The sequence below is a fragment of the Shewanella sp. ULN5 genome (assembly GCF_030731885.1).
In the GTDB taxonomy this organism is placed as follows: domain Bacteria; phylum Pseudomonadota; class Gammaproteobacteria; order Enterobacterales; family Shewanellaceae; genus Shewanella; species Shewanella holmiensis.
On record NZ_JAPJEE010000005.1, the window covers coordinates 196,563 to 239,629 of the forward strand.

Annotated in this window: 39 protein-coding genes, 1 tRNA gene and 1 pseudogene; 29 read left to right on the top strand and 12 right to left on the bottom strand. The window is 42.6% G+C overall.

The features are described 5' to 3' along the window. Position 1: 1 nt before the first annotated feature. From ORI98_RS07245 to ORI98_RS07260, 4 genes are all read right to left on the bottom strand, one after another. Positions 2-75 (bottom strand) — tRNA-Met (locus tag ORI98_RS07245). 288 nt (positions 76-363) lie between these two features. Next, the gene (gene ychF, locus ORI98_RS07250) at positions 364-1,455 is read right to left on the bottom strand and encodes a redox-regulated ATPase YchF (RefSeq protein WP_306134774.1); all 1,092 of its coding nucleotides are present in this window, start codon (positions 1,453-1,455) and stop codon (positions 364-366) included. Positions 1,456-1,517: 62 nt separating this feature from the next. Further along, positions 1,518-2,105 (bottom strand): aminoacyl-tRNA hydrolase, encoded by a 588-nt coding sequence (gene pth, locus ORI98_RS07255; protein ID WP_306134775.1) that lies wholly within the window; start codon positions 2,103-2,105, stop codon positions 1,518-1,520. Between the two features lie 130 nt (positions 2,106-2,235). After that, positions 2,236-3,483 carry an FAD-dependent monooxygenase gene (locus ORI98_RS07260; RefSeq protein WP_306134776.1) on the bottom strand — a complete coding sequence of 416 codons (1,248 nt, stop codon included), beginning with the start codon at positions 3,481-3,483 and terminating at the stop codon, positions 2,236-2,238. Positions 3,484-3,767: 284 nt separating this feature from the next. Between ORI98_RS07260 and ORI98_RS07265 the strand changes: the two genes are divergently transcribed. The 8 genes from ORI98_RS07265 (at position 3,768) to ORI98_RS07300 (ending at position 11,354) form a co-directional block, all read left to right on the top strand. Next, on the top strand, positions 3,768-4,154 hold the full coding sequence (locus tag ORI98_RS07265) for a hypothetical protein (protein ID WP_261297407.1): 387 nt from the start codon (positions 3,768-3,770) through the stop codon (positions 4,152-4,154). Between the two features lie 91 nt (positions 4,155-4,245). Next, a complete protein-coding gene (miaB, locus tag ORI98_RS07270; RefSeq protein WP_306134777.1) occupies positions 4,246-5,670 on the top strand; it encodes a tRNA (N6-isopentenyl adenosine(37)-C2)-methylthiotransferase MiaB in 1,425 nt (474 codons plus the stop codon). A gap of 146 nt (positions 5,671-5,816) precedes the next feature. After that, on the top strand, positions 5,817-6,887 hold the full coding sequence (locus ORI98_RS07275) for a PhoH family protein (protein ID WP_261297409.1): 1,071 nt from the start codon (positions 5,817-5,819) through the stop codon (positions 6,885-6,887). A gap of 2 nt (positions 6,888-6,889) precedes the next feature. Continuing rightward, on the top strand, positions 6,890-7,348 hold the full coding sequence (gene ybeY, locus ORI98_RS07280; protein WP_371931132.1) for an rRNA maturation RNase YbeY: 459 nt from the start codon (positions 6,890-6,892) through the stop codon (positions 7,346-7,348). A 58-nt stretch (positions 7,349-7,406) separates the two neighbouring features. After that, on the top strand, positions 7,407-8,285 hold the full coding sequence (gene corC, locus ORI98_RS07285; protein WP_261297410.1) for a CNNM family magnesium/cobalt transport protein CorC: 879 nt from the start codon (positions 7,407-7,409) through the stop codon (positions 8,283-8,285). 183 nt (positions 8,286-8,468) lie between these two features. After that, positions 8,469-10,052: an apolipoprotein N-acyltransferase gene (lnt, locus tag ORI98_RS07290; RefSeq protein ID WP_371931127.1), complete on the top strand. Its 1,584-nt coding sequence runs from the start codon at positions 8,469-8,471 to the stop codon at positions 10,050-10,052. Then, complete coding sequence (locus ORI98_RS07295; protein WP_306134778.1) at positions 10,042-10,563, top strand: Tfp pilus assembly protein FimT/FimU; 522 nt, start codon at positions 10,042-10,044, stop codon at positions 10,561-10,563. The genes lnt and ORI98_RS07295 overlap by 11 nt, the downstream gene beginning before the upstream one ends. A 500-nt stretch (positions 10,564-11,063) precedes the next feature. After that, positions 11,064-11,354, top strand: a complete 291-nt coding sequence (locus ORI98_RS07300; protein WP_261297412.1) for a DUF6482 family protein — start codon at positions 11,064-11,066, stop codon at positions 11,352-11,354. Between the two features lie 27 nt (positions 11,355-11,381). On the opposite strand, the gene ORI98_RS07305 is transcribed toward ORI98_RS07300, so the two are convergent. Further along, positions 11,382-11,882 (bottom strand): zinc ribbon-containing protein, encoded by a 501-nt coding sequence (locus tag ORI98_RS07305; RefSeq protein ID WP_261297413.1) that lies wholly within the window; start codon positions 11,880-11,882, stop codon positions 11,382-11,384. A gap of 138 nt (positions 11,883-12,020) precedes the next feature. Here ORI98_RS07305 and leuS point away from each other — a divergent pair, with 138 nt between their 5' ends. The 14 genes from leuS to lipA all read left to right on the top strand — a co-directional run bounded on the left by leuS (position 12,021) and on the right by lipA (position 26,201). Beyond that, entirely contained in the window at positions 12,021-14,600 is a 2,580-nt protein-coding gene (gene leuS, locus ORI98_RS07310; RefSeq protein ID WP_306134803.1) for a leucine--tRNA ligase, read from the top strand. Between the two features lie 129 nt (positions 14,601-14,729). Next, a complete protein-coding gene (gene lptE, locus ORI98_RS07315) occupies positions 14,730-15,224 on the top strand; it encodes an LPS assembly lipoprotein LptE (protein WP_306134779.1) in 495 nt (164 codons plus the stop codon). Continuing rightward, positions 15,225-16,256 carry a DNA polymerase III subunit delta gene (gene holA, locus ORI98_RS07320; RefSeq protein WP_306134780.1) on the top strand — a complete coding sequence of 344 codons (1,032 nt, stop codon included), beginning with the start codon at positions 15,225-15,227 and terminating at the stop codon, positions 16,254-16,256. Between the two features lie 16 nt (positions 16,257-16,272). Next, entirely contained in the window at positions 16,273-16,917 is a 645-nt protein-coding gene (gene nadD, locus ORI98_RS07325) for a nicotinate-nucleotide adenylyltransferase (protein WP_306134781.1), read from the top strand. 132 nt (positions 16,918-17,049) lie between these two features. Beyond that, entirely contained in the window at positions 17,050-17,379 is a 330-nt protein-coding gene (gene rsfS / locus ORI98_RS07330; RefSeq protein WP_188840475.1) for a ribosome silencing factor, read from the top strand. Next, positions 17,379-17,849 carry a 23S rRNA (pseudouridine(1915)-N(3))-methyltransferase RlmH gene (gene rlmH, locus ORI98_RS07335; protein WP_188840474.1) on the top strand — a complete coding sequence of 157 codons (471 nt, stop codon included), beginning with the start codon at positions 17,379-17,381 and terminating at the stop codon, positions 17,847-17,849. The genes rsfS and rlmH overlap by 1 nt, the downstream gene beginning before the upstream one ends. Before the next feature lie 98 nt (positions 17,850-17,947). Continuing rightward, positions 17,948-19,807 carry a penicillin-binding protein 2 gene (mrdA, locus tag ORI98_RS07340; RefSeq protein WP_306134782.1) on the top strand — a complete coding sequence of 620 codons (1,860 nt, stop codon included), beginning with the start codon at positions 17,948-17,950 and terminating at the stop codon, positions 19,805-19,807. Beyond that, positions 19,800-20,924 carry a rod shape-determining protein RodA gene (gene rodA / locus ORI98_RS07345; RefSeq protein ID WP_371931128.1) on the top strand — a complete coding sequence of 375 codons (1,125 nt, stop codon included), beginning with the start codon at positions 19,800-19,802 and terminating at the stop codon, positions 20,922-20,924. The genes mrdA and rodA overlap by 8 nt, the downstream gene beginning before the upstream one ends. A 9-nt stretch (positions 20,925-20,933) precedes the next feature. Then, on the top strand, positions 20,934-21,929 hold the full coding sequence (gene mltB, locus ORI98_RS07350; RefSeq protein WP_306134783.1) for a lytic murein transglycosylase B: 996 nt from the start codon (positions 20,934-20,936) through the stop codon (positions 21,927-21,929). Continuing rightward, entirely contained in the window at positions 21,919-22,749 is an 831-nt protein-coding gene (locus ORI98_RS07355) for a septal ring lytic transglycosylase RlpA family protein (protein ID WP_306134784.1), read from the top strand. Before mltB ends, ORI98_RS07355 begins: the two co-directional genes overlap by 11 nt. A 121-nt stretch (positions 22,750-22,870) precedes the next feature. Next, positions 22,871-24,085: a serine hydrolase gene (locus ORI98_RS07360; protein WP_306134785.1), complete on the top strand. Its 1,215-nt coding sequence runs from the start codon at positions 22,871-22,873 to the stop codon at positions 24,083-24,085. A gap of 135 nt (positions 24,086-24,220) precedes the next feature. Beyond that, complete coding sequence (gene ybeD, locus ORI98_RS07365) at positions 24,221-24,487, top strand: DUF493 family protein YbeD (RefSeq protein ID WP_261297421.1); 267 nt, start codon at positions 24,221-24,223, stop codon at positions 24,485-24,487. Between the two features lie 98 nt (positions 24,488-24,585). Next, a complete protein-coding gene (gene lipB, locus ORI98_RS07370) occupies positions 24,586-25,236 on the top strand; it encodes a lipoyl(octanoyl) transferase LipB (protein WP_306134786.1) in 651 nt (216 codons plus the stop codon). Beyond that, the gene (gene lipA / locus ORI98_RS07375) at positions 25,236-26,201 is read left to right on the top strand and encodes a lipoyl synthase (protein WP_306134787.1); all 966 of its coding nucleotides are present in this window, start codon (positions 25,236-25,238) and stop codon (positions 26,199-26,201) included. The genes lipB and lipA overlap by 1 nt, the downstream gene beginning before the upstream one ends. Positions 26,202-27,475: 1,274 nt before the next feature. Here the strand turns inward: lipA and rimI are convergent. Beyond that, on the bottom strand, positions 27,476-27,922 hold the full coding sequence (gene rimI / locus ORI98_RS07380; RefSeq protein WP_261299635.1) for a ribosomal protein S18-alanine N-acetyltransferase: 447 nt from the start codon (positions 27,920-27,922) through the stop codon (positions 27,476-27,478). A gap of 238 nt (positions 27,923-28,160) precedes the next feature. Between rimI and ORI98_RS07385 the strand changes: the two genes are divergently transcribed. From ORI98_RS07385 to torD, 4 genes are all read left to right on the top strand, one after another. After that, positions 28,161-28,331: a periplasmic nitrate reductase, NapE protein gene (locus ORI98_RS07385; protein WP_261299636.1), complete on the top strand. Its 171-nt coding sequence runs from the start codon at positions 28,161-28,163 to the stop codon at positions 28,329-28,331. A 39-nt stretch (positions 28,332-28,370) separates the two neighbouring features. Continuing rightward, positions 28,371-29,549, top strand: a complete 1,179-nt coding sequence (torC, locus tag ORI98_RS07390; protein ID WP_306134788.1) for a pentaheme c-type cytochrome TorC — start codon at positions 28,371-28,373, stop codon at positions 29,547-29,549. Between the two features lie 12 nt (positions 29,550-29,561). Continuing rightward, positions 29,562-32,054, top strand: a complete 2,493-nt coding sequence (gene torA / locus ORI98_RS07395) for a trimethylamine-N-oxide reductase TorA (protein WP_306134789.1) — start codon at positions 29,562-29,564, stop codon at positions 32,052-32,054. Positions 32,055-32,163: 109 nt separating this feature from the next. Then, the gene (gene torD, locus ORI98_RS07400) at positions 32,164-32,802 is read left to right on the top strand and encodes a molecular chaperone TorD (protein ID WP_261299639.1); all 639 of its coding nucleotides are present in this window, start codon (positions 32,164-32,166) and stop codon (positions 32,800-32,802) included. A gap of 59 nt (positions 32,803-32,861) precedes the next feature. Here torD and torS read toward each other — a convergent pair whose 3' ends face one another. Then, positions 32,862-35,954, bottom strand: coding sequence for a TMAO reductase system sensor histidine kinase/response regulator TorS (gene torS, locus ORI98_RS07405; protein ID WP_371931133.1), 3,093 nt, complete (start codon positions 35,952-35,954; stop codon positions 32,862-32,864). 131 nt (positions 35,955-36,085) lie between these two features. Between torS and torT the strand changes: the two genes are divergently transcribed. Then, positions 36,086-37,162 (top strand): TMAO reductase system periplasmic protein TorT, encoded by a 1,077-nt coding sequence (gene torT, locus ORI98_RS07410; RefSeq protein ID WP_306134791.1) that lies wholly within the window; start codon positions 36,086-36,088, stop codon positions 37,160-37,162. Here torT and torR read toward each other — a convergent pair. The 3 genes from torR to ORI98_RS07425 all read right to left on the bottom strand — a co-directional run bounded on the left by torR (position 37,146) and on the right by ORI98_RS07425 (position 39,315). After that, positions 37,146-37,871, bottom strand: coding sequence for a two-component system response regulator TorR (gene torR / locus ORI98_RS07415; protein ID WP_261299642.1), 726 nt, complete (start codon positions 37,869-37,871; stop codon positions 37,146-37,148). The genes torT and torR overlap by 17 nt on opposite strands. Before the next feature lie 187 nt (positions 37,872-38,058). Further along, positions 38,059-38,808: a TorF family putative porin gene (locus tag ORI98_RS07420; protein WP_306134792.1), complete on the bottom strand. Its 750-nt coding sequence runs from the start codon at positions 38,806-38,808 to the stop codon at positions 38,059-38,061. A gap of 156 nt (positions 38,809-38,964) precedes the next feature. Further along, entirely contained in the window at positions 38,965-39,315 is a 351-nt protein-coding gene (locus ORI98_RS07425) for a DNA polymerase III subunit psi (RefSeq protein ID WP_306134793.1), read from the bottom strand. 50 nt (positions 39,316-39,365) lie between these two features. Here ORI98_RS07425 and ORI98_RS07430 point away from each other — a divergent pair, with 50 nt between their 5' ends. After that, positions 39,366-39,575 (top strand): hypothetical protein, encoded by a 210-nt coding sequence (locus tag ORI98_RS07430; RefSeq protein WP_306134794.1) that lies wholly within the window; start codon positions 39,366-39,368, stop codon positions 39,573-39,575. Between the two features lie 98 nt (positions 39,576-39,673). Here the strand turns inward: ORI98_RS07430 and nagB are convergent, their stop codons facing one another. Further along, entirely contained in the window at positions 39,674-40,474 is an 801-nt protein-coding gene (gene nagB / locus ORI98_RS07435) for a glucosamine-6-phosphate deaminase (RefSeq protein ID WP_261299646.1), read from the bottom strand. A 772-nt stretch (positions 40,475-41,246) separates the two neighbouring features. Between nagB and ORI98_RS07440 the strand changes: the two are divergent. Beyond that, a pseudogene (locus ORI98_RS07440) lies at positions 41,247-41,644 on the top strand (transposase); the annotation flags it as partial. Positions 41,645-41,949: 305 nt separating this feature from the next. Here ORI98_RS07440 and ORI98_RS07445 read toward each other — a convergent pair. After that, complete coding sequence (locus ORI98_RS07445; RefSeq protein ID WP_306134795.1) at positions 41,950-42,660, bottom strand: Crp/Fnr family transcriptional regulator; 711 nt, start codon at positions 42,658-42,660, stop codon at positions 41,950-41,952. Positions 42,661-43,067 lie beyond the last annotated feature (407 nt).

The following is a 43,067-nucleotide window of genomic DNA, read 5'->3' on the forward strand; positions in this document are numbered from 1 at the left end:
GTAGCAATGGCGGGACTTGAACCTGCGACCCCAGCATTATGAGTGCTGTGCTCTAACCAGCTGAGCTACATTGCCACTATATTTTCGCTGCCCTCTTAGCGAGGAACGGGGCGTATTATGCTTATTCGATGTATCTAGGTCAACTGCTTTTTTTCGCTATTTTCATCATTCTTGCTCATTCGGCTATTACTTCACCAAACTGAATAATGTTCCAACGAATTATTGCCCTAAAAACCGCTTTTTTATACGTCCACAAAAAATATCAATACAATTTGAAATTGTGGCGCAACTATTTCAGCCAACTTACGGCGTATAAAAACTATACAGACACGTAAATTAATGAATAAGCAACGCCAAATTTCATTATACGTTGAACAAGAAATGCATTACATCGCCATCTTTAACGACGTATGTTTTGCCTTCAACACGTAATTTACCCGCTTCTTTTGCACCCGCTTCACCTTTGAAGGTGATAAAGTCTTCGTACGCCATAACTTGAGCACGAATAAACCCTTTTTCAAAGTCGGTATGAATAACGCCTGCAGCTTGTGGCGCAGATGCTCCTACAGGCACTGTCCATGCACGCACTTCTTTTACACCTGCGGTAAAGTAGGTTTGTAAATTAAGTAAGCTATAACCACCACGAATAACGCGGTCAAGACCTGGCTCTTCAATGCCTAAATCAGCCATGAACTCTTGACGGTCATTCGCTTCCATTTCAGCCAACTCTGACTCAATAGCAGCACACACGGCCACAACCACAGCATTTTCTTTTGCCGCGATCGCTTTAACAACATCTAAATGCGGGTTGTTTTCAAAACCATCTTCAGACACGTTAGCAATATACATGGTTGGTTTTAAGGTCAAAAAGTTTAAGTAAGCAATCGCTGCTAACTCTTCTTTTGCCAAATCTAACGAACGTAGCATATGGCCGTCATCTAAAGTTGGACGCATTTTTTCTAATACTTCCACTTCAAATTTAGCGTCCTTATCGCCACCTTTCGCTTTCTTTTGCTGACGGAATATCGCGCGCTCTAGACTGTCTAAATCCGCTAATGCTAATTCAGTATTGATCACTTCAATGTCGCCAGCTGGGTCAATTTTATTAGCAACATGAACAATATTTGGATCTTCAAAACAACGAACAACATGACCAATAGCATCGGTTTCACGAATGTTCGCTAAAAACTTATTACCTAAGCCTTCACCTTTCGATGCACCCGCAACCAAACCTGCAATATCAACAAATTCCATTGTGGTCGGTAATATACGTTGGGGTTTAACAATGGCGGCTAACGCATCAAGACGCGGATCCGGCACTGGCACAACACCGGTGTTTGGCTCAATAGTACAAAACGGGAAGTTTGCCGCTTCAATACCTGCTTGTGTAAGTGCATTAAACAGCGTTGACTTACCGACGTTTGGCAAACCAACAATGCCGCATTTAAAACCCATATGCATACCTTTATATGTAAAATTATCACACTGATAATGACGTTCGAATTGGTATCGTTAAGCTATTCCGCTTTAAACGAATGTAGTCTGGTCATGGCTTTCGCCATGTTTTCTTTGTATAAAACATCTGTCGCACGTACGGCCTCATCTATCGCCGCAGTAATTAACTCTTGTTCGGTTGCAGGCGCCTTGCCTAACACATAACCGCTGACTCGGTTTTTATCACCAGGATGACCAATACCAATCCGTAAACGGTGAAAACCTTTGTCGTTAGCAAGGCTAGAAATAATGTCTTTTAAACCATTATGGCCACCATGCCCGCCACCTAATTTAAATTTTGCCACACCAGGAGGCATGTCTAACTCATCATGGGCCACTAGAATTTCTTCAGGCAAAATACGAAAAAAGTTCGCTAATGCCGATACGGATTTACCGCTTAGATTCATAAAAGTCGTTGGAATTAACAAACGCACATCACGATGATTAATCGTTACCCTTGCGGCTAATCCAAAATATTTACTTTCTGCCACCAATTGCACATTATTGACTCGCGCGAGTTCTTCTACATACCATGCACCAGCATTGTGGCGGGTTTGCGCATACTCAGCACCGGGGTTTGCTAGCCCTACAATCAGTTTAATGTGACTCATTTCTACCTAAATCTTTTATGAATAACCTGTAATGCATGTCGCACTACAGCCTTAAAACGCGGCATTTTAACACTCAATTTGGTTAGCAACAAACACCCATTCACATAAGCATTTTTTTACCTGTCATTTTCTAGTTTAAACCTAATGCATACCTGAGCACTTTTTGCTTCAGGGGACTGTCAAGATTGGCTAACTTTAATGCACTATTACGCAGTAATTTTAGTGGCAGTAAATCATTGCTAAAACCGGCATAAAACATGTCCATTGCGCTCATCATCAATTGATTATCTGCATATCGAGAATGTTGGTAACGCTGCAATACCGCATCATTCCACCATACCTCACCCTTACCGATTGCGCTGGCGATGTGAGTAATCAATGCATCAACATCTTTAAAACCAATGTTCACTCCTTGTCCTGCTAAAGGATTAATGGTGTGAGCCGCATCGCCCAGTATCACTAAGTTAGCTTGATAATATTGTTGTGCATGGCGACGAGTTAAACCAAAACTGCCCTTGGCTTGTACGCTAAAATTTGGATCTAATCTTTTGGGGAAATGCGCTTTAATTTGTTCTGCTAATTGTAAATCACTCAGTTGCATCAATTGTTTAATTTTTGCCGCTGAGTCATACCAAACTAAAGACGCATGGTTACCCGGAAGGGGTAATAAGCTACGTGGACCTTGCGGGGTAAATTGCTGCCAGGTAACTGATTGCTGTGGCGATTGCGTCTCAATATTAATCAGCATGGCTGATTGAGCATAATCCCATCCAGTAATACCAATACCAGCCCATTGTCTGACTTGCGAATTGGCGCCATCCGCACCGACAAGTAACAATGCACCTAACCTCGTGCCGTCATCAAGTAGCACTTCAATGGCATGACGATGATCATTTGACGCCTGTACTCGGGTAAATTGAGTTACCTTAGCGGGGCAAAATAAGGTGACATTCTTTAACGCTTCAATTTGCTTCAACAAACATAATTGAATTAAGCGATTCTCAAAAAAATAACCCAAAAGTGGCTCGCCCACCTGCTCAGCTGTAAACTGAGTCATGCACCCTTCCATCTCCCAGGTTTCCAGACCAGTATAAGGAACATGGCGAAGTGTTAGCAGTTCATCCATAACCCCTAGGCGTGCTAATAATTGCGCCGATGCAACACTAATAGCGGAAACTCGTACATCTAGAGGTTGCGCTGCGTCAAAAGCTTGTGGCTGCCTTGATTCAATCACAGCCACTGACAATCCTAATTGCCCTAAACCTACCGCAACGGCTGCACCGACCATACCGCCGCCATTGATCACAACATCAAAGTGATGAACAGAAGTATTCGTGTCAGAGCTATCTTTGACGGATGAAGATTGGGTATGCGGCATAACACTTCCTTGAATAAAAAACTTCAGCCAAATATGCTCACTCGCAAAATTGACTAAATTGTGAACAAATGTTGCTATTACGGGGTTTAGCCACACTTGGTTACAAAGGTGACATATTTAACACGTACTTTAGGCATAAGATTAATCGGTCTCACTTCTACGAGCACTCAAAATGCTCAAAGTAGATAACCCATGTTCCACGTTCAATCAGCCAATGATGGCTAAATTAATGCGCGATAGCTTACAAACCTTAGTTTACAAGCGATGCGCTAAGCGAGGAAGTTATGAAACGTTATCAAAATAGAATCAATCGATTTTCAACCACTCTAAACATATGCGTTATCGCAACAGGCATGATGTTAGCAAGCACAGCCATTGCCGACACTAACACCACCTCAACCACACAATCGGCAACGAGTCCGAACATTGAAATCATTACGGTAACCTATCGGAATGCGTTCGATTATGCCTTATATCAACAAACCACGGAAATGCTGGCAAACTTTAATCGCGATCTTGAGCAGAAAATTGTATTCGAAGCGCGTAACCAGTCACAGGATATGGCATCTGAATTTGGGGTGTTTACCGTGCAAACTGCACCTAAATTAATCCTATCTCAAGATGCGATTAACTCATTAGCAAAAGTAAGGGTATTATCTCAGCCAGACTAATATTAGCGAAACTCGTACAAAGGCTAGCCACAGGGGCTGACAACAGGTAAAATATCGCGCTATTTTTACTATAGGTTACCGGCGAGCAGTGATGAGTAAAAAACTTCATATTAAAACCTGGGGCTGTCAAATGAATGAGTATGACTCTTCAAAGATGGCTGATTTATTAGACGAATACCAAGGCTATACCTTAACCGAGGATGCCAGTGAAGCAGACGTATTGCTGCTAAACACTTGTTCTATTCGCGAAAAAGCGCAGGAGAAGGTTTTCCATCAATTAGGCAGATGGAAAACCTTAAAAGACAAAAATCCCAATTTGATTATTGGTGTGGGTGGCTGCGTAGCATCTCAAGAAGGTAAAGCCATTAAAGATCGCGCCCAATGCGTTGATATTATTTTTGGCCCACAAACCTTACATCGTCTTCCTGAGATGATAGATCAAATTCAACGTGGTGAAAAAGCGGTTATTGACATCAGTTTCCCTGAAATTGAAAAGTTTGACCGTTTGCCTGAGCCGCGAGCTGAAGGCCCTACGGCTTTCGTATCAATTATGGAAGGTTGCAGTAAGTATTGCTCATTCTGTGTGGTGCCATACACCCGCGGAGAAGAGGTCAGTCGTCCTGTCGATGATGTGATTCTTGAAGTGGCGCAACTTGCAGAGCAAGGGGTACGTGAAGTCAACCTATTGGGCCAAAACGTTAACGCGTTCCGTGGCGCAACCCATGATGACCAAATTTGTACTTTTGCAGAACTGTTACGCTTAGTTGCCAGCATTGATGGCATTGACCGTATTCGTTTTACCACAAGTCACCCAATTGAGTTCACACAAGATATTATTGATGTATACGAAGATACACCTGAACTAGTCAGCTTTTTGCACTTACCTGTGCAATCAGGCTCTGACCGTATCTTGACCCAAATGAAACGTGGCCATATGGCGATTGAATACAAATCGATTATTCGACGTTTACGCAAAGCCCGTCCCGATATTCAAATCAGCTCTGACTTCATTATTGGTTTCCCTGGCGAAACTCAGCAGGATTTTGAAGACACCATGAAGTTGATTGAAGATGTCAGTTTTGACCACAGCTTCAGCTTCATTTACAGCGCCCGTCCAGGCACACCTGCCGCTGACTTACCTGATGATGTATCAGAGGAAGAGAAAAAGCAGCGTTTAGCGATTTTGCAAGACCGTATAACCCAACAAGCAATGCGCTATAGCCGTCAAATGTTAGGCTCGGTGCAACGGGTATTAGTTGAAGGCCCATCGGTTAAAAATCCAATGGAATTACGTGGTCGAACTGAAAACAATCGCGTAGTTAACTTTGAAGCGCCGCATTCAAGCATCGGTGGTTTTGTGGATGTAGAAATTGTTGATGTGTATACCAACTCTTTACGCGGAAAATATATTCGCGGTGAAGCAGAAATGGATTTACGTCGTAGTTTACGTCCATCAGAGATCCTTGCAAAGCATAAGCAAGATGATGAATTAGGCGTGACACAATTTAAACCTTAAGCATGGTTTAAGCGTATTGAAATACTATAAAAGGTGGCTGGTCCACCTTTTATTTTTTTACGTATCAATAGCGGGTGCTAGAAAAAAGCTGAGTACCTACGTACACTGTTTTTAATTACAGAAAATAACTGTTATCGGAGCCTTATTTGTCCACTAAAGTGACCACCATGAACTTGTATCTTGAACCCTCAGATACACGCCGCTTAGTTTCACTTTGCGGCCCATTTGACGACAATATTAAACAGATAGAACGTCGTTTAGGTGTCGAAATTATTCATAAAAATAATCATTTCACCATCGTAGGCTTACCGCGTAATGCATTAAGTGCAAACAATTTACTTAAGCAGCTTTATATTGAAACCCAAACAGTAAAAGGCAGTACCCCTGATTTAGAACCTGACATGGTGCATTTAGCCATTCAAGAAGCCATCGCCCTTGAAGCTGATGACGGTATGGATGACTCAGGCATTAATATCAAAACCAAGCGCGGAGTCATTAAACCTCGCACCCCAAATCAAAGCGTGTATATGCATAACATTACTCGCCATGATATTAGTTTTGGTATCGGCCCTGCTGGTACAGGTAAAACCTATTTAGCGGTAGCTGCAGCGGTCGATGCTTATGAGCGCCAAGAAGTTCGCCGAATTTTACTCACCCGCCCAGCGGTTGAAGCAGGTGAAAAATTAGGTTTTTTACCGGGTGATTTGAGTCAGAAAGTCGACCCCTATTTACGCCCTCTTTATGACGCTTTATTTGAAATGATGGGTTTTGAAAAAGTTGAAAAATTGATTGAGCGCAGCGTAATTGAAGTCGCGCCATTAGCTTACATGCGTGGTCGAACATTAAATGATGCATTTATTATTTTAGATGAAAGCCAAAATACTACAGTAGAACAAATGAAAATGTTCTTAACCCGTATCGGCTTTAATTCCCGAGCGGTGATTACCGGTGACATTACTCAAACCGACTTACCACGCGGTCAAAAATCAGGCTTACGTCATGCTATTGAAGTGTTGAGCGAAGTGCCTGAAATCAGCTTTAACTTTTTCATGTCACAAGACGTCGTCCGCCATCCAGTAGTGGCACGCATTGTTGAAGCCTACGAAGCGTTTGAGCAAAAAGAGCAAATTGAAAAAGCGGCAAAAGAGAAAGCGTACCAAGAACGTGAGCAAAAACGCCAACTCGCAGCCCAAGATAATTCGAGCCACCCCAAATGAGTATGATGCATTTAGATTTAGATCTGCAAATTGCAGTAGACGCTAACAACTTGCCCACTAAAGCCCAGTTCGAATCATGGGTGCGAGAAGCTGTTGGCCAAACAATGCCTGAGGTTGAACTAACTATTCGATTAGTCGAATCAAGCGAAAGCCAGCAACTAAATCATACTTACCGAGGTAAAGACAAACCAACAAATGTGTTGTCTTTTCCTTTTGAAGCCCCCGCTGAAATCGATCTGCCACTATTGGGTGATTTAATCATCTGTGTAGATGTAGTAGAAAAAGAAGCGCAGGAACAGAATAAATCGTTAGAAGCCCACTGGGCGCACATGGTAATACATGGTTGCTTGCATTTGCTGGGCTATGACCATATTATCGACGAAGAAGCAGAGGAAATGGAATCTTTAGAGACCCAACTCCTTGAACATTTAGGTTTTTCAGACCCCTATAAGGAAGCATAAATAGATAGATTTCCAGGCGATGGCCAAAGCCCGTCCAGTTAACTATTTAGGAACTATTATGAGTGACGATATCCCCCCGAGTACAAACGCCTATAAGAAAAGTTGGTTCGATAAATTTAATCAACTATTCCAGGGCGAACCTCAAAATCGCGAAGACCTAGTGGACGTGATTTCAGGCGCAGAACAACGCGACTTGATCACCGAAGATACCCGCGAAATGATCAAAGGTGTGTTAGAGGTCTCTGACCTTCGCGTGCGCGACATTATGATCCCACGCTCACAAATTGTTACTCTCCAAATCGACTGCTCAGTCGATGAGCTGTTAGAAACAGTTATCAGCTCAGCTCACTCTCGTTTCCCTGTGGTCAATGAAGACAAAGATCATATTGAAGGTATTTTGCTAGCAAAAGACCTACTAAAATATGGTTTTAAAAATTCAGATGTCCCTTTCACGCTATCTCAAGTTATCCGCCCTGCGGTGGTTGTGCCTGAAAGTAAGCGTGTCGATGTGTTATTAAAAGAGTTCCGTTCACAACGTTATCATATGGCGATCGTCGTTGATGAATACGGCGGTGTATCAGGCCTTGTCACCATCGAAGATATTCTTGAAGAAATCGTTGGCGAAATTGAAGACGAATTTGATCACAGTTCAGTAGAAGACACTGAAGTGAAAAAAATTAGCAACACCGTCTATATTGTCAAAGCGCTAACTGAAATAGACGATTTTAATGAAGCATGCGGTACTCACTTCAGCGATGAAGAATTTGATACCGTCGGTGGTTTAGTGTCGCACGCATTTGGTCATTTACCCGAACGTAACGAAACCATCATGATCGATAATATTGAGTTTAAGGTAACGAATGCAGATACGCGTCGTTTGATCCAATTAAGAGTCAAATTGCCCGACCCTGACAATCTAAATAACTCTGACGATTAATCGATAAACACATAAAAATGTCATCAATGAAGCAGCTTTAATGATAATTAAGCTGCTTTTTTATTACGATCTCATTTAAAATCAGCCTACTTTGTCATTTAGCCAAAGCAAATTTGACATATTCTAAAATAAAGCATCCTCTAACACGAGGATGGTTAAACCACGCGATAAATAAGGCAAGTTGTGCTGAATAAATTATTACCTCATTCTCAATCAAACTTAATCAGTCTAATCTGTGCATTTGCCGCAGGTGCTAGTACTTCACTGTCATTTGCGCCCTATGGTTTATGGCTGTTTATGCCTGTCGCACTCACATTTGCGTTATGGCAAAGTCAGCAACTCATAGGCAAGCATGCGTTTCGTTACTGGCTTAGTTTCGGCTTTGGCACCTTCGCCGTTGGGATCAGTTGGGTGCACGTTAGCATGGCCACGTTTGGCGGGCTGCCCTTAGCTGTATCATTAGCACTAATGGCGATTTTGTCCCTGTATTTAGCACTTTATCCCGCATTAGCGGGTTACTTACTCAATAAAATTATTCCTCCTCAATCGGCTTCCGCCAACTATGGGGTGTTAGCGTTTAAATATTTAGGTCTCTTTCCTGCATTATGGATACTCACCGAATGGCTTCGCGGCTGGGTGTTAACCGGTTTCCCATGGCTATGGGTGGGTTACAGTCAAACCAATGGTCCATTGAGCGAATTAGCCAGTATCATTGGGGCACTTGGACTCAGTTTTGTGCTAGCAATCATTGCTGGCGCGGTAATGCTCACAACACAAAAGCGCGTATTGCCTGTTGTAGCTGTGTTATCAGTTGTGATGATTGCTACGTTCATCACCCCATATATTAATCCCGTTGCGCCAACAGGAAAATCGGTGAAAGTGGCATTAGTACAAGGTAATATTGCCCAAAGCATGAAATGGGAACCCGATGCGTTATGGCCAACCATGCTCAAGTTTATGGATTTAACCCGCAATCATTTTGACGAAAAATCGAGTGTTGATATTGTTATTTGGCCAGAGGCGGCTATCCCCGCACCCGAAGCGATGGTTGAAGACTTTTTATTTAATGCTAACCAGGTAGCTAATTTAAACAACACAGCGATCATTACAGGCATTATTAGCCGAGAAGAGCACAACTTTTATAACTCTTTAATCGTCTTAGGTAATCATCACAGTAAGCAACAACCTAGCGCTGACTATCAAATTAACGGCGATAATGAATTCAGAAAACACCACTTGTTACCTATTGGTGAGTTCGTCCCTTTAGCCGATTTACTAAGACCATTAGCGCCTTTTTTTAATCTGCCTATGAGCTCTTTTCAACGCGGTGATTTTATTCAACCGAATTTATCTGCAGTAGGCTATAAAGTGTCTCCGGCAATTTGTTATGAAATCGTTTTTCCAGAACAAGTCAGAGACAATACCCAAGCCGATACGGACCTATTATTAACTGTCTCTAATGATGCCTGGTTTGGTAGCTCAAACGGTCCTTTGCAACATATGGAAATTGCCCAAATGCGTGCAATTGAAATGGGTAAACCTTTATTGCGTGCCACCAACAATGGCGTAACGGCTATTGTTGATCCCTATGGCAACATCATTGACAGCTTGCCACAATTCGAAACGGCTGTATTAGTCAGTGACGTCGCACTTTATCAAGGCGAAACTTGGTTTAAACGCATTGGACAGTTACCCTTATTAATTCTATGCTCAATGTTAATCTTCATTGCTATATCATTAGGATACAGAGGTCGCCGTGCCGTTTAATCTTAATTTACCCACTCGCTTAAGCCATCAAAACCAACGAGGATTTACCTTAATCGAGTTGGTTGTTGTCATCATTATCTTAGGCATTTTAGCGGTTGTCGCAGCACCTAAGTTTTTAAATTTAAGCACTGATGCACGCATTAGTACTTTGTCAGGACTATCGGCATCGGTAAAAACAGCCAACTCATTGGTGTATGCAAAATCACAAATGCCGAGCCTGCAAGTGCAACCCGTTGCTGGACGCGAAGATTTAATCGATATCGATTTAGAAGGTGATGGTGTTTTTGAAACCCGTTTGAAATGGGGCTATTTAGATAATACTGACATTGAAAAATGGATAGATCTTGATGACAGCTTCACCGTTCAATATCAAGGTATTGCAAATACTTATATCGGTTATGACCAAGATGAAAATGGCCAAGTCACCAATGACAATTGCTACTTTCACTATACACAAGCGGCCAATGCCACTACCCCACCGGATTATGCCATTGTCAGCAGCGGCTGTTAAAAAGGCGGTTGCCACAAAACAGTCTTACATTAACGGCCAGCTCAATAAAGTGAGTCATTTAAGCCCATGAGCTGATATCAGCATAGCGACTTTGTGGCGTAGGCATAAACTTTGCTCGTCAATCGCCAATCGTTACTCAAGACTCAAGACTCAAGCTTGTGGATGTAATCTTAACTCTGGTTAAGAAAGTTGCTAATTCAGTCGTAATCATCAAATTTATATTTTACCGCTTCAGCCGCAGACCTTTGTGATAGCAAGGCGAATTTACACCTCAATTGCAGGTCTATTGCAAGTAAGTTAGACACGATTAGCGCTGCAAATGCGGTTTAATATGCATTTTTTATTTCAAGCTGATGTGACCTAAAGCAACATCTACCAGCTTACCCAAAACTGACTCAACTTGATTTCTGCTTTAAATATTTTTGTACAAAAATGAACCTTCCAACCATTTACTGCGTAATGAAATACAACAAACACGCCATGATATTTGGGAGCTAAAAATGCAACTATCGGAAATAAAGCAAGCCATCGAAGTCCAGCCATTACATCCGACTATCATCAGCTATGCTGATTCAAATCATTACTTATTGGGTGTAAAAGATGATAATGGAAACTTTCGCAGTGCCCGCAGTAAAGATGGCAAACTATTGAGTCTGAACTCCATAAAGCAAGCAGAAGAATTACTGAAGTTACAAGGTATTCGTTACGCCATCATCGAAATGCAAACCGCCTACGATGAAATGATTGGCAATAGCAGCAACAGCCATTGCCACTATCGCGTTAATTTTTAGCTCTTTGCTATTAAAGTGACAATGGCTCTAAGGTGACAATGGCTCACGTGAAAATGTGTCACTGTCACATTGCGGGCAGTCAGGTATCACCCCTGGGAAATCAATTTGCATTTGATGTCCACAATTATCACAGGTCAACATACCCTGATTGATAATTTCGCCAGATTTATAACAACCATGGTGCTTAAAATCCTGCTGCAACTCGTGCCACTGCACCTGACTTCTGTCAGTGATCTCACTTAACCATTGCCATAAGGTGTTTTCTAAGGCGATAGCTGTAGGACTAAAACTAATATCGTCTGCAGTTTGCTCTTTTAAATAGCTTGCGATGTCACGCTTTAAAAATTCTTCTACTAAAGCTAACTCTTGCTCATTAGCCTGTGATTTGAGCTGTAAATAGTTTTTTCCTTGGATGATAGACTTAAACAAACTTTTAGCAGTCAATGAGTTATCTTGCTCAAATTGCTGTTTAACTTGTTCAATTAATGCCTGATATAAGGCTAATAATGCTGAACTTCTTCCACTCATATTCAATACTCCTTAAGACGAACCTTTTTAAAGCATCACTTCTAGTTTATTCTATGCAGTTATTCATCACGCGAATGCGCGTTAGATCAAACAATACGTGCAAATCCAACAATGGGCGGCATGGCCGGAAATAGATTGATGCAAGAGCAATATAATCCTTTAGAGATTGAAGCCTTAGTGCAAAAGCACTGGCAAGACCAAAAAACCTTCGAAGTTACTGAAGATGAGACCAAAGAGAAGTTTTACTGCCTCTCTATGTTCCCTTATCCGTCAGGCCGCCTTCACATGGGACACGTCCGTAACTACACCATAGGTGATGTTGTCGCTCGTTACCAACGTTTACAAGGAAAAAATGTCCTGCAGCCGATTGGTTGGGATTCATTTGGCCTGCCTGCAGAAAACGCAGCGATCAATAACAAAACCTCACCAGCACCATGGACTTATGAAAATATTGAGTACATGAAGAACCAGCTTAAACTATTAGGTTTTGGTTATGACTGGAGTCGTGAAATTGCCACCTGTACCCCTGAATATTATCGCTGGGAACAATGGTTTTTCACTAAACTGTATGAAAAAGGTTTAGTTTACAAAAAAACCTCATCGGTTAACTGGTGTCCAAACGACGAAACCGTACTGGCAAATGAGCAAGTACAAGATGGTTGTTGTTGGCGCTGTGATACTGAAGTGGTTCAAAAAGAAATTCCACAGTGGTTTATTAAAATCACTGATTACGCGGAAGAGTTATTGAACGATATCGATACGCTCGATGGCTGGCCTGAACAGGTTAAAGCGATGCAGCGTAACTGGATTGGTCGCAGCGAAGGCATTGAAATGACCTTCCAGGTGGAAAACAGCCAACAAAGTTTTGATATTTACACCACTCGTCCTGATACCGTAATGGGTGTGACCTATGTAGCGATTGCTGCAGGCCACCCTTTAGCGGTTCAAGCCGCAGAAAACAATCCTGCTTTAGCGGCGTTTATTGAAGAATGTAAAAATGCTGACACCACTGAAGCCGCGATGGCCTCTATGGAGAAAAAAGGCGTCGCGACAGGCTTAAACGCTGTGCACCCTATCAGTGGCAAACTGGTTCCTATCTGGGTCGCTAACTTTGTTTTGATGAACTATGGCACTGGCGCTGTTATGTCAGTTCCAGCACATGATCAACGCGATTATGAGTTTGCTAAAAAGTTTGGCTTAGCCATTGAAGCTGTGATCAAGCCTGTTGATGGCGAAGTTGATATCAGTGAACAAGCTTTTACTGACAAAGGTGTGTTATTTAACTCTGGTGAGTTAGACGGTTTAGATTTCCAAGCAGCATTTGAAGCCATTGACACTAAACTCACTGCCGAAGGCAAAGGTAAGCGTCAGGTGAACTTCCGTTTACGTGACTGGGGCGTTTCTCGTCAACGTTACTGGGGTGCACCGATCCCTATGGTGACCTTAGAAGACGGCACCGTCATGCCTACGCCTGAAGACCAACTGCCGGTTATTTTGCCAGAAGACGTGGTAATGGATGGTATCCAAAGCCCGATTAAAGCAGATAAAGCCTGGGCTGAAACCACGGTAAATGGCCAAACAGCATTCCGCGAAACCGATACCTTTGACACCTTCATGGAGTCATCATGGTATTACGCTCGTTACTGTAGCCCACATGCAGACCAAATGTTAGATCCCGCGAAAGCCAATTACTGGCTACCCGTTGATCAATACATTGGCGGTATTGAGCATGCTTGTATGCACTTGTTGTATTTCCGCTTCTTCCATAAATTGCTACGTGATATGGACTTAGTTAACTCTAACGAGCCAGCTAAGCAATTATTAACCCAAGGTATGGTATTAGCTGATGCTTACTACTACACCAACGACAAAGGCGCACGCGTTTGGGTGTCGCCATTAGATGTGGTTGAAGTAGAAAAAGACGACAAAGGCCGTGTGACTAAAGCTATCGACAAAAACGGTAACGAGTTGGTTTATACCGGTATGAGCAAAATGTCGAAGTCTAAAAACAACGGTATTGATCCACAGGTCATGGTTGAAAAGTACGGTGCTGACACCGTGCGTTTATTCATGATGTTTGCTTCACCACCAGAATTAACTCTTGAATGGCAAGAGTCTGGCGTTGAAGGGGCGCATCGCTTTATCAAGCGTTTCTGGAAACTGGCTAGCGATCATATTGCAGCAGGGACAACAGAAGCATTAGATGTTAAAGCGTTAAGCGGTAGCCAAAAAGCGCTTCGTCGTGAATTGCACAAAACGATTGCTAAAGTCAGTGATGATATTGGTCGTCGTCAAATGTTCAACACGGCCGTTGCTGCGGTAATGGAGTTGATGAACCACTTGCAGAAAGCGCCACAGGAGTCTGCTCAAGACCGTGCGTTAATGGCAGAAGCATTGTCAGCAGTAACACGTTTACTCTACCCTATCGTGCCACACATCAGCTTTAACCTTTGGAAAGAGCTAGGCAATAACAGCGATATTGAAGATAGCCGCTGGCCTGACGTTGATGAGTCAGCCCTAGTTGAAGACAGCAAACTGATTATTGTACAAATTAACGGTAAGTTACGTGCAAAAATCACTGTCGCAGCCGATGCAACTCAAGAACAAGTTCAAGCCCTTGCAATGGAAGATGAACATGTTCAAAAACACTCTGAAGGACTCACCATCCGCAAAGTGATTTATGTTCCTGGTAAGCTACTCAATATTGTTGCTAACTAGCATAAACAACACTCATTGGCGGCGGGTTCGCTAATGAGCGTTATTGCCTGTCTTGTGTGAAGATGCAAGATGGGCATTCATTTTAATTGCCATGGTATTCATGGCTGTAAAAGGACGTAGATAACACTTATGTTGGCAAAACGTATTGGCTTAGCGTTACTCTCTCTCACTTTACTTGCCACTGCTGGCTGTGGTTTTAAATTGCAGCGTAGCTACTCAATCCCCGTTGAATTACAACAATTACATTTAAGCAGCACTGATCAGTACAGTGAACTCACACGTTTAGTAAAAGACAGACTTCGCATTAACCGTGTCACTATGGTATCGGCTGCCGAAGATACACCAACACTCAGACTCGTAAGTGATTCATTAGAACGTGCCACCCTGTCCCTCTACCCTACCGGTAACGTGGCTGAATATGAATTAATTTACCTAGTAACTTTCACAGTGGCTTTGCCTAAAGAAGAACCGGTTGAATATTCCACTGAAGTTCGTCGAGACTATCAAGACGATCCGCGAACTGCATTGGCTAAAAGCCGTGAAATGGAAATATTAACTCGTGAAATGCGCGTTCAAGCCGCTGACAGTATTATTCAAATCCTTGCTTCAATCGGGAACGAATAAATGCGGGTTTATCCTGACCAGCTTAAAAACAATCTAGCCAAGTTACCGCAAGTTTGCTTGCTGTTTGGGGATGATTTATGGCTGGTTGAAGATTGCAAAAAACAGCTCATTAGCGCGGCCAAAAAACAAGGCTTTGACGAGCGAGTTCAGCTGATTCAAGATCCGCATTTTAACTGGCATGATTTGATCCAAGAATGGCAGTCGATGAGCTTGTTTGCCAGTAGACGTATTATTGAATTGCATCTGCCTAATGGCAAACCAGGTACCGATGGTGCCAACGCCTTTCAAACCATATTGCAACAAGCTAATCCAGATATAGTGTTGATTATTCAAGGTCCTAAAGCAGGACTTGAACAAACCAACAGCAAATGGTTTAAGTCGTTAGATAGCCAGGGGTTATATATTCCCTGCGCTACGCCCGAAGGGAAACAATTCGAGCGCTGGTTAGATAACCGCATTCAGCATTATAAATTAACCTTGCACCATGATGCTAAAGCGATGATGTTTAACCTATTTGAAGGTAATTTATTGGCTGCTGAGCAAGCCATGCAAATACTGCAGCTGGTGAATCCCAATAACAATATCAGTGCCGAGCAACTCAGCGATTACTTTGAAGACCAATCGCGATTCAGTGTTTTTCAGTTAACCGATGCCATTTTAAATAATCATCAAAAACAAGCGCAGCACATGCTAGCCCAATTACAAGGGGAAGGCACTGCGATGCCCATTTTGATGTGGGCCATATTTAAAGAAATCACTTTGTTACTTAACCTTAAATTGGCCCAAAACCAAGGTGAACCTTTAACAAAACTGTGGGGGCAATACCGTATTTGGGACAAACGCAAACCACTGTATCAAGCGGCCTTAACACGGTTAGAGTTACATCACATTGAACACATGTTGAGTTTAGCATCCACTTTAGAGCTAAATTTAAAGCAACAGGGTATTGAAGATTGGATAGGCATGAGTCACTTGTGCATTTTGTTTGACCCGCGCGCCCATAATCGTTTAGCTCATATCGAGCTTGGCTAGCCTTTAAGGATTGACTATGCGCATCGGTATTTTAGGTGGCACCTTCGACCCCATTCATTTAGGCCATATTCGTCCAGCACTCGACATTAAACAGCAGCTGCAACTTGATGAAGTGTGGCTAATGCCCAACCACATTCCGCCCCATAAGCAATCCACTAACGTCGATAGCCAACACAGATTAGCCATGGTGGAACAAATTTGTCAGCAGCACAAAGACCTGAAACTGTGCGACATAGAGATTAAACGGCAAACGCCATCATACACAGTGGTAACACTGCAACAATTGCAGCAAGCTTATCCGCAACATCAGTTTTATTTCATCATGGGAATGGATTCATTTATCAATTTACCTCAATGGCATTTATGGCAACAGTTGTTTGAACTGTGCCATATCGTTCTGTGCCAGCGTCCGGGGTGGCAACTGGACGATAACCACCCTATGCAAAAAGTGCTGCAACAAAAAACTCGCCGCAATTCAGCACAATTCAACATATCCAATGGGAACTTATCAGTTGGCTCAATCATTCCAGTAGATACCATCTTACAAGATATCTCTTCTACCGAAGTGCGAGAAAAACTGCTAAACCATGAAGATGTATCAAGTTTGATCGCCCCTTGTACTAAAACCTATATTCAGCAACATCAGCTTTACCTCACCTAACGCAAAATCGCCTGTTGTTTTACACCACAAGCCAAATCTAAAAGGATTACCATAAAGCGCGTTGCTTAATTGCTTCCAATGGATGAAATTGAGTATAATGCTCCGTTAATTTTGACTAGTGAGGTAATTCGAGTGCAAAGCACCGAACTGAAAGATTTCGTCGTCGATAAAATCGAAGACTTAAAAGCAAAGAACATTGTAGTATTAGATGTTAAAAATCAATCAACTATCACCGATACTATGGTGATTTGTACTGGTACATCTAAAACCCACGTTCGCTCAATTGGCGAACATCTTGTGGTTGAAGCCAAAAAAGCCGGAATGCAGCCATTAGGTGTTGAAGGCCGTGATAGCAGCGAATGGGTATTAGTAGACTTAGGTGAAGTCATTGTTCATGTGATGCAAGAGCAGACTCGTGAATACTACGACCTAGAAAAACTTTGGGCTAACCCTAACGCCTAATGAAGTTACAACTGATTGCCGTAGGCACAAAAATGCCCGATTGGGTTACCCGAGGTTTTGAAGAGTATCAACGTCGTTTCCCTAGGGATATGCCGCTTGAACTTATCGAGATCCCTGCGGGTAAACGGGGCAAAAATGCTGATATTGCGCGCATTTTGCAAAAAGAAGGTGAGTTAATGCTCGCCGCGATAGCAAAAGGCAATCATATTGTAAGTTTAGATTTGCCCGGTAAAAATTGGACTACGCCCGATTTAGCAGAGCAAATGACAAAATGGCAATTAGATGGGCGTGATGTAAGTTTGCTGATTGGTGGGCCAGAAGGACTTGCCCCAGCCTGTAAAGCCGCAGCAAATCAAAGCTGGTGTTTGTCAGCCCTAACATTACCGCATCCGCTTGTACGTGTATTGATAGGGGAAAGCCTCTACCGTGCATGGAGTATCAATAATAATCACCCTTATCACCGCGAGTAATCAAGGTGAAAATTCATTAAAAGAATTTCATGGTTGTTGACATAACAACACCATTAAAGCGACGCTAAGGTTTCGCTTTACCAACGCTGGAGACCCAAGTGCCGCCAAAGAAGCGCATCACCATGCATGACCATGCCGCCGAGGCCTCGTTATTCAAACGCCGTGCATTTTTCACTTTTATTTGCGTCTTCGTATTACTGAGCGTGCTATTTTCTAACCTGTATCAATTACAGGTCGTCTCCTATAAAGACTACGAAACCCGTTCTAATGACAACCGTATTCGGGTTGTGCCTACCGCACCTAGCCGTGGGCTGATCTTCGACCGTCATGGCCAACTTTTGGCCGAAAACCAGCCATATCACTCATTAGAAATGATCCCCGAAAAGATAAAAAATCTCGACGAAACCTTCGACGAGCTCAATAATATTATCGAAATAGACGCTGATGAACGCGAACAAATCAAAGAAACGCTCAAATTTCATCGCCGCTTCAAACCGCTCACCATCAAAGGTAAATTAACGGAAGAACAAGTCGCGACGTTTTCGGTAAACCAACATCGTTTCCCGGGTATTTATGTCGAAGCTGGTTTGAAGCGTCATTATCCATATGCTGATTTAATGACCCACGTACTGGGTTATGTTGGCAAAATTAACACCCGCGACAAAGCCCAGTTAGAACAGAGTAATAACTGGAAAACCTACGCCGCCACAAAAGATATTGGCAAGCAAGGCGTCGAAAAATTCTACGAGGGCTTATTACATGGTTTGCCTGGACATTTAGAAGAAGAGGTGAACAACCGCGGCCGAGTCATCCGTACTTTAAAAGTCACCCCGCCGACGCCTGGTAAAGATATTTACTTAACCTTAGACTTAAAATTGCAGCAAAAAGCCATGGAATTATTGGCAGGTAGACGTGGTTCGGTAGTGGCGATGGACCCTCGTGACGGTGGCATTTTAGCTATGGTGTCAAGTCCAAGTTACGATGCTAACTTATTTGTTCATGGTATCAGTAGCAAAGGCTATAGCGATCTGCTAAACGATAAATCACGTCCTCTTATTAATCGTGCCACTCAAGGACAATATTCTCCCGCATCAACCATTAAACCCCTAGTGGCATTATTGGGATTAGAAGAGCGCGCCATTAACGATAAAACCCGTGTATGGGATCCTGGCTTTTGGCAAATTCCAGGCGTGGAACGTAAATGGCGAGATTGGAAACGTTGGGGCCATGGTTGGGTTGATGTTTACCATGCGATTGTCGACTCGTGCGATATCTTCTTTTATGAATTAGTCTACAAGGTTGGCATCGATAAAATGGCCGATTTTATGGGGAAATTCGGTTTTGGCGAACGCACCAACGTCGACATCTATGAAGAAGTTGCTGGCATTATGCCATCACGCGACTGGAAACGACTTCGCTACAACCAAGCTTGGTATATTGGTGACACTATTTCAGTCGGCATCGGTCAGGGTTATTGGACAAGTACCCCTCTGCAACTGGCTAATTCAACAGCTATTTTAGCCAATAAAGGGCGTCGTTTTACCCCACATTTATTAAAAACATTCAAAGACGACACAGTAAAAATTGATGCGCCTATAGATGAGCATGAACCCATTATTCTGAAAAACCCTAAAAACTGGGACATCATTAACGAAGCTATGCGCCAAACCGCCGACAAATCGCGCTTCACCGATGCCACCTACACTGCAGCGATGAAAACCGGTACCGCTCAGGTGTTCTCTGTTGGTCAGGACGAAAAATACAATGCCGAAACTGTTGCCGAACATTTAAGGGACAATGCGTTAATTGTGGCTTACGCGCCATATGAAAATCCGCGCATAGTCCTAGCTGTGGTGTTAGAAAATGCCGGGTGGGGAGGCGCAAATGCTGGGCCGCTCGCGCGTGCATTATTAGACGAATATATGCTTAGAGATGAATGGGTACTGCCAAATGAATAACCAGATGCATAGCAATACTCATCATCAGAAAAAAAATATCTGGCAAAGGCTGCACATCGATTTACCTCTGTTATCGGGTATTTTGGTGTTAATGGCCTTTGGCTTGTTTGTCATTTATTCCGCCAGTGGTGAAAGCGCAGCTATGATGGAGCGCCAATTAACCCGTATTGGCTTGTCATTAGTGATCATGTTTTCGGTTGCACAAATCAACCCTGAAGTGCTTAAGCGCTGGGCATTACCCATTTATGTTGCTGGGGTTATCTTGCTGCTCGGAGTGCACTTTTTTGGCACTATCAATAAAGGGGCGCAGCGTTGGTTGAACCTTGGGTTTATGGAGTTTCAGCCGTCAGAGTTAATGAAGCTGGCCTTCCCCATTATGATGGCTTGGTATATCAGTAAGTTCCCTTTACCGCCTAAAAAACGTTATCTGGCAGGCGGTGCGATTATTTTATTAATCCCTACGCTATTGATAGCTAAACAACCTGACTTAGGTACATCGATTTTAGTCGCTGCATCAGGCGTATTCGTGTTGTTTTTGTCAGGTATGAGCTGGCTGATTGTGGGCGGAATTGTCATCGCTGGATTGATTTTCTTACCGATTCTTTGGTTCTTTTTAATGCATGATTATCAACGCACCCGCGTGCTAACATTATTTGATCCAGAAAAGGACCCCTTGGGTGCAGGCTACCATATTATCCAATCAAAAATTGCTATCGGTTCAGGGGGCGTGTGGGGCAAAGGTTGGTTAGATGGTACTCAGTCTCAGCTAGAGTTTTTACCTGAAAGGCATACAGACTTTATCTTTGCCGTTATCGGTGAAGAGTTTGGCCTGATCGGCAGCTTATTTCTATTAACTATTTACCTGTATATTATCGGTCGCGGACTGGTAATTGCTTCTCGCGCACAGACAAGCTTTGCTCGTCTACTCGCGGGCAGCATTACATTGACATTTTTTGTGTATATCTTTGTTAACATTGGCATGGTTTCAGGTATATTGCCTGTGGTTGGCGTGCCTTTACCCCTTATCAGTTATGGGGGGACGTCAATGATGACACTAATGACAGGCTTCGGCATTTTAATGAGTATCCAAACTCATAGACGATTTATAGATCGATAGGATCCATTGATGAAATTATCTACCCGCTTATTTAGCACCGTCGCGTTAATTGTTGCTACTCATTTCGGTACAGCTTCAGCCAACACCGATGTTGATGCACTGAAAAAACAATTTATCGCTGACCAAATTAAGCAAGGTTTTAGCCAGCAGGAAGTCGAAGCATTCTTAAACCAATCGACTTATACCCAAGAAGTGATCGATGCGATCACCAAGCCTTGGGAAGCTAAACCCTGGCACCAGTATTATCCGATATTTTTAACAGAAAAACGTTTAGCCAAAGGGTTAGAATTTTGGCATGAAAATGCGGACACCATAACCAAAGCCGCCGATAAATTTAATGTTGATCCACAAATCATCGTTGCCATTATCGGTATTGAAACCTTTTACGGTGGTTACATGGGTAACTACCGTGTTCAGGATGCTTTGTATACTTTAGGTTTTTATTACGCACCGCGTGCCACCTTTTTTAGAAGTGAATATGGCAATTTAATGTCACTGATAAAAGAAGAGAAGCTCGATAATGACACCTTGAAGGGATCTTATGCTGGCGCAATGGGTTATGGTCAGTTCATTCCATCCAGTTACCGTCATTACTCGGTCGACTTTAGTGGTGACGGCCGTCGTGACTTACTCACCAGCAAAGCCGATGCGATTGGCAGTGTGGCTAATTATTTTCATCAACACGGTTGGAAAAGAAATGAGCCAGTCGTGCTAGCCTTAAGCAATAAAAGCGATAAAGCACCAAAAGCCAAAGTATGGACAAACGAAAGACTGCATTACAAAGCATCTGATATTCTATCACCTAACCTTAGCCTCGCGTCGGCAAAAGATATTGATGTGTCACAAAAGGCGATGCTGGTAAAATTAGAACAACCTAACGCAGATGAATACTGGCTAGGGTTGAACAATTTTTATGTCATTACTCGATACAACCGCAGCCCGTTATATGCGATGGCCGTTTATCAATTTAGTGAGCAATTAAAAGCCCAATACAATGCAAAATAAAATTTTCTTCACTGCGATTAGTATAGTAATAATGATGCTAATGGCGGCTTGTTCATCCAAGCCTGAAACCAATAATAAAAATGCGTCGAACAAATCAAAAAGCCAGTTTGGCCGTTACCACATGGCTGATGACAAATACCCTGAGAATGCGCCTGATGTAAGTAAAGTGCAAAATGCTGTACCCAAATTTGAAAATTACAGTCGCCAAGGCAACCGTAATTACACGGTATTGGGCAAAAGCTACAAGGTGCTATCAACGGGTAAAGGTTTCACCGAAACCGGTCACGCCTCATGGTATGGTGCAAAATTTCATGGCCATTTAACCTCAAATGGCGAAACCTATGACATGTATGCCATGTCAGCGGCCCACAAAAACTTACCGCTACCAAGTTACGTGAAAGTCACCAACCTTGAAAACAATAAGCAAATTATTGTGAGAGTGAACGATCGAGGTCCCTTCCATCATGGGCGTGTAATCGATTTATCCTATGCAGGTGCTTATCACCTTGGCATGCTAGGCAAAGGGACCGCAAAAGTACACTTAGAGGTGATTCATATTGAATCGAACGAACAACGTGCAATTAATGAAGTGACCGATGTAGAAAACCACTATATTCAGGTTGTTGCCTCTAAAGACAAGTTAAAAATAAATACCTTAGCCAAAGAGCTGGAGCGTAAATACGGTGTATCATCGCGAATTGTCTCCGGCAATGGCTTGCACCGAATTCAGTTGGGCCCTATTGGTAAAATTTACTTAACCAATAAACTGTTAGATAACCTGCATAGCAGCGGTTATCCCCAGAGTTTTATTGTGCCATAAGCATTTTTTTAGGTAATGAAGGAACCTTAATGTGATTTCATTGCCTATTAATAATGTGACTAATGTTATAATCGATTTCTTATTGTCTTATCTTCGAATTAAATAGAGACTTGCTAATTTCATGATGAATATTGCCAAAGCCCCAATCGCTACTGCTCTGCTGCTTTCTTTTGTGTCGTTTACTACTTTAGCTAACACACCGCAGCCTGATGCTCGCCCAACACCCAATCGTGCCCCTATGGTAACGCCTGATGCCCCAAGTGTTGCAGCAAAAGCGTATGTATTAATGGACTATTATTCGGGCCGCATCATCGCCGAACAAAATGCCTATGAAAGCTTAAATCCAGCCAGCTTAACTAAAATGCTAACCAGCTACGTCATTGGACATGAAGTTAAAGTGGGTAACATCTCATTAGATGATGATGTACTTATCACTCAAAATGCTTGGTCAAAAAACTTCCCTGACTCTTCAAAAATGTTTATTGAAGTCGGTAAAACCGTAAAAGTTGCTGACTTAAATCGTGGCATTATTATCCAATCAGGTAACGATGCTTGTGTCGCTATGGCAGAACACATCGCTGGCACGGAAGGCGCGTTTGTTGATTTAATGAACTCGTGGGCCAAGCAGTTAGGTATGAATGATAGCTACTTTGAAAACTCCCACGGTTTAGATTCAGAAAATCATAAAACCACCGCCTACGATATGGCTATTTTAGGTGCGGCACTTATCCGTGATGTACCAGAAGAATATCGCGTGTATGCTGAAAAATCTTTCACCTTTAATGGCATCACCCAATACAACCGTAACGGTTTATTGTGGGACAACAGCCTAAAAGTAGACGGTATTAAAACCGGCCATACTTCAGGTGCTGGTTACAACTTAGTATCTTCTGCAACCAACGATGAAGGCATGCGCTTAGTTACAGTGGTAATGGGCACCAGCAGCGAATCCGCTCGAAAAGCTGAAAGTAAAAAGCTACTTAACTATGGTTTCCGCTTTTTTGAAACGATCACCCCTTATAAAGCGGGTGACACTTTTGTCAGCCAAAAAATTTGGTACGGCGACGTTGATAACGTAGACCTAGGCGTAATGACCGACACGCCTATCACCATCAGTCGTGGCAAAGCCAAAGACTTACAAGCAAACTTTGAATTAACTAAGCCTCTTGCTGCGCCGCTAGCAAAAGGTGAAACCGTGGGTCGTGTGTTCTTCCAACTTGATGGAAAAGACATTGCCCAGTTCCCACTTGTGACCCTCAATGCCGTAGAAGAAGGCAGCTGGATCAGCAAAATAATGGATTATTTTAAACAGATGTTTGCAAGCTGGTTTGAATAATTTTATATAATTATTCTTAAAATCAATATAATAAAGCCGCTTATACAGCGGCTTTATTATTTCAGAACACAACACACTTGAATCAGGTATAATTGCCACCATATTTAGTATTAACAATCACCAAAGAGTAATCCGATGTTAAATACCACTTTTGATGAAGTCATGACTTTCCCTAATGCTTGTCCGTTCAAAGTGATCGGCGATGCCGATGACACCTTAGCGGATCGCGTTGTTGCTGTTGCACAGCAATTAGCGCCAGGCGACTACGTACCTACCGTTAAAGCATCAAGCAAAGGCAGTTATTATTCGGTCACCATTCGCATTACAGTCAATAGCAAAGAACATATCGAAAAAGCGTATATTGATCTTGCCGCTATCGAAGGCGTAAAACGCGTTCTCTAATGGTTAAATAAGTACGATAAATACATAAAACTTGAGTATAATACTCGGGAATTATTTGACCGTGCTTAAACAGTCCAACCTTTGGGGAGACGTTGCCCTTGTCAGCATCAACTTTGCACATTCGCCACCTTGGCATGCAAGACTACGAGTCTGTTTGGCATGCCATGCAGGCATACACAGACACGCGAGATAGCAACAGCCAAGATGAACTTTGGGTTGTTGAGCATCCGTCGGTGTTTACCCAGGGTCAAGCGGGTAAAAGCGAGCATATTTTAAACCCTGGTGATATTCCTGTTATTCAGGTTGACCGCGGTGGACAAGTTACCTATCACGGCCCAGGGCAATTAGTGGTTTATCCACTTATCGACATAAAACGTAATAAAATGGGCGTTAGACAGCTAGTGAACAACATCGAGCAAAGTATTGTCGATATGCTGGCCCAATACGATGTCGAAGCTTATGCAAAAGCTGATGCGCCAGGTGTTTATGTGCAAGAGCGAAAAGTGGCCTCATTGGGCTTACGTATTCGAAAAGGCTGTTCATTCCACGGTTTAGCATTAAACGTCGACATGGATTTAGCGCCATTCCAGCGCATCAATCCGTGTGGCTATGCCGGACTTGAAATGGTGCAATGTAAAGCACTTGGCGGACCGCAAACCGTTAAAGAAGCTGGCGACAAACTCATTCAAACATTTAGCCAAGTTATGGGCTATCAACAACTTGTACATCATCAAGGATTAGCAGAATAATGAATAGGCCTGAAAGATTACAACCGGGAGTTAAACTACGTGACGCTGATAAAGTTTCACGCATCCCTATTAAAATTGTACCCTCAGAGCGCGAAACCATGCTGCGCAAGCCTGATTGGTTACGGGTAAAACTGCCAGCATCTAACCAGCGTATTCTTGATATTAAATCAGCATTACGTAAAAACGGCCTGCATTCAGTATGTGAAGAAGCTTCTTGCCCTAACCTTGCAGAGTGTTTCAACCACGGCACCGCCACCTTCATGATCCTCGGCGCAATTTGTACCCGTCGCTGCCCATTTTGTGACGTTGCCCATGGTCGTCCATTACAGCCTGATGCTGAAGAGCCTAAAAAATTAGCTCAAACCATTGCAGATATGAAGCTTAAATATGTCGTAATCACCTCGGTCGACCGTGATGATTTACGTGATGGCGGCGCACAGCATTTTGCTGATTGTATTCGTGAAATTCGTCTGCTTAATCCAGAAATTAAAATCGAGATTTTAGTACCTGATTTCCGTGGACGTATTGATGCGGCACTCGATATCTTAGCCACTGAGCCACCAGATGTGTTTAACCACAATCTTGAAACCGCACCAAAGCATTACCGTAAAGCACGCCCAGGGGCTAATTATCAATGGTCGCTAGACCTATTGAAGAAATTCAAAGAACGTCATCCAAATGTACCGACTAAGTCAGGTTTGATGATGGGCTTAGGTGAAACCAACGAAGAAATCGCAGAAGTATTACGTGATTTGCGCGCGCATAATGTTGAAATGCTGACATTAGGTCAGTATTTACAACCAAGTAAGTTCCACTTACCGGTTGAGCGTTACGTGCCACCAGCTGAGTTTGACGAGCTTAAAGCTTTGGCTGATGAAATTGGCTTTACCCACGCGGCATGTGGCCCACTTGTTCGTTCAAGCTACCATGCAGACTTGCAAGCTCAGGGTAAAGAAGTGAAATAACTTTTTGGCTTTAGGGTTTGAACAGAAACGGCGCTTATAGCGCCGTTTTTTTTGAGCAAAGAATCATTTAGTTTGATATTTTTTGGCGTTGTTGCTGAGGATGCCAGTTAAGGACTAAGACATTTCTGCCCTCAAGGTTTGTTTGTAATATGGCCTACGGCCACTAACGTCGTGGTGCTTCGCCCACACCAGACCAAAGGGGCAAAACGCTTGCGCCCCTTTGGAAACCCTCAGCGCCCCAGACGAAAAATGCTGAAAAGCGCATAATTTTCGATGGGGATCGTTCCAGCTTTAAACCTCATTTGCAGCCAGCTTCGGCCATTGTCGAAAAGCCCTAACGCTTCCGATGGGCCGTCCATGGCCCAACGAAAGCTAGCTTGGCATCCATGCCAAGCTCACGGCCTTTTCTCGATGCCCTCAATTCAAACCGAACATCCAAGCTTTTCTTATGGAATTGTTACGAATGAAGTTAAATCGAAGATGTGAAAATTTCGGGTGCAGATGAGCCAGCGAGTATCCAAAACATGGATGTTTTGGTTAAGCCCACATGGATGTGCTTGCGGCGTCTCGCTGGATTATCTGCACATAAGGTCGCTCTTTCACATTCATGTGATCGCGACATTCCGTTCATCCAGAACATCCCAGCGGCAGGCAATGGGTTAGATTGAAGCTATGGTCTTCCATGACTGGGCTGAGATAAATGAATTAGACGATGGATACTCGTAACACACTTTTGTCCAAAAACGATTTAGCTTTTTATTGTCCGATTGATACCCGAAAGGTTAAATCGAAGAGATCAAATAACCAAGTGTAGATGCGGCTGAGGGTATCGAAAACAGGGATGTTTTCGTTAAGCGGTCAGGGATGACGCATAGCGTCCCGCAGCAGTATCTGCACATAAGCGAGCCGCAGGCTTTTAACTACAATGAAGATTCGACTTTAAACACTAATCCCAATTCCAATTCCAACTCAGCCAAACGTTATAAGCTCAAGATGCCAACGCCTTCATTCGAAGGCCTACACACTTTTGTCCAAAAGTGAATTTAAAAGTGATCACACTTTATACTCAAAAAATGAAATTTGTCCTCTGATAATTTATCAAACTATTACGTCATTACCGTTCATGACAACCTTAAGTTTTTATCAGACGATATTATTGTCGTACAAATAATAGAATAAATAACAACTGCGAATATCGAGTGCCTATGTCGAGTGCCTATGTCGATTACTCATAGCAGATATTCCCCGAATCTAACTATCGATAGCGAGGATAATTAACTCAGTACTAAATCCATCAAAATCGCATCTTCATGGCCATCGTCCGTTGGGTAATACCCCTTACGACGACTGGTTTCAACAAAGCCAGCTTTTTCATATAGCCCAATTGCGCTCAAGTTAGACTGACGAACTTCTAACATAATGACTACCGCGTCGAATGCTTTTGCCTGTGCAACTAATGAGGTTAATAAGCGCTTACCCAAACCTAACCCCTGTGCTGAGGGGGCGACGCAAATATCCATCAAGGTCACTTCATCTATCACCTGCTGAACAATACTAAAGCCCAATAATTGCCCCTCTGCCATCACGCCTTCAACGCGATATAAATGCCCGAAACAACTGGCTAATGTAGCTGACGACATTGGTGAATGATGGCATGCCTGTTCTATAACTGACATGTCAGCAAGATGAGCTTCCGTTAACGCGACCAAGGAATAAGTCATAAATTTTTCCACAAATGGGCAATGACACAGTGATGCTATCTAAGATAAGCAAGCAGATATACCTAAATCATATCAGTTAGTTAAAACAATTGTTACCAGATTAAACATCACCCTCTGTGGATTTATTCATATTCTTTCATAAGTTGTCTAAATTCATTCATCCACGGTCTGACTGTCGTTAACAACTCTTATCTAATATGGGCTTCATCGGTAGAAGTCATCATTAAGAGAGCAAATCATGACCGCAAAAGAATTATCTGAAACACCTAAAAAAGTGAAACTCAATGAACTTAAAGCACTGGGATTTATCATTTTTTTGTTATTCCCCATTGTCACAGCCACCAGCATTAGTGCCTACGGCTTTGTAATTTGGATGATCCAAGCCTTTGGTGGCGTGGTCGCTCACTAATCCTTCTCACTCTGGGTCAATCTTATTAAGGATGTCGTTATGAAATGGTTTATCAACACCTGGCGCACACTCAACCAGCCAGCTAAATATCTCACTTTAGGCACTATTAGCCTTTCAGCCTTTTTAATGGGCATTATTTTTTGGGGCGGTTTTAATACGGCTTTAGAACTGACTAACACAGAAGAGTTTTGTATTAGTTGTCACAGTATGGAAAGCAAACCCTACCAAGAATTACAGCAAACCGTGCATTGGTCTAATCACTCTGGTGTGCGTGCTACGTGTCCTGATTGTCATGTGCCGCATAACTGGAGCCGTAAAATTGGCCGTAAAATTGAAGCATCACATGATATGTGGGGCTGGTTAATGCAAACCGTGAATACCGAAGAAAAGTTTGAAGCTAAACGTCTTGAAATGGCCAGCCGTGAGTGGAAACGTTTTGACCGTGATAACTCATTAGCCTGTAAAAACTGTCATAACTACGACTCAATGAAGTGGGAAGACATGTCGAAACTGGCGCAAAAGCAAATGAAACGTGCTGCCGAAACAGACCAAAGCTGTATCGATTGTCACAAAGGGATTGCCCATAAACTACCAGAAATGGGTACCTCACGTGCACCAGAGTTAATTGCCCAAGTAGGTGCTGGCGAATCAAGCCTTGAAGCAAACAGCAGTTACTTTACCGCATTAACCAAGCCACTTTATTTCAACGAAAAAACTGACGTTGAAGCTGGTACCTTAAACATTGCCACTAAAGTGACTGTGTTAGAAACCAAAGGGAATCGCGTTAAAATTGGCATTGATGGCTGGCGTAAAAAAGTCGGCGCGGGCCGAGTGATTTACTACGATTTTGGCCTAAACATTTTATCGGCTCAATTGTCAAAAGATGCCGCGCTTGAAGAAGGTGTAATGGAAGTGTTCGAGCAAAAAGAAGATCCGATGACAGGGCTTATTTGGCAACGAGTAGAAGCCAAAATTTGGACCGACTCAGATTACCTTGTGAAAGACCTACAGCCACTTTGGGACTATGCAAGAGACACTTATACCAACAGTTGTAGTGTGTGTCATACCCAACCTGCTGAAGCGCATTTTGATGCCAACAGCTGGCCTGGTATGTTTCAAGGAATGATAGCGTTCGTCAATATGGACCAAGATACCCAAGCACTTGTGCAAAAGTACCTACAGGAACATTCATCTACTTTCGACAAGTCAGCGCACTAATAGGACATCATTATGAACAGAAGAGACTTTCTAAAAGGCTTAGCAGCAACTTCATTTGTTAGCCTAAGCAGTGCATCAGTGCTAGCGCCATTTAAGGCTTTGGCCGCAGCGGGAACCATGGCTAATGATGACTGGTTAACAACCGGCTCACATTTTGGCGCATTCAAAATGAAGCGTAAAAATGGCGTCATTGATCAAGTTATCCCGTTTGACTTAGACAAATATCCAACCGACATGATTAACGGCGTTAAAGGGTTGGTGTATAACCCATCACGCGTTCGTTACCCTATGGTGCGTTTAGACTTTTTATTAAATGGTCATAAAAGCGATACTTCACAACGTGGTGATTTTCGTTTTGTTCGCGTCACCTGGGACAAGGCACTGAACTTGTTCAAAGACTCATTAGACGAAGTGCAGACTAAGTATGGGCCATCAGGCTTACATGCGGGGCAAACTGGTTGGCGCGCAACGGGGCAGCTGCACTCAAGCACTAGCCATATGCAACGCGCTGTAGGCATGCACGGTAATTTTGTTAAAAAGATTGGCGACTACTCTACCGGTGCTGGGCAAACCATATTACCGTACATTTTAGGGTCGACTGAGGTATACGCCCAGGGCACGTCATGGCCGTTAATCCTTGAACAATCAAACACGATTATTTTATGGTCTAACGACCCTTATAAAAACCTGCAAGTGGGTTGGAATGCTGAAACCCACGAGTCATATGGCTACCTTGCGCAGCTGAAAGAGAAGGTTAAGCAAGGTAAAATCCGCGTGATCAGCATTGACCCTGTGGTCACTAAAACGCAGCAGTATTTGGGCTGCGAGCAACTGTATGTCAATCCACAAACTGACGTGGCATTGATGCTGGGTATTGCCCACGAAATGGTGATCAAAAACCTGCATGATAAAAAGTTTATCGAAGGTTACAGCCTAGGATTTGAACACTTCCTACCTTATCTATTAGGTGAGTCCGATGGCATTGTAAAAACCCCAGAATGGGCCAGTAAGATTACTGGCGTGACTCCTGAAATCATTCGTGATTTAGCCAAGGTAATGACTAAAGGTCGTACCCAAATCATGATGGGCTGGTGTATTCAACGCCAACAACACGGTGAGCAACCCTATTGGATGGCTGCTGTGTTAGCCACTATGATTGGCCAAATTGGTTTACCTGGCGGTGGTATCAGCTATGGCCACCATTACTCAAGTATTGGCGTGCCCTCATCTGGCGCCGCTGCACCTGGGGCATTTCCACGTAATTTAGATGAAGGCCAAAAGCCGCTGTTTGATAATAATGACTTCAAAGGCGCAAGTAGCACTATCCCTGTTGCGCGCTGGATTGATGCCATATTAGAGCCGGGTAAAACCATCGACGCTAACGGCGCAAGAGTGACCTATCCAGATATCAAAATGATGGTATTTTCGGGGAATAACCCTTGGAACCATCATCAAGATAGAAACAAAATGAAGCAAGCATTCAAAAAGCTTGAATGCGTGGTCACTATTGATATGAACTGGACGGCGACATGCCGTTTCTCTGATATCGTGTTACCAGCCTGTACCACGTTTGAACGCAATGATATTGATGTCTATGGCAGTTATGCTAACCGTGGCGTATTAGCGATGCAAAAAATGGTTGAGCCATTATTTGAAAGCTTATCTGACTTTGAAATCTTTACTCGATTTGCCAAAATCATGGGTAAAGAGCAAGAGTACACCCGTGGTATGTCTGAGTTTGATTGGCTTAAAAAGCTATATAACGAGTGTAAAGCAGACAATGCTGGCAAATTTGACATGCCAGATTTCGATACCTTCTGGAAAGACGGTTATGTTCACTTCGGTGAAGGTCAACCTTGGACTCGTCACGCTGATTTTAGAAACGATCCTGAAATGGCGCCACTTGGTACACCATCGGGTTTGATTGAGATATTCAGCCGAAAAATCGCTCAGTTTAACTATGATGATTGTCCAGGCCACCCAACTTGGATGGAAAAATCTGAACGCAGCCATGGTGGACCCGGTTCAGATAAGTACCCTGTGTGGATGCAATCTTGTCACCCTGATAAGCGTTTACATTCGCAAATGTGTGAATCAGAGCAATACCGTGCAACCTACACTGTAAAAGGGCGTGAGCCAGTTTACTTAAACCCAACCGATGCCAAACAACGTGGTATTAAAGACGGTGATATCGTGCGGGTATTTAACGACCGTGGTCAATTGCTTGCTGGCGCAGTAGTGTCAGACAGCTTCCCGCCTGGTGTTATTCGTATTCACGAAGGTGCTTGGTACGGTCCTGTTGGCAAAGATGGCAGCAAACAAGGTGGCAATGAAATTGGTGCATTATGTAGCTATGGTGACCCAAATACCTTGACTCAAGATATTGGCACCTCCAAGCTAGCCCAAGCTTGCGCAGCCTATACTTGTTTGGTTAACTTTGAAAAGTATCAGGGCAAAGTGCCAGAGGTCAGCTCGTTTAGTGGCCCAATTGAAACACAAGTGTAGTTCACACAATTAGCCGTTAACTGAGGTTATTTAGCACCACATTTTCCATTGGGGCTAAATAACCCTCTAGATAGAATCGACCTGAATTGGGTCAAAGGAGATTACATAGATGACTGATAAGCAAGTATATGCCACCCCAATGAACCAGGGCCGCGCGATGGTATACAGACTGCTCTCATCGCTTTTTGCTAAAGAGCTTGATCAGCAACTATTGCATGAACTGACATCCAGTCAAGCTCAAGCCTTCTTTGCTCAACTGGCCAGCGATCCGTTATTGGCACAAGACATCGCTAGCTTAAATTCAGTGTTGAATACGCTAAATACTGATCGGGCGTTATTAGAGCTTGCTGCTGATTATTGCGGATTGTTTTTAGTCGGCACTAAACATAGCGCAAGTCCCTATGCCAGCTTATACCTTGGCGATAATGACGCCAGCGATGAAATATTGTTATTTGGTGAACAACATCAGCAAATGAAGACTTTTTTACAACAAAGTCAATTGACTGTACAAAGTGAGTTTCCTGAACCTGCTGATCATATCGCAGTCATTTTAGCCTACGTCGCCCACCAAGCCTGTTGCAGTGACGATAAAACACAACAGGCCTTTATCGCCCAATATTTGAATGCTTGGTTACCTCAGTTTACCGATAAGGTAATGACGGTTGATAGCGGTAATTTTTATGCCGCTCTTGCCAGACTTACCCAGGCTTGGGTTGCCAGTGATTGTGATGCTTTACAAGTAAGTTAGTTTTATCCTTCCCCCAAAGACCCAAAACACCGAGCTTGCTCGGTGTTTTTTTATTCATGCTATCTGCTGACATCAGATAACTTGACTGAAACGGCATCCATTGAGTCTTGCCATAATTGTTGTAACGCTTGGTATTCTTCATTGGTAAAGGTGCATGTTTCCAATTGCTGACATAGCTGAGTTAACGCAACTAACCCCATGCTGGCACTACTGCCCTTTAAACCATGTAATAATTCGCTACTGTTAGCAGGTAAGTTAGCTAATGCCGCTATCTGTGCGGTACTGCTGGCTTTAAACAAGGTGAGCATTTCAGCTATCGCATCCGCCCCTAAGTATTCTAAGTCCTCAGTAATTTGTTGCTCATTAAGCAAACTCGCTGTTGGTTTACATACTGGATAGCGATTAGGCTTGGCCTTAATGGTGCTACCTGCAACTAGGCTGTCGGCATCAGTAGTATTGGAGTTCACTTCACCATGATAAGCCGATGCCGAGTGGGGAGCCGATGCTGCACCTACACTGTGCGTCTCGGTTTGAAATGCCTCACTGGCCACCCCAATCCATCCTGCTAAAGCCTGCATATTCAATGGTTTTTCGAGTACCGAATCAAACCCTGTTGCTTTATAAAGCTGCATATCATCATCTTGCACTTGGGCAGTAAAAGCGGCGATATTTGCCCTCACCTGCGCCGATTGCGCAATCTGTGTTAACTCAGCCAGTAACTCAATGCCCGAGCCGTCACCTAACTGAATATCAAGCATAATCGCATCAAACTGATCGGCGTTATCCTGCCGATAAACCGCTCTTGCCTCGGCGCAGCTTTCAACCAATATCGACTGATGCCCAAGGTGAGCTAAAAAGCCTTGAGCGACCATGGCGTTGACTTTGTTATCTTCAATGACCAACAGATTTTTAGGCGTCACCTTTGGCAACTCGATACGGCTTAACTCATCGGCTTGATTACACATAATAAGCGGTAAGCTAAAGCTAAATGTTGAGCCCTTACCCACTTGGCTATCCACGCGAATACATTGGCTGGCGTTATCGAGATTGTTTTCGCAGTTATTGTCGAAATCATTCATCAATGCGACCAATTCTTTACAAATTGCCAGCCCCAAACCAGTACCACGGGTGCGCCCTTGATTCGGTTGAGCACTATATGCGATAAACAATTGTTCCATCGCGGTGTCACTAATGCCAACTCCGCTATCAATCACAGCAAAAGTGAGCCTTTGGTCAACCACAGCCACACTTAATTCCACACCACCTTTTGGGGTAAACTTAATTGCATTACCCAACAAATTAAACAATACCTGTCGCAGTTTAGGGCCATCGACATGCACCCAGTGCGGCAAGTTTTGACAGTTTAACGATAAAGATAATCCAGCCAGCCCCGCACCCGACATCATCACAGCCATCACTTCATCTAACAGATCATTTAACGCAACGGGTCGCGGCTCATTAGTTAACTTGCCTTGCTCTAAACGCGAAAAATCTAAAATATCGTTCAATACGGTTTGCAGTAATGTGCCGCTATATTGAGACAAAGCCAGCATTTGCTTTTGGGCTGGCGGCAAAGGAGAGTGACTTAATAACGTTAACGTGCCTAAAAGCCCATTTAATGGCGTGCGAATTTCATGGCTCATGGTAGCTAAAAATAATGATTTAGCATTACTGGCCTGCTCTGCCATCTCCCTTGCGGCCGAGTGCCCTTTTGCTTCGGCATCTAATTGACGGTTGGTTTCGGCTAATTCTATGGTGCGCGCCTGAACGGTATTTTCTAATGAGGCTTTATGCACAATCAATTCTGATGCGGTAGTTTGTAACTCGACTTGCAACGCTTGATTTTGGGTGGTTTTTTGCTTAAATGCTTCAATAGCTGAAGCCATAGCTGTCAGCTCATCATCGCCATGGGGATCGAGCACAACCTCGGTATTACCTAGGCTTAATTGCGATAATGCTGTCGTCGCTTCATTTAGGCGCAGGGCAATGCCTTTATAAATCACCCGATATACCACTAGCATCATGATAATAAACATCAATACGCCGGTGGCCCACAAACCCGATTTTGCCCAAAGAAGTTGTTGTAAAAAATCACGGCGGGCATTGTCTGCTTGAATTTGTTGGGCTTTCATCGCGCCATCGACCGACTTATTTAACTGGCTTAATTTGTCGGTTAACTGCATTAACTGAGCATTTTGCTTCGCCAACACTTGTGCATATTGCTGTTGTAAGCGTAAACCAATATTCACGTCCCTCAGCAAAACTAATTCTTGCTCGAGTTCAGTTGCCCTAGCTGGATCACGTACCAGCCCTTTAAGTAATTCAAGTGGCATTAAATCAATTTGCTTATCCATTACATGATTTGAAACATCTACTCCAGAGGCGGAATTAAGCGGGGCGCCTGCAACATTTTGACCGCTTATTTTAGGGCGAAATCCCGATTGATAAAGCACCCGCGTCATGCTGTCTAATACTTTATTCAACCCAAGTTGTTGCTCGGGTGACTGTAAAAGTTGACCCACCAATGCGATATGGTTGATCAGTGCTAACGCCCTATTTAAGCGTTCTCTGATATCTAAATCTTGTTCTATAATGGTGTCGAGCAGATGGGCACTTTGCGCCTCACCTGCCACTTGCGGGTAGGCTAAGCTTAATTTGGCTAAAATAGCCGAGTCGACTACCGCTTGTTCGGCTTCAAGCAATATGCCGCTTCGACGGGCCGCTTCAGCAAGGTCACTGCCTTTATCATCTAATAGTGCGGTTAATGCTAAGCGTGCACCTACTTGACGTCCTAAAACCGATAAGTCGTGAATAATTTCACCCGCAAGCAAGGCTAAGTTATTATCTTTGCTGTTATGATTACCTTGCACATTTAACGCGTTAAGCCGCTCAATTGCCGCGAGTAAATTGGTGCTTTCTAAAGAGAGCTTACGCCCTAAAAATGCTCGCTGAGCTTCTTCTTCAACTCGCTCAAGCCCTTGGGCATTGTCGAGTAAAGCATTAGACGACTGCATAAGTTGTCTGGCCGCTTCCGAGGCGGGTAAGGCTTCTTCATATAAATACTGATCGGCTAATTTGACCCAATACAAAGATAAACTGCCCAGACTAACTAATAATAGTAATAGCAGTCCTAACAGACTAAAGGCCAACATGAGGCGACCAACTAAGCTCTTACCTGATAGTGATAAAGCACTCACATTCATTCCTTAAACTGTTACAATCTACTCGACAAAAATCACAGTGTTTTACTTAACGGCCTAGACACCCTAATAGAGACAATAAGATGCGACAACTCATTTATATACTCATTTTTTGTTTAGGGACAACTTCATCATTTGTTGAAGCAAAAAACGACACTCATTGGTCATTAGAGCGACGAACCCCATTTAACCAAAAAATTCAAACCACTGAGAAAATCCATTATAACGCCTTAACGTCTGCCCAAAAAAACTGGCGTATTTGTGCACTCGTCCCCCACCTTAAAGATGCTTATTGGATAGGCATCGATTATGGATTGGTGTCACATGCCAACCAATTAGGGATTAATCTTGAGTTATTTGAAGCTGGCAGTTATTACCGCAAAGATAAGCAACTAAAGCAACTCGAACACTGTTTAACAGAGCCGTTTGATGCAATTTTACTTGGCACTGTCAGCCCTGATTTACTTAAGCATTATAAAGGATTAATCAATAAACCAATTATTGCCTTAGTCAATCAGCTTAATAGCCCTATCATAAATACTCGCGTTGGCGTGAATTGGTATCAAATGGGCTGGATTGCAGGCAATTTTATTAGCCAAGCACAACCAAAGCCCCCAACAGATAAATCGGTTAAAGTAGCACTATTAACTGGCCCGGAAGGTGTGGGCGGTAGCAGTTGGGTTGAGCTTGGTATTCTTGATGCCATAGCTAACAGTCCGGTAGAAGTGTCCTCTATCCGCCACACAGATAATAACCGCAACCTTTACCGTGACCAATTACATCACTTACTCAATGATCATATTCCCGATTATATTTTAGGAAGTGCGGTGGCCATTGAGGCAGCAATAGGATCTTTACAGCATAAACAATTAACTGAGCAGGTAAAATTAGTCAGTAGCTATTTATCTCCCGCCACGTTACGCGGACTGTATCGAAATAAAGTGGCTTTTAGCACAGATGATCAAGTGGTGTTACAAGGTAAGTTAGCCATTGATGTGGTAGTAAAACAGCTTGAAGGAGCAGCGCCCTTCGGTGACATAGGCCCGCAAATACAAAAGCTATCACAAGGTAAGGTGTCCTTTAAAGCACTTGAGAATAGCTTGGCCCCTGCTGACTTTTATCCAGTCTATCGTGTCGTCTCGCCTAGTCTTCAACCTTAGTGGCAAATAAGTAACCTTCACCGTGGACGGTAACAAATAAATCCGCCTGAAGCTTATTGCGTAAACGGCGGATAATCACGTCTATGGTTCTGTCATTGACATCTTCATTCCGATGACTTGTTTGCTGCATTAAACGTTCGCGAGATAACACCTGTTGTGGGTGTAAAGCAAAAGCCGTCAGTAGCTCAAATTCCGCTTTGGTGAGTTTAATCACTTCATCACCGCGAGATAACTTACGGCTATTGAGTTCTAAAACATATTGGTCGAAAACAATTAAGTCGTCACATTTTTCAAATTGCTCTACCACTTCCTGCTGGGCTTTTTTTACTAACGAAATCCGCCAAAGCAAGTTTTTAACCCTAACGAGTAACTCTCTTAGTTCAAACGGTTTAGTGACATAATCATCGGCGCCCATTTCAAGGCCAACAATTTTATCTATGGTTTCATCTCTACCAGTAACCAAAATAATACCGACATCTGAACGGCTGCGAAGATCACGGGCTAAACTTAAGCCATCAACACCGGGTAAATTCACATCTAGCATCACTAAATCTATATGTTGTTTAGCAAACTGTTGCCACATTTCTTCACCATCTGCGGCCTCAAGTACCCGATAACCTTCACGCTCAAAGTAACCTTTTAGCCGTGCACGTATTACCGCCTCATCATCAACTACGAGTACAGTACTTGCTAACCCAGTATGTGCCATTTCATTTTCCAGATAGAGTGAAATCGATACCCGTTATTATTCATAATTTTTCATATTTGCCTATAAAGATATCAAAGGAATGAGTAGCTGGTAGCAAAAAAAGCCTAAAAAAATGGACCTGAATATCACTAAGGGAGTGACGTTTCAGATCCACTAACAATATTTACCGCGAAGCGGCTATTGCAGGTTAGAAACTTTTGTTAATACCGACAACGAAGCGATCATCAAAAATTTCAGTTTGGGTACCATACACTTTATGATCAGAATCAACTGTGCTGCCATGATAACGCACGTCAAAATTAATCCCTGCATAGGCTTTACTGACACCAAGGTTCCAGTGTCCCCAACCTTCTGCCCCCTCGCCATCTAAATCTTGGTAACCGACACTGCCTGACACTTTCCAGCCACTGTCGAATTGATAACTTGGGTGTACTGCGTAGTTCACACCTTGCCAGCCATCAACACCAAACCAGTCATCAACCGTTGGTGTCACTTCTAGTTGCACGTTGGCACGGCCAAACTGCTTGCCCACTTTAATCCATAATTCAGTGTAGTTTGAATAAGAGGCACCCGGATAAAGGTAAGAAAAGACCATCACATCATAGGTAATGCCGCTTTCGCCGAACTCGCCAGCTTTACCAATATATGGTGCGGTTACAATTTCTAAATTAGGATCGGCAAACTTAATATTAGAAGCAAAAACGCCAGTATACCACCCATCATCGTTAGCCCAGCCTAAGGTGCCTTGTACCACAGGAACGTCGCCGTCCATCGTTTCAGATTCACCACGAAAAACATAATCAGATGCAAAAGTCATGTTACCGCTGATTTTACCGCCAAATACGTCGGCATCATCTGCGGCAAACGCAAATGGCACAGCTGATAAAAGCAAGCTGCCAAGTAAAACAGATTGAGTTAGTTGATGTATTTTGTTCATAATTATCACCCTATGTTTACCACTTATTATTGATAGGATGACTATAGGGAAAACTTATGAATGGCTATTGTGCTTGATATGAATTGATAAAAAATGAATATGAAAAATTATGAACACAAAGGTTAATTCACTTGCAGAGGTATGAGTGCAGCCCTGTTAACGCTCACTTTGGCGAGTGTTTAGGAGCTGACAGATTTGTTGCCAAAGTTGACGTTTTTCATCACCATTTTGCATCACATCATTAAGCGGAGCGGTAACCAGCCAGGCGACCCGTGGGCGACGTTTGGTTTTACGCATATCCCAAACAACCTGTGGGCCTTTGTGCATTTCACAGTCAAAATCACACTCATCTAGCGTCACATTAACCAGCCCAAGTACCTGTTCAATAAACGACTGCGCCGACAAGTCAGCATCTATATCATGCAATACTAAAAAAGGTTTACCCGGCTTGTCGGCACTGCGCCAACGAGTAATGTTCATTGCATCAAGAAACGCTGATTTTTCCATGTTCACTGTCTAAAAACCCATTGTGCGTTAAGAATATCAGGTTAGCGGGGATGAGGGAAAGCCAATGTAATAATCCTAACTCCCTTGCCCATGTTTACAACATTGGCTTAAATGCTATTAACCAATTGCAATGGAATGAGTTAACCGTTGTTGTGTGTCATAACGAGGTGAGCTTAGTCAAAAATGGGGGATGCGTTCAACACTCAGCGTACAAATTACCCGCTGCATTTCTAAATATTCCAAACCTGCAACCTGCATAAAGATGGCAATAAAATTTTCCCATAAAAAAAGTCATGTTAATCAACATGACTTTTTAAGAGGCAATATGTCAGGTTAACCCTGGCATAGGTCAAACCGGTTAAATGAATAGTCCAAAGGTTTGATTAATTTTTTGGTGCTCTTGGTTTGCCCATTGAAAATATTCTTGCTCGGTTAATTCGCTAGCGGCATCTTTATCGATAAGAATAATTGCATTTTCATGCATTTGTAAGGCTGACGCTGGACACATAGCCGTTACAGGACCGGTGATCATTTGCTTAACCGCAGCGGCTTTATTCTTGCCCGTTGCCATAAGTAATACATAACGTGCATCAAGAATAGTTGCTATCCCCATGGTCATTGCCATAGTTGGTTGATATTCGTCTTTTTTAAATAAACGACTGTTATCTTGTAACGTTTGCTTGGTTAAGGTTTTAATTCGAGTACGCGACGCTAAGCTTGAAGTCGGTTCGTTAAAACCGATATGGCCATTTGCACCAATACCTAAAATTTGTAAATCTACGCCACCCGCATTTTTAATTTGTTCTTCGTATGCAAGACCTTGCACGCGAGGATTTTGATCATTACGACAAGTTGGTAAATATGTCTTTTCTTGATCAATATTGACATGATCAAACAAATTTTGTTTCATGAAAGTACGATAGCTTTGTGGATTTTCTGCTTCAATATTATGATATTCATCAAGATTAAATGTAGTCACATTTTCAAAGCTTAATTGGCCTTTTTGATGATATTCCACTAACTGCTTATACAAACTAATTGGCGTACTACCCGTTGCAAGACCTAAAACAGGATTTGTTTTTTGTTTGATGACTTCTGCAACCCATTGAGCTGCACCGCTCGCAACTTGCTCTGCATTTTCTAAAATAATAATTTGCATAAATATCCCAATAAAAAAACAATAATGAACGTTAATCAAAGACCCACGCATATTAGCATAAATTTAAACGGCAAAAAGCTCTGCATTGCCCACCCATGCTGGTGAAATTAATTCAACTAGGTAATTTTTTGCTTAAAAGACTTATTAAGTATCTGCTTAATGAACAAAGATCCCGACAGCAATTTTTAACCCTGCTGAAGATTTACCATTGGCGTGAGTAATCAACCAATTCCCGGAGAATTAGCTTAAAACGCCCGCGATATGGGCGCTGATAACTCCGGTGACACTCATTGGCAAAGAAAGACACATCCCAAATAGATGATGGTTACTTTATAACTAAACTGAAAATTAATCACTAATTAGCGCTTAATTTATCTCTCAATTTGAGTGGTTTGATTTAATGATAATGCATTGAAGTGAAAATCAGAAAACAGATATTTTGGGATTACTGAGTCAACTTTAGCGCCTTTCCCCCCAAAAAATGGTCATGCCACTGGGACTCTGCTTACACATATATACTCAATTCTATAAGTGGTATTAAGCCCTGTTACCCATGACATTAAACAACACAACAACGCTAAGCTCCCCCCGCCAATGACAAAAACTGGCTATGTTAATCTGTTATTGGCATGTACATCCTTAAAGCAGCGGATGATGTGCAATAACTAAATCACCTTTGTTACCCTGTTCAGTTGATTTCTCGTTTTTGATGGCAAATTGTTGGAGATTTTTATAAGAAAGAAACTTTTTGATTTTAAGGGAGGGTTACACTGGAGCAGCGACACCCGATAGTGAGTGTATTGGAAAGAGTCGCAGCGGTAAGGCAACGAAAATTCATTTGGTCGTGGATTGTGGTGGATTACCATTCTAATTCGAGATATCAGAAAGCCAGAGAAAATGATATTGCGCGTGCCGAGAGTCTTGTTGACCACCTTAGGGAGGGAACGTATTTATCGCTGGTAAAGGATATGACAACGACGCTTTAAGGGCATATGTTTAAGCAAAAGGTGGGGAAACCGTTATACCAAAGCGAAATTATGGACAAGATATCGACAAAGAAAGTATGGATTGGTGCTTCTACAAGTATCGACATCCGGTTGACAATGCTTTCAGGAGGATTAATTACTTACTTTAATATCAACAATATATAATAAAATAACAAGAAATTAAGCCAGTATAGTATCACTGGCGTTTACTATAATGTGGCTGTGGCTGCCGATGCATTGCTGAGTAAGATGTGCACAGCAAAGTTCAACACGCCCCTAAGTTGTCCGAATTCAGTTGACCAGGTCATAACATAGTCGAGAATAATTAAAGGTAACATAGCGCACAGTTTTCGTGGAATGACAACGAAGACTATTTGAACTCAACTAAGACATTATTTTTATAAAAATGGCTTGAAAACAATCTATATTATTGATTAATAATCTTAAAATATTGTCTTCGTTTTTGTATGGTTATCTAAATCAAGCTCATTACTCTTGAAAATATCGGGCAAATATAACCAACAAGTCTGGGTCACACATATTAGTGAGTTTTTTGATATCTAAACAGGTAATTGAACCGTAACTCGTTTCAATGATTTGCTGATCTCTTAGTTCGCCTAACAGTTTTGACCAGTGCTGGCGGCTGCAGCCTGTTACGCTTGATAAATCTGCCATTGAAATTGGTAAGGTGTTTTTTCCTTTATGAGATAAAACAGAAAAAGTGACGGTTAAATAGATAAGCAATGTGTCATGCTTTCCTACCTTATTAGCAACAACCCAGAATTCTCTGGTTGCACTTAACGACATTTGTGAACGATTGATAAAGAAATCAAACAGCGCCATAGAGCTAGAGCAAAGTTGGTAAACCGATTTCTGGGGATAGATGGTTAATTCAGTGTCACAGAGTGCTTCATAGAGAATTTCAACATCTTCAAAATCATACCAAGTGTAGTTAGGGACCAATATTTGATGGTCGCTCCAAATGAACATGGTGACGAAATCACCACTTTTTCTGACTAGAGATTCTTTTATAAATCCGTCGTCGATAAACAGCATGCCTACTGATTTATCTAGCGGAAAAAGTTCGCCTTTTTTTAATGTTCTTTTGAGTACATTACCATTAAGTGCAGAAATAATTTCCTGTTCAACCCCTGCATATGCAAGTGTCTGCTCTATCTTTTTGATTTTTAACTGTTTCATTTGGACCAATCCAGCCAAGCGTTTAAATTAAATGCTTTTTACAACCGATGTAGATTAGCCGTTTTTCGATGGCGATTCCCTCTAATGTGTCACAAATCATAGTTTTGTAACGAATCATTATTCGATTTCTAAATGTGTGATTCTCAGATTGACTCTTTGTAAAGTACTTACCATTTGTAAGGTTATTAATGGTTTAAGCTTGGTTTAGTTTGTTAACGATTCCATTTGAATGTTTTCATTCAAAACTATTCAAGGTGCCACAATGAAGCATTGTAAATTTTATTCACGCTTATTAAGTCTATTGCTATTCAGTAGCAGTATTTTGGCTGTCCAAGCCACCCCATGGGACGACCTTAGCGGTGAACAATTAGAACAACAATTAGTAGAAAAGTTCGCTGAAGGTAAGT

Excerpts from the sequence above, each read along its gene's own strand:
- ychF (WP_306134774.1), bottom strand. The coding sequence starts at position 1,455 with ATGGGTTTTAAATGCGGCATTGTTGGTTTGCCAAACGTCGGTAAGTCA.
- pth (WP_306134775.1), bottom strand. The coding sequence starts at position 2,105 with ATGAGTCACATTAAACTGATTGTAGGGCTAGCAAACCCCGGTGCTGAG.
- ORI98_RS07260 (WP_306134776.1), bottom strand. The coding sequence starts at position 3,483 with ATGCCGCATACCCAATCTTCATCCGTCAAAGATAGCTCTGACACGAAT.
- ORI98_RS07265 (WP_261297407.1), top strand. The coding sequence starts at position 3,768 with ATGAAACGTTATCAAAATAGAATCAATCGATTTTCAACCACTCTAAAC.
- miaB (WP_306134777.1), top strand. The coding sequence starts at position 4,246 with ATGAGTAAAAAACTTCATATTAAAACCTGGGGCTGTCAAATGAATGAG.
- ybeY (WP_371931132.1), top strand. The coding sequence starts at position 6,890 with ATGATGCATTTAGATTTAGATCTGCAAATTGCAGTAGACGCTAACAAC.
- corC (WP_261297410.1), top strand. The coding sequence starts at position 7,407 with ATGAGTGACGATATCCCCCCGAGTACAAACGCCTATAAGAAAAGTTGG.
- ORI98_RS07300 (WP_261297412.1), top strand. The coding sequence starts at position 11,064 with ATGCAACTATCGGAAATAAAGCAAGCCATCGAAGTCCAGCCATTACAT.
- ORI98_RS07305 (WP_261297413.1), bottom strand. The coding sequence starts at position 11,882 with ATGAGTGGAAGAAGTTCAGCATTATTAGCCTTATATCAGGCATTAATT.
- leuS (WP_306134803.1), top strand. The coding sequence starts at position 12,021 with ATGCAAGAGCAATATAATCCTTTAGAGATTGAAGCCTTAGTGCAAAAG.
- lptE (WP_306134779.1), top strand. The coding sequence starts at position 14,730 with ATGTTGGCAAAACGTATTGGCTTAGCGTTACTCTCTCTCACTTTACTT.
- holA (WP_306134780.1), top strand. The coding sequence starts at position 15,225 with ATGCGGGTTTATCCTGACCAGCTTAAAAACAATCTAGCCAAGTTACCG.
- nadD (WP_306134781.1), top strand. The coding sequence starts at position 16,273 with ATGCGCATCGGTATTTTAGGTGGCACCTTCGACCCCATTCATTTAGGC.
- rlmH (WP_188840474.1), top strand. The coding sequence starts at position 17,379 with ATGAAGTTACAACTGATTGCCGTAGGCACAAAAATGCCCGATTGGGTT.
- rodA (WP_371931128.1), top strand. The coding sequence starts at position 19,800 with ATGAATAACCAGATGCATAGCAATACTCATCATCAGAAAAAAAATATC.
- mltB (WP_306134783.1), top strand. The coding sequence starts at position 20,934 with ATGAAATTATCTACCCGCTTATTTAGCACCGTCGCGTTAATTGTTGCT.
- ORI98_RS07355 (WP_306134784.1), top strand. The coding sequence starts at position 21,919 with ATGCAAAATAAAATTTTCTTCACTGCGATTAGTATAGTAATAATGATG.
- ORI98_RS07360 (WP_306134785.1), top strand. The coding sequence starts at position 22,871 with ATGATGAATATTGCCAAAGCCCCAATCGCTACTGCTCTGCTGCTTTCT.
- ybeD (WP_261297421.1), top strand. The coding sequence starts at position 24,221 with ATGTTAAATACCACTTTTGATGAAGTCATGACTTTCCCTAATGCTTGT.
- lipA (WP_306134787.1), top strand. The coding sequence starts at position 25,236 with ATGAATAGGCCTGAAAGATTACAACCGGGAGTTAAACTACGTGACGCT.
- rimI (WP_261299635.1), bottom strand. The coding sequence starts at position 27,922 with ATGACTTATTCCTTGGTCGCGTTAACGGAAGCTCATCTTGCTGACATG.
- ORI98_RS07385 (WP_261299636.1), top strand. The coding sequence starts at position 28,161 with ATGACCGCAAAAGAATTATCTGAAACACCTAAAAAAGTGAAACTCAAT.
- torC (WP_306134788.1), top strand. The coding sequence starts at position 28,371 with ATGAAATGGTTTATCAACACCTGGCGCACACTCAACCAGCCAGCTAAA.
- torA (WP_306134789.1), top strand. The coding sequence starts at position 29,562 with ATGAACAGAAGAGACTTTCTAAAAGGCTTAGCAGCAACTTCATTTGTT.
- torD (WP_261299639.1), top strand. The coding sequence starts at position 32,164 with ATGACTGATAAGCAAGTATATGCCACCCCAATGAACCAGGGCCGCGCG.
- torS (WP_371931133.1), bottom strand. The coding sequence starts at position 35,954 with ATGTTGGCCTTTAGTCTGTTAGGACTGCTATTACTATTATTAGTTAGT.
- torT (WP_306134791.1), top strand. The coding sequence starts at position 36,086 with ATGCGACAACTCATTTATATACTCATTTTTTGTTTAGGGACAACTTCA.
- torR (WP_261299642.1), bottom strand. The coding sequence starts at position 37,871 with ATGGCACATACTGGGTTAGCAAGTACTGTACTCGTAGTTGATGATGAG.
- ORI98_RS07420 (WP_306134792.1), bottom strand. The coding sequence starts at position 38,808 with ATGAACAAAATACATCAACTAACTCAATCTGTTTTACTTGGCAGCTTG.
- ORI98_RS07425 (WP_306134793.1), bottom strand. The coding sequence starts at position 39,315 with ATGGAAAAATCAGCGTTTCTTGATGCAATGAACATTACTCGTTGGCGC.
- ORI98_RS07430 (WP_306134794.1), top strand. The coding sequence starts at position 39,366 with ATGAGGGAAAGCCAATGTAATAATCCTAACTCCCTTGCCCATGTTTAC.
- nagB (WP_261299646.1), bottom strand. The coding sequence starts at position 40,474 with ATGCAAATTATTATTTTAGAAAATGCAGAGCAAGTTGCGAGCGGTGCA.
- ORI98_RS07445 (WP_306134795.1), bottom strand. The coding sequence starts at position 42,660 with ATGAAACAGTTAAAAATCAAAAAGATAGAGCAGACACTTGCATATGCA.